Annotated in this window: 49 protein-coding genes and 1 tRNA gene (1 of these 50 only partly in view); 22 read left to right on the top strand and 28 right to left on the bottom strand. The window is 64.5% G+C overall.

The annotated features are described in order from the left end of the window. From GTA51_RS02380 to GTA51_RS02395, 4 genes are all read right to left on the bottom strand, one after another. A protein-coding gene (locus GTA51_RS02380) for a hydantoinase/oxoprolinase family protein (protein WP_160958356.1) crosses the window boundary here: on the bottom strand, window positions 1-1525 show its 5' portion. The gene continues 452 nt to the left of window position 1, outside the view; 1525 of the gene's 1977 nt are visible here — the first part of the coding sequence; the start codon lies at window positions 1523-1525; its stop codon lies off the left edge, out of view. A gap of 263 nt (window positions 1526-1788) precedes the next feature. After that, window positions 1789-2940 (bottom strand): NADP-dependent isocitrate dehydrogenase, encoded by a 1152-nt coding sequence (icd, locus tag GTA51_RS02385; protein WP_160958358.1) that lies wholly within the window; start codon window positions 2938-2940, stop codon window positions 1789-1791. 57 nt (window positions 2941-2997) lie between these two features. Next, on the bottom strand, window positions 2998-3420 hold the full coding sequence (locus tag GTA51_RS02390; protein ID WP_160958360.1) for a hypothetical protein: 423 nt from the start codon (window positions 3418-3420) through the stop codon (window positions 2998-3000). A 141-nt stretch (window positions 3421-3561) separates the two neighbouring features. After that, window positions 3562-4938 (bottom strand): murein hydrolase activator EnvC family protein, encoded by a 1377-nt coding sequence (locus GTA51_RS02395; RefSeq protein WP_160958361.1) that lies wholly within the window; start codon window positions 4936-4938, stop codon window positions 3562-3564. A gap of 101 nt (window positions 4939-5039) precedes the next feature. On the opposite strand from GTA51_RS02395, the gene GTA51_RS02400 reads away from it, so the two are divergent. Next, window positions 5040-5585 carry a 3D domain-containing protein gene (locus tag GTA51_RS02400; RefSeq protein ID WP_246197910.1) on the top strand — a complete coding sequence of 182 codons (546 nt, stop codon included), beginning with the start codon at window positions 5040-5042 and terminating at the stop codon, window positions 5583-5585. Window positions 5586-5595: 10 nt separating this feature from the next. On the opposite strand, the gene GTA51_RS02405 is transcribed toward GTA51_RS02400, so the two are convergent. After that, window positions 5596-7032, bottom strand: coding sequence for a sugar transferase (locus tag GTA51_RS02405; protein WP_160958363.1), 1437 nt, complete (start codon window positions 7030-7032; stop codon window positions 5596-5598). Window positions 7033-7194: 162 nt separating this feature from the next. Beyond that, entirely contained in the window at window positions 7195-8553 is a 1359-nt protein-coding gene (locus GTA51_RS02410; protein WP_160958365.1) for a glycerate kinase type-2 family protein, read from the bottom strand. A gap of 225 nt (window positions 8554-8778) precedes the next feature. On the opposite strand from GTA51_RS02410, the gene nudC reads away from it, so the two are divergent. The 11 genes from nudC to GTA51_RS02465 all read left to right on the top strand — a co-directional run bounded on the left by nudC (window position 8779) and on the right by GTA51_RS02465 (window position 21994). After that, a complete protein-coding gene (gene nudC, locus GTA51_RS02415) occupies window positions 8779-9654 on the top strand; it encodes an NAD(+) diphosphatase (RefSeq protein WP_160958366.1) in 876 nt (291 codons plus the stop codon). 93 nt (window positions 9655-9747) lie between these two features. Then, entirely contained in the window at window positions 9748-10203 is a 456-nt protein-coding gene (locus tag GTA51_RS02420; protein WP_160958368.1) for an RrF2 family transcriptional regulator, read from the top strand. A 147-nt stretch (window positions 10204-10350) separates the two neighbouring features. Further along, window positions 10351-11652 carry a cytochrome ubiquinol oxidase subunit I gene (locus tag GTA51_RS02425; RefSeq protein WP_160958369.1) on the top strand — a complete coding sequence of 434 codons (1302 nt, stop codon included), beginning with the start codon at window positions 10351-10353 and terminating at the stop codon, window positions 11650-11652. A gap of 78 nt (window positions 11653-11730) precedes the next feature. Next, window positions 11731-12759: a cytochrome d ubiquinol oxidase subunit II gene (gene cydB, locus GTA51_RS02430; RefSeq protein ID WP_160958371.1), complete on the top strand. Its 1029-nt coding sequence runs from the start codon at window positions 11731-11733 to the stop codon at window positions 12757-12759. A gap of 212 nt (window positions 12760-12971) precedes the next feature. Beyond that, window positions 12972-13667 (top strand): HD-GYP domain-containing protein, encoded by a 696-nt coding sequence (locus GTA51_RS02435; RefSeq protein ID WP_160958490.1) that lies wholly within the window; start codon window positions 12972-12974, stop codon window positions 13665-13667. Between the two features lie 189 nt (window positions 13668-13856). Further along, a complete protein-coding gene (locus GTA51_RS02440; protein WP_160958372.1) occupies window positions 13857-15287 on the top strand; it encodes an outer membrane homotrimeric porin in 1431 nt (476 codons plus the stop codon). 122 nt (window positions 15288-15409) lie between these two features. Continuing rightward, window positions 15410-16003: a TetR/AcrR family transcriptional regulator gene (locus GTA51_RS02445; protein ID WP_160958374.1), complete on the top strand. Its 594-nt coding sequence runs from the start codon at window positions 15410-15412 to the stop codon at window positions 16001-16003. Between the two features lie 49 nt (window positions 16004-16052). Beyond that, window positions 16053-17000, top strand: coding sequence for a sialate O-acetylesterase (locus tag GTA51_RS02450; RefSeq protein WP_246197915.1), 948 nt, complete (start codon window positions 16053-16055; stop codon window positions 16998-17000). Window positions 17001-17068: 68 nt separating this feature from the next. Beyond that, window positions 17069-18328 (top strand): efflux RND transporter periplasmic adaptor subunit, encoded by a 1260-nt coding sequence (locus GTA51_RS02455; protein ID WP_160958378.1) that lies wholly within the window; start codon window positions 17069-17071, stop codon window positions 18326-18328. Next, window positions 18325-21474, top strand: coding sequence for an efflux RND transporter permease subunit (locus tag GTA51_RS02460; protein ID WP_160958379.1), 3150 nt, complete (start codon window positions 18325-18327; stop codon window positions 21472-21474). Before GTA51_RS02455 ends, GTA51_RS02460 begins: the two co-directional genes overlap by 4 nt. Before the next feature lie 70 nt (window positions 21475-21544). Continuing rightward, window positions 21545-21994 (top strand): MarR family transcriptional regulator, encoded by a 450-nt coding sequence (locus GTA51_RS02465; RefSeq protein ID WP_160958381.1) that lies wholly within the window; start codon window positions 21545-21547, stop codon window positions 21992-21994. Between the two features lie 172 nt (window positions 21995-22166). Here GTA51_RS02465 and eboE read toward each other — a convergent pair whose 3' ends face one another. The 4 genes from eboE to GTA51_RS02485 are packed head-to-tail and all read right to left on the bottom strand — an operon-like array spanning window position 22167 to window position 25417. After that, a complete protein-coding gene (gene eboE / locus GTA51_RS02470) occupies window positions 22167-23261 on the bottom strand; it encodes a metabolite traffic protein EboE (protein WP_160958382.1) in 1095 nt (364 codons plus the stop codon). A 33-nt stretch (window positions 23262-23294) separates the two neighbouring features. Next, window positions 23295-24449 (bottom strand): 3-dehydroquinate synthase, encoded by a 1155-nt coding sequence (locus GTA51_RS02475; RefSeq protein ID WP_160958384.1) that lies wholly within the window; start codon window positions 24447-24449, stop codon window positions 23295-23297. A 42-nt stretch (window positions 24450-24491) separates the two neighbouring features. Then, the gene (locus GTA51_RS02480) at window positions 24492-25016 is read right to left on the bottom strand and encodes a TrmH family RNA methyltransferase (protein ID WP_160958386.1); all 525 of its coding nucleotides are present in this window, start codon (window positions 25014-25016) and stop codon (window positions 24492-24494) included. Further along, on the bottom strand, window positions 25013-25417 hold the full coding sequence (locus tag GTA51_RS02485) for a PaaI family thioesterase (protein ID WP_160958387.1): 405 nt from the start codon (window positions 25415-25417) through the stop codon (window positions 25013-25015). Before GTA51_RS02485 ends, GTA51_RS02480 begins: the two co-directional genes overlap by 4 nt. 124 nt (window positions 25418-25541) lie before the next feature. On the opposite strand from GTA51_RS02485, the gene GTA51_RS02490 reads away from it, so the two are divergent. Further along, window positions 25542-25913 (top strand): hypothetical protein, encoded by a 372-nt coding sequence (locus GTA51_RS02490; RefSeq protein ID WP_160958389.1) that lies wholly within the window; start codon window positions 25542-25544, stop codon window positions 25911-25913. Window positions 25914-25975: 62 nt separating this feature from the next. Here the strand turns inward: GTA51_RS02490 and GTA51_RS02495 are convergent. After that, window positions 25976-26051 (bottom strand) — tRNA-Val (locus GTA51_RS02495). 121 nt (window positions 26052-26172) lie between these two features. Here GTA51_RS02495 and rfbB point away from each other — a divergent pair. Further along, a complete protein-coding gene (gene rfbB, locus GTA51_RS02500) occupies window positions 26173-27195 on the top strand; it encodes a dTDP-glucose 4,6-dehydratase (RefSeq protein ID WP_160958390.1) in 1023 nt (340 codons plus the stop codon). Continuing rightward, complete coding sequence (gene rfbD / locus GTA51_RS02505) at window positions 27192-28073, top strand: dTDP-4-dehydrorhamnose reductase (RefSeq protein ID WP_160958392.1); 882 nt, start codon at window positions 27192-27194, stop codon at window positions 28071-28073. Before rfbB ends, rfbD begins: the two co-directional genes overlap by 4 nt. On the opposite strand, the gene GTA51_RS02510 is transcribed toward rfbD, so the two are convergent. Then, window positions 28046-29539, bottom strand: coding sequence for a hybrid sensor histidine kinase/response regulator (locus tag GTA51_RS02510; protein WP_160958393.1), 1494 nt, complete (start codon window positions 29537-29539; stop codon window positions 28046-28048). The two genes, rfbD and GTA51_RS02510, sit on opposite strands and share 28 nt — an antisense overlap. A 274-nt stretch (window positions 29540-29813) precedes the next feature. On the opposite strand from GTA51_RS02510, the gene GTA51_RS02515 reads away from it, so the two are divergent. Beyond that, window positions 29814-33227 (top strand): ATP-binding protein, encoded by a 3414-nt coding sequence (locus tag GTA51_RS02515; protein WP_160958395.1) that lies wholly within the window; start codon window positions 29814-29816, stop codon window positions 33225-33227. 320 nt (window positions 33228-33547) lie between these two features. Here GTA51_RS02515 and GTA51_RS02520 read toward each other — a convergent pair whose 3' ends face one another. Next, window positions 33548-34102 (bottom strand): hypothetical protein, encoded by a 555-nt coding sequence (locus GTA51_RS02520; RefSeq protein WP_160958397.1) that lies wholly within the window; start codon window positions 34100-34102, stop codon window positions 33548-33550. A gap of 37 nt (window positions 34103-34139) precedes the next feature. Between GTA51_RS02520 and GTA51_RS02525 the strand changes: the two genes are divergently transcribed. Further along, window positions 34140-34964 (top strand): hypothetical protein, encoded by an 825-nt coding sequence (locus tag GTA51_RS02525; RefSeq protein ID WP_160958399.1) that lies wholly within the window; start codon window positions 34140-34142, stop codon window positions 34962-34964. Between the two features lie 255 nt (window positions 34965-35219). On the opposite strand, the gene GTA51_RS02530 is transcribed toward GTA51_RS02525, so the two are convergent. The 3 genes from GTA51_RS02530 to GTA51_RS02540 are packed head-to-tail and all read right to left on the bottom strand — an operon-like array spanning window position 35220 to window position 38405. After that, the gene (locus GTA51_RS02530; protein WP_160958400.1) at window positions 35220-35726 is read right to left on the bottom strand and encodes a methyltransferase domain-containing protein; all 507 of its coding nucleotides are present in this window, start codon (window positions 35724-35726) and stop codon (window positions 35220-35222) included. Next, entirely contained in the window at window positions 35680-36081 is a 402-nt protein-coding gene (locus GTA51_RS02535; protein WP_160958402.1) for a methyltransferase domain-containing protein, read from the bottom strand. The genes GTA51_RS02530 and GTA51_RS02535 overlap by 47 nt, the downstream gene beginning before the upstream one ends. A gap of 23 nt (window positions 36082-36104) precedes the next feature. Then, window positions 36105-38405 carry a cysteine synthase gene (locus tag GTA51_RS02540; protein ID WP_160958404.1) on the bottom strand — a complete coding sequence of 767 codons (2301 nt, stop codon included), beginning with the start codon at window positions 38403-38405 and terminating at the stop codon, window positions 36105-36107. 124 nt (window positions 38406-38529) lie between these two features. Between GTA51_RS02540 and GTA51_RS02545 the strand changes: the two genes are divergently transcribed. Next, window positions 38530-40299, top strand: a complete 1770-nt coding sequence (locus GTA51_RS02545) for a motility associated factor glycosyltransferase family protein (RefSeq protein WP_160958406.1) — start codon at window positions 38530-38532, stop codon at window positions 40297-40299. Between the two features lie 118 nt (window positions 40300-40417). Here the strand turns inward: GTA51_RS02545 and GTA51_RS02550 are convergent, their stop codons facing one another. Further along, the gene (locus tag GTA51_RS02550) at window positions 40418-41194 is read right to left on the bottom strand and encodes an MBL fold metallo-hydrolase (protein ID WP_160958407.1); all 777 of its coding nucleotides are present in this window, start codon (window positions 41192-41194) and stop codon (window positions 40418-40420) included. A 141-nt stretch (window positions 41195-41335) separates the two neighbouring features. On the opposite strand from GTA51_RS02550, the gene GTA51_RS02555 reads away from it, so the two are divergent. Then, window positions 41336-42427, top strand: a complete 1092-nt coding sequence (locus tag GTA51_RS02555; protein WP_160958408.1) for an acyltransferase family protein — start codon at window positions 41336-41338, stop codon at window positions 42425-42427. A 579-nt stretch (window positions 42428-43006) separates the two neighbouring features. Here the strand turns inward: GTA51_RS02555 and GTA51_RS02560 are convergent. The 5 genes from GTA51_RS02560 to alr form a co-directional block, all read right to left on the bottom strand. Next, a complete protein-coding gene (locus GTA51_RS02560) occupies window positions 43007-44269 on the bottom strand; it encodes a divergent polysaccharide deacetylase family protein (protein ID WP_343039439.1) in 1263 nt (420 codons plus the stop codon). A 136-nt stretch (window positions 44270-44405) separates the two neighbouring features. Next, entirely contained in the window at window positions 44406-45692 is a 1287-nt protein-coding gene (locus GTA51_RS02565) for a S41 family peptidase (RefSeq protein WP_160958410.1), read from the bottom strand. Between the two features lie 80 nt (window positions 45693-45772). Next, the gene (locus GTA51_RS02570) at window positions 45773-46810 is read right to left on the bottom strand and encodes a murein hydrolase activator EnvC family protein (RefSeq protein ID WP_343039440.1); all 1038 of its coding nucleotides are present in this window, start codon (window positions 46808-46810) and stop codon (window positions 45773-45775) included. Beyond that, the gene (locus GTA51_RS02575; RefSeq protein ID WP_160958413.1) at window positions 46807-47457 is read right to left on the bottom strand and encodes an endonuclease III domain-containing protein; all 651 of its coding nucleotides are present in this window, start codon (window positions 47455-47457) and stop codon (window positions 46807-46809) included. Before GTA51_RS02575 ends, GTA51_RS02570 begins: the two co-directional genes overlap by 4 nt. Window positions 47458-47583: 126 nt before the next feature. Next, window positions 47584-48708 carry an alanine racemase gene (gene alr, locus GTA51_RS02580; protein ID WP_160958415.1) on the bottom strand — a complete coding sequence of 375 codons (1125 nt, stop codon included), beginning with the start codon at window positions 48706-48708 and terminating at the stop codon, window positions 47584-47586. 113 nt (window positions 48709-48821) lie between these two features. On the opposite strand from alr, the gene mutL reads away from it, so the two are divergent. Beyond that, on the top strand, window positions 48822-50960 hold the full coding sequence (gene mutL / locus GTA51_RS02585; protein WP_160958417.1) for a DNA mismatch repair endonuclease MutL: 2139 nt from the start codon (window positions 48822-48824) through the stop codon (window positions 50958-50960). Window positions 50961-51067: 107 nt separating this feature from the next. Here the strand turns inward: mutL and GTA51_RS02590 are convergent, their stop codons facing one another. The 6 genes from GTA51_RS02590 to GTA51_RS02615 all read right to left on the bottom strand — a co-directional run bounded on the left by GTA51_RS02590 (window position 51068) and on the right by GTA51_RS02615 (window position 55887). Further along, entirely contained in the window at window positions 51068-51418 is a 351-nt protein-coding gene (locus GTA51_RS02590) for a cytoplasmic protein (RefSeq protein ID WP_160958419.1), read from the bottom strand. 38 nt (window positions 51419-51456) lie between these two features. Next, complete coding sequence (locus GTA51_RS02595; protein WP_160958420.1) at window positions 51457-52200, bottom strand: SagB/ThcOx family dehydrogenase; 744 nt, start codon at window positions 52198-52200, stop codon at window positions 51457-51459. 174 nt (window positions 52201-52374) lie between these two features. Beyond that, on the bottom strand, window positions 52375-53214 hold the full coding sequence (locus tag GTA51_RS02600; RefSeq protein ID WP_160958421.1) for a 2-oxoacid:ferredoxin oxidoreductase subunit beta: 840 nt from the start codon (window positions 53212-53214) through the stop codon (window positions 52375-52377). Next, on the bottom strand, window positions 53211-54905 hold the full coding sequence (locus GTA51_RS02605; protein WP_160958422.1) for a 2-oxoacid:acceptor oxidoreductase subunit alpha: 1695 nt from the start codon (window positions 54903-54905) through the stop codon (window positions 53211-53213). Before GTA51_RS02605 ends, GTA51_RS02600 begins: the two co-directional genes overlap by 4 nt. A gap of 92 nt (window positions 54906-54997) precedes the next feature. Beyond that, on the bottom strand, window positions 54998-55507 hold the full coding sequence (locus tag GTA51_RS02610) for a ferritin (protein WP_160958424.1): 510 nt from the start codon (window positions 55505-55507) through the stop codon (window positions 54998-55000). Between the two features lie 2 nt (window positions 55508-55509). Beyond that, entirely contained in the window at window positions 55510-55887 is a 378-nt protein-coding gene (locus GTA51_RS02615; protein ID WP_160958425.1) for a desulfoferrodoxin, read from the bottom strand. Window positions 55888-56104: 217 nt separating this feature from the next. On the opposite strand from GTA51_RS02615, the gene GTA51_RS02620 reads away from it, so the two are divergent. Together GTA51_RS02620 and GTA51_RS02625 are read left to right on the top strand one after the other, a co-directional pair. Then, window positions 56105-56545: a hypothetical protein gene (locus GTA51_RS02620; RefSeq protein WP_160958427.1), complete on the top strand. Its 441-nt coding sequence runs from the start codon at window positions 56105-56107 to the stop codon at window positions 56543-56545. Between the two features lie 10 nt (window positions 56546-56555). After that, complete coding sequence (locus tag GTA51_RS02625; protein WP_160958428.1) at window positions 56556-57218, top strand: FlgO family outer membrane protein; 663 nt, start codon at window positions 56556-56558, stop codon at window positions 57216-57218. Window positions 57219-57240 lie beyond the last annotated feature (22 nt).

Consider the following 57240-nt stretch of genomic DNA (forward strand, 5'->3'; position numbering starts at 1 on the left):
GGGCTTCCTCGGCCATGACCTGGCGCGCCCGGGTTTCCAGGGTGCCAAACAGTCCGGCCACCTCGATCAGATCGGTCTTGTCGGAAGCGGCCATGACCGTCTCGGAAAAATCGCGCACAACATCGGCCAAAAGCATCCCAAGGGCGGAAAAAAGCCCGGGATGGCGCGGCACGACGACCGTCTCGACGCCTAAAAGCCGGGCCAGGGAAACGGCATGCAGCCCCCCGGCTCCACCGTAGGAGAGCAAGGCAAATTCGGCCGGATCATGGCCCCGCTCGACGGAGATGACCCGGATGGCCCGCTCCATGGCCGCCTCGGCCACGGCCACAACACCCTCGGCCGCCTCGGTGGCCGACAGCCCCGAAGCAGCACCCAGGGCGGTAAAAAGCTCGGGCAGACGCTCGGGATAAAGCGCCATGGCCCCGCCCAGGAAATGATCCGGGGCCAGCCGCCCCAGGAACAGATTGGCGTCGGTGACGGTCAGCCCGTCGCCCCGGCCGTAGCAGGCCGGGCCGGGATTGGCCCCGGCGCTTTGCGGCCCGACCCGAAGCGCGCCGCCGGCATCCATGGCCGCCAGCGAACCGCCGCCGGCCCCGACGGTGTGGATATCGAGCATGGGCGTTTTGATCGGCATGCCGGCCAGCACCGTTTCCATGGCCATGGACAGGGCACCGTCCAGGAGCGACACGTCGGTGGAGGTGCCACCCATGTCAAAAGTAATGAGCTTGTCGAATCCCGAGGCCTTGCCAACAGCCAGGGCGGCCACAACCCCGCCGGCCGGACCGGAAAGCACGGTGCGCACCGGTTCGCGCCGGGCCGTATCAGCGGAAATAAGCCCGCCGCTGGACTGCATGACGCACAGTTGTGCCCCGTCCGGCAGGCCTTGGGCCAGGGCACCGAGGTAGGCCCGCATGACCGGCGCAACATAGGCGTTGGCAACCGTGGTGGCGGCCCGCTCGAATTCCCGGAATTCGGCTAAAATATCGGAAGACAGCGAGACCGAAAGCCCGGCTTCGGCCAGGGCTTCGCCCACAAGCAGCTCATGCTCGGGGGCAAGAAAGGAAAAAAGCAGGCACACAGCCACGGAATCGGCCCCGGAGGCGGCCACGCGGGCAGCCAGTTCCTGGGCGTCCTCGATGGAAAGTTCCTCCACCACGCGGCCCTCGGCACTGATGCGCCCGGGGACGCCGAAACGCAGGTGTTGCGCAACGAGACACGGTTCCTTGCGGCTGGCCAGATCGTAGAGATCGGGGCGATTTTGCCGGCCGATGGCGATGATGTCCTCAAAACCGGCGTTGGCCACAAACGCGGTGACCGCTCCCCGGCGTTCGAGCAGGGCGTTGGTGGCGACGGTTGAGCCGTGCATGACCCGTGCGGGTGTCAGGGACAGCCGGGCCAGCCCTTCCAGGATGGCACGCGACGGATCATCCGGGGTCGAGGGCAGCTTGACCACGGCAAAGCCTTGCCCCGTCCGACAGATGATGTCGGTAAACGTGCCGCCGGTATCCACGCCGACAACGGCCATCTGGCCCCCTTCTCCCTTTCGCCAAGGGATGCGATACTGCAGTGGTTGAAAACACCTTCAAACCGGCCCGGACGCAGTCGCCGCAACAGGCGAGCCGCTTGAGACCGAAAGGTGCGCGGGAACCGTCAGCCCGAGGGCAGCCAACAATGGCACGCCTCGTTTGGGCACTATCGCGGGTTTCCATTTTTTTTCAAGGGGCAACGCCGCCGGGCCAGTCGGCCCGGACGGCGTTGCCATCAAATCGTCACAGAGAATCGCCGGCCCTAGAGGTTTTTGGCCAACAATTCGCCAAAGGCGGCGCAGCCGACCGTTGTTGCACCCGGGATCTGGTCGGCCAGATCCACGGTGACCTTCTTGTCACTGATGGTCTTGTCCATGGCGGCGTGGATGCAGGCGGCCGCCTCGTGCCAGCCGATGTGCTCCAGCAACATGGCGCCGCTTAAGACCAGGCTGCCGGGGTTGGCCATGTCCTTGCCGGCGATATTGGGAGCCGTACCGTGGGTCGGCTCGAAAAAGGCCAGCTTTTCGCTCATGTTGACGCCCGGAGCCAGTCCCAGCCCGCCGACCTGGGCGGCCAGGGCGTCGGAGATGTAGTCGCCGTTTAAGTTGGTGGTGGCGATGACGGAATAGTCCTGGGGCCGCATAAGCGCCACCTGGAACATGTTGTCGGCGATGCGGTCCTTGACCACGATGGACTTGGTCCCGCCGGCAGCGGCCTCCTGCTCGGTCATGCAGGCGTCGGCAAATTCCGTGGCCGCCACTTCATAGCCGAAGGCCCGGAAGGCACCTTCGGTGTATTTCATGATGTTGCCCTTGTGCACCAGGGTGACGCTGGGTTTTTTGTGGGCCACGGCATGCTGCAGCGCCTTTCGCACCAACCGCTTGCAGCCGGCCGGGGTGATGGGCTTGATGCCGATGCCGGCGGTCAGGTCCACCTTGGCGCCGAGTTCGTCGCGCAAAAAGGCGATGAGCCGCTCGGCCTCCGGGGTGCCCGAGGCGTATTCGATGCCGGCGTAGACGTCTTCGGTATTTTCCCGAAAAATGATCATGTCCACGAGGTCCGGGCGCTTGACCGGCGACTCGATGCCCTTGAAATAGCGGATGGGACGGATGCAGGCGTAGAGGTCGAGCACCTGGCGCAGGGTGACGTTTAGGCTGCGAAATCCGCCGCCGACCGGGGTGCCCAGCGGTCCCTTGAAAGCGAGTTCGGCCGTGGCCAGGGTATCGACGGTGATCTGGGGCAGATACTCGCCGACTTCCTTAAAGGCCTTTTCGCCGGCCAGCAGTTCCTTCCACACCAGCTTGCGGCCATCGCCATAAGCCTTGGACACGGCCGCGTCGAGAACCGGCCGCCCGGCCGCCCAGACATCCGGGCCGATGCCGTCGCCTTCAATCCAAAATACCGTCTTTTCCATGCGCCTGTACTCCTGTGGGAAATTTTGAACAAGTTGATACGGTAAGAAGGGAGCCGGTCATTTGTCAACCAGGCCTTTGGGCGCGCCCCCGGCCGGGGCGTCGAGAAAGGCGGCGGCAAACTCCCGGGCCACGCGTTTCTGGCGGGTTTCGGGCAGCGTCCAGTACTCGGCGTCGGCCCCGCACAGGATGAGCACCTGGGCCAGGGCGATCTCCCGGTCCTGGCGGGTGAGTCCCGCCCAGTCCGGCCGGGCCATGCGCCGGGCCGCTTCGCCCCGGCAGGCTTCGACGTAGCGCCGGGGTATGGGCATCTGCGCCCCGGCCCGGACCTCCGGGCCGCCTCCCTGCGGAGAGGCGGCCCGAAAGCCGGGCCAAAGATGCTCAAACACAGGAAACGAAGCCCGAGGGGTTATCTGGCCGAGGACGAAAAGCAGTCCGGCAAAGGCCACAAACGCGAGCGGGACCAGCGGCTTGCGATCCATGGACGGCTCCCGCCGCAAGGACTTGGGGAGGGCGGCCGGCGCTTTGTGCGCCAGCGACTCCCCCCCAACGCCTCCCGGCAACCGCGTCGCGCCGGGCACGTTCCCGGGCGCCAAGCGCGGGTTTGGGAGACCTGCCGCCCGTTACTGCTGCGGGGTCTCGGCGGCGTAGCGCCGCAGTTTGGTGGTCACGTTGTCCTCGATCCAGTGGGCGTCCCACCACTCGATGGGAATAACCGGCTGGCCGGAAAGATACATGCCGAAAAGCACCTGCTCGCCAGGGGTCAGGCCGGTGGTGCCGGTGGTGCCCACCAGATCGCTTTTTTTAACGGCATCGCCAACCGCCACGGCCACCGACCCCAGATTGCCATAGACCGAGAGCAGCCCCAGGCCGTGGTCGATGACGACGGTATTGCCGTAAACGCCAAGCGGCCCGGCGAAAACGACGTTACCGGCATTGGCGGCCGGCACCTGCGCCCCGGGCACCGAGGCCAGACCGATGCCGTCGCTGTGCTCCCGCCCGATCTCCTGCCCTTTGTAAAGATACACCCGGTCCGCCCCGAACGACCCCCGCACCACCGACCGGGGCAGGTAGACGAACCCGCCGTCCCACAAGGGCTGCGCCCCCGACTTGGCGCTTAAGGAGCCAAGCAGTTCAGTATTTTGCCGGCGCAGTTCGGTATTTAACTTTTTAAACCGCTCAACCGGATCGCGCTCCTGGGGATAGAGGGCGGCAAAGGCCGGCAGCCGGGCGGCCAAAAAATCATCGGTGATCTCCACCCGCTCTTCGCGAAACTTCCTTTTAATGGCCATATTGACGAAAAATCCGAGTTTTTCGTTGCCGGCGGCGTCTTCGACAAAGAGCCTGGGCTTGTAAGAATCAGGGTCAAGATCGCTTGGGAAGGGAAAGAGGCAGGCATATTGGCCGCTTTTTTGCTTATAGCCCGGGTAGAGCTTATCGCCCACCATCACCCCGCTGCGGGACACGTCCTTATTGACCTCGTAGACGACCAGCCCGGCTCCGCCCTGGCGCATGTAGTGGGCCGGGGTGAGGGATTTGACGGTGGGGGGCACGGCGTCCAGGACCATGCGCTTGTTGATGCGGGCGGCGTTGCCGGCCCCGAGGTTGGCATAGGAGCCGTCGTAGGCCACGGCCTGCAATTCAAAGGCTCCGCCGCGCAGTTCCGAGGCTTCCAGGGAAAAACGCTCGGAGATGTGGTCGCGGGGCGTGTCATAGATTTTACGCAGCACATCCATCCGGCGCTGCCCCTGGGCCACGGTGACGGTGACGGAGCGGATGCCGGATTGTTCATCGGACGCAGTCAGCACAAACTGCCGTTTGAGCGAAGCCGCTTCAGCCTCGGGAGACAACGCCACGTGCGGCTTCTCGGCGTCCTTGAGAAAGAGAAAATAGCCGGCAAAGCCGGCCACGACCAACGGGGATGCAAGCAGCCCCAGGGCGAGGAGCCAGAACAGCGGCCCCGTCGTCCCGTGTTTCTTGAAAGGCTTTACGATACGCATGCCAAACGTGTCCCCTGTCGACCGGATGGCGACACTATAGTTGAGCCACCCGTTCCGGGCAAGCCGCATAAGCCGGCGCGGGACGCAAACGGAGGTTTTCCATGATGCCCAGTGACGAAACAATGCCCCCGGCAAGCCTGCCGGCGACTGCGGGCCGGCGACGGTCCTTGGCCGGGCCGGCGGCCGTGGCCTCCCTGGCCGTCAGCGCCCTGTGTCTGGGCACGGCCACGGACTGGCTGGCCGAACGCGCCGATGATCTGCGCCAGCAGACCATCCGCATGACCCAGGACGCTCTCCTGCGCGCGTCCGAGGAACGACGCTCCGCCGCACTGTTCGTCCTGCAACCCGATGCCCGAAGCCGCCTCAATTTAACGGCCACGGCCTATTGCGCCACGTGTCTGGACGACGGTGACGGCCCCCAGCCTTCGGCCCTGGGCGCGCCGGTGCAGGCCGGGCGCACGGTGGCCGTTTCCCGGGATCTGCGTCATTTGCTTGGCCGCAAAATCGCCATCGAGGGCTTCGGCGTGCGGGTGGTGGAGGATCTGATGCACCCGCGTTTTGCCAAACGCCTGGATCTCTGCCTGCCGGATAAGCGCCAAGCCCTGGCCTTTGGCGTCCAAAACCTCACCGTGGTGGTCCTCGACTGAGGCCGTCGCCTCAGTAGGCCCCGCGCATGCTCAGTACCACCGGGATGGTGCGCAGCATAATCCGTATGTCCATGGCCACCGACCAGGTGTCGACGTATTCGATATCCAGCTCCATCATGCGCTCAAAGGGCGTGTTGTTGCGGCCGTTTATCTGCCACAGGCAGGTGATGCCCGGTTTGACCCCAAAACGCCGCCGGGGCCAATCCTTTTCAATGCGCTCCACATCCCGCAACGGCAGCGGACGCGGCCCGACCAGACTCATGTCGCCGCAAAGCACATTGAAGAGCTGGGGCAGCTCATCGATGCTGGTGCGCCGCAGCCACCGGCCAAGGGGTGTTATGCGGGGATCGTTTTTGATTTTAAAGATCGCCCCGTCCATCTCGTTTTGCGCTTCAAGCGCTTCCTGCATGGCAGCGGCGTTTTGCACCATGGTGCGAAACTTGTAGAATTTGAAGATCCGCTTGCCAAGGCCCACACGCTCCTGGGCAAAAAGGGCCGGCCCCGGCGAGGTCAGGCGAATAAGCGCCCAGGTTGCCGCCAGCAGCGGTGACAACAAAACAAGCGCGGTCAGGGACACGGTGACATCGAGAAACCGCTTGACGATGCGTTCGCGCTCGTCGGCCAGGGTGTTGGAGATGGTCACCGCCACCTCGCCGCCATGGCCGCCGGGCCGGCGATGCGGGTTGGTCAGATCAAAAAGCCGGGTCACCACGGTCACCGACACCCCCTGCTCCTCGCAGGTCGAAACCAACGCCGTGGCCCTGGTGCACAGTTGTTCCAGCGACAGGCAGACCACCACCTCGTCCACCACATGGCCCCGCAGATAGTCGCTGAGACTGTCCAGACGGGCCACCAGCCGGAAGGTCTCGGGCTGCGGCCCGGACACCGGCGTCTCCCAGGCGTCGGCCACAAAGCCCATGAACCGCCGGCCGTGTTCCGGGTGGGCCAGCATGTCCCGGGCGATTTCCTGCGCCCGCGTCCCGGTGCCGACGACCAGGGTGCGCCGGCGCAACAGTCCCTGGGCCTCGCCCAGAAATAACAGCCGCCGGGTGACCAGACGCACGGCCACGCCGCCGGCAGCAGCCAAAAACCAGTAGGCAGCCAGGAAGGACGGCGTGGCCAGCGGCGGCCGCAGGACAGCGGCGGCGACCAGCAGGGCCATGACCACACCGGTAACGGCCTTGATGGTGGCTTTGAGGGTCTCGCGGCGACTGTACAAGGCGGTTTCGGTGTACAGGCCAAACAGTGGGAAAACACTGATCGTGGCCAGGAAAACGCCCAAAAACAAAGCCAGACTGCCGGCGTCGAGATGCAGATGGGCGGCAGAGGCCGTTTCCGGGGTCAGGGCCGTGGACACTGCAGCGGCCAGGACCAGCGAAACCGCGGCCCAAGCCAGGTCAAGGGCGCGAAGCCAGGTGATGGCTCCCTGTCTGGATGCAAATAGCAAAGCGTCCCCCGGTGCGGTTGCGGCCCATGGCCTTTGCAGGCGGGCCTGTTGCTGCGCATCGTCATCGGGCCTTTCGCACGATCTGAAAAAGCGCATACTAACAACATACCCCAACCGCTGCCAGGAATGCAACCTCCGGACCAGTTTGACGCGTTTCGCCGTCTACGGCACCAACAGCACTTTGATGTCGCAGACATTGGTGTTGGTGGGACCGGTCTTGAGCAACTGCCCCACCGCTTCAAAATAATGGTAGGCGTCGTTGGCCCCCAAAAAGGCCCGCACGTCCAGGCCAAGGGCCGCGCCCCGGCGCAGAATCGGCAGGCTGGCAAAGGCCCCGGTGGCGTCGGTGGGACCGTCGGAACCGTCGGTGGAGGCGGCCAGAAAGACGGCCTCCTCGGCGTTTCTGGCCTCGCCGGCCAGACCGGCCAGAAAGGCCAGGGCCATTTCCTGATTGCGCCCCCCTTTGCCCGGACCGCGCAGGGTCACGGTGGTCTCGCCGCCGGCGATGACACAGGCCGGACGCGGCAGGGGCACGGCGTATTCGGCGATGTCCTTGGCCATGCCGAGAAAAAGGCTGGCCATCTCCCGGGCTTCGCCGGTTAAGTGCGAAGTCAGGATCAGGGTGGCGTAGCCCAGGCTGGCCGCCTTGTCCCGGGCAGCGAGCAACGCTTGGAAATTGGTGCCAATGAGCATCGTGCGCGTGTGGGCAAAGACCGGATCGCCGGCCTTGGGCGTTTCCGGCACCCGGCCGGCAGCCACGTCCATAAGGACGGCCAGGGCTTCGGGGGCGATGGTGTCGCGCACGCCGTAGCGGTCAAGTACAGCCAGGGCGTCGGCGGCGCAGGTGGAATCCGGGACTGTCGGGCCGCTGGCGATGACGTCCAGGTCGTCGCCCACCACGTCGGAGAGCAATAGCCCCAGACAATCGGCCGGGGCGATGGCCGCAGCCAGCCGGCCGCCCTTGACCGCCGAGAGCTTTTTGCGCACGCAATTGATTTCGTGGATGGTGGCCCCGCAGGCTAAAAGCGCCCGGGTGGTGGCCTGCTTGTCGGCCAGGGTCAGATGCCGTCCGGGAGCTTCGAGAGGCGCGGCCAGGATGGCCGACCCGCCGCCGGACACCAGGACGATGACCAGATCGCCCTGCCGGGCTTCCCGCGCCAGGGCCAGGACTTCCTGGGCCGCCGCCACGCCGCGCGCATCCGGCACGGGGTGGGCCGCCTGCAGGAGCCGGATGCGGGACAGCGTTTCCAGATAGCCTTCCTTGACCGCCACCACGCCGCCGGTGATGCGCTCCCCGAGCACGCGCTCCAGCCCAAGGGCCATGCGGGCCGAGGCCTTGCCCATGCCAAGGACGAAAATGCGCTGGTAGCGCGACAGATCGTAGACGTGGCACTCGGTTTCCGTGGAAACGCGCAGGCTGTCGCCGGTCAGTGTCAGCACGCGCTCCATCATGGCCAGGGGATCGACGCGTGTCAGGCCCGCCCGGAAAATGGTTTCGGCATCGCGCAAGGTTTCGGGCATTTGATCCTCCGTGGCGGGGCCATCCCCGGTTGTTGCTTTCTGGGGACTGCCAGGGGGGCTGCGCCACGTCAAGGCGGGGCCGGCCCGGTTGGGCGGCACCGGACGGCCGCGGGTGCCAAGGCCGCGTCCGGGATAGCCAAAAGGCTTTTGCCGGCGTACCCTGGCTTCGGGCGGCCTGGCAGCCCGAGAACAGCGCCGGCGGGCGTTTACGAGGCAGTTTCCGTCATGCACCAGCCCGATCCCACCCATCTGCCGTTTTCCCTGACCGCGCTGGGTTCCGACTTTACCCCGGCCACCCCGGATCGGAACCGGCCCGATGTTCCCGGCCCCTGGCTCATCCTTCGGGAAAACGCCCTGATTCTTTGCCGCGACGGCAACCGGCTGCCGGAAGGCGTTTTGCCCGTGGCCGGTCCCTTTGCCGTGGCCCCGGTGCTGGTCGGTTTCTGGCAGGGCCGCCCGCTGCGGGCCGCGCGGCTGGAACCCGAAGCCGCCCTGCCCGAAGCCTTTACGGCCGTTGCCGCCTCCTACCGCAGCCAGCACCTGGATGAGCGGCTTCTCACCCTGGCCGGACTGGCCCGGCAGGTGCTCCATTGGCGCGACCGCAGCCGCATCTGCCCGGCCTGCAGCGGGGCTCCTGGCGAGATTGCCGGCAGTTTCGGAGCGCGTTGCCCGGCGTGCAGCCGGGAATATTATCCGCGCATCCACCCGGCCGTCATTGTGCTCATCCGGCGCGGGGCAGAGTCTTTGCTGGTGCGCAAGGCCGACTGGCCCGCCGGCCAGTACGGGCTGGTGGCCGGCTATGTGGAATTTTGCGAAACGCTGGAGGCCTGCGTCGCGCGGGAAGTCCTGGAAGAAACAGGCCTGGCCGTCACCGACGTGCGCTATCTGGCCAGCCAGAGCTGGCCCTTCCCCAGCCAGCTCATGGTCGGTTTTCTGGCCACCTATGCCGGCGGCGAACTGACCCTGGATACGGATGAACTCGAAGACGCGGCCTGGTTTTGCGCCCAACGCCGGCCGCCGGTCCTGCCGCCCCGGTCCAGCATCGCCCGGGTTCTTCTTGACCGGTTCGCCCCGGAACTTGGCAGCGATAAAAATTCGTAAAAATACCGATTCGCATACGGTTATCCGTTGACAGGCCCGCACCGCCTCTAATAGGATCATTTCAGTCCGATTAATCTCACTTTGAGGAGTCCCATGCGTTTAACCAGAGCCGGAGAATACGCCATCCGTTGCGTCCTGTACCTGGCCATGCACCACGACCGGGAACTCATCGGGCGCAAGGAGATCGCTGCGGCCATGGACATGCCGGCCCAGTTTCTGGGCAAGGTGGCCCAGCAATTGGCCAAGGCCGGCATCATCAGCATCCGGCAAGGCTCCCAGGGCGGTTATGAACTGGCCAAACGCCCGCAAGACATCGCGCTTCTGGCTGTTATTGAGGCCATCGACGGCGAAATTTTTTTAAACGACTGCATCCACCGGCCACACAGCTGCGACCGGCAGACCATCTGCTCGGTGCATCAGATATGGGATAAGGCGCGGCGGCAGCTGCGCAACACCCTGGGCGGCGTCACCCTGGCCGAATTGGCGGCCCGGGAAAAACGCGCCTGTGCAGGGCGTTCGCGGGAGCAGCCCCACGCTTTGCAAGGTTGAGGAAATCCGACAGGGGTTGATGCATTTTCCCTGGCCCGGTGCTAGGACAGGACAGACCGCAAGGCTGCCCCGAGGGCCGGCAGCCGGAAAATGCCACAGAGGGTTTACAGAGGGTTACGGTCAACATGGAGGAAAAGGAGACAGATCATGGACACGCTCATGCTTTCCCGACTGCAGTTCGCCTTTGCGACGTTTATCCACTTTATTTTTGTGCCGCTCACCTTGGGGCTTTCCGTGCTCATTGCGATCATGGAAACCAAATATGTCCGCTCCGGCGATGAAACCTACAAGCGCATGGCCAAATTCTGGGGCAAGCTGTTTTTGATCAATTTCGCCCTGGGCGTCGTCACCGGCATCACGCTGGAATTCCAGTTCGGCACCAACTGGTCGCGCTATTCAGCCTTTGTCGGCGACATCTTCGGCTCGCTTTTGGCCATCGAGGCCACAGCGGCCTTTTTTCTGGAATCCACCTTCCTGGGTGTGTGGATCTTTGGCTGGAACAAACTCTCGCCCAAAGTCCACCTGCTCTCCATCTGGCTGGTGGCCTTTGCCGCCAACTTCTCCGCCCTGTGGATCATCCTGGCCAACGGTTTCATGCAGCATCCGGTGGGCTACGTGATCCAAAACGGCCGGGCCGAACTGTCCAGCTTTATTGAAGTCATCACCAACGGCTACGGTTGGAACGCCTTTCTCCACACGGTCACCGGTTCCTGGGCCCTGGCCGGCTTTTTCGTGGTCGGCGTATCGGCCTGGCATCTGCTGCATAAGCAAAACATCGACTTTTTCACCAAGTCCTTTCGCATTGGTGCCGTCTTTGCCCTGATCTTTTCCGTGGCTGTGGCGCTTGTGGGCCACCGCCAGGGCAACATCGTGGCCGAGGTCCAGCCGGCCAAGCTGGCGGCCATGGAATCCCATTGGGTCACCCAGAAAAACGCGCCCATGTACTTATTCGCCGTGCCCAATTCCAACGGCGAAGGCAACAGCGTCGAAATAGGCGCCATTCCGAGCATGTTAAGCCTTATGGCCTTTAACGACCCCTCGGCCGAGGTCAAGGGGCTTAACGACTTCCCCAAGGAAGACCGCCCGCCCGTCGCCCTGACCTTTTCCGCCTTTCGCCTCATGATTGGCCTGGGCACGGCCATGCTGGTTCTTGGCATCCTGGCCTTTATTGCCCGCCACCAGCCGGCGGAAAGTTCCCCCAGGCTCTTAAAGCTCCTCATCTGGGGCATCCCCCTGCCCTATCTCGCCCTGCAGGCCGGCTGGGCCGTGGCCGAAGTCGGCCGGCAGCCCTGGATCGTCTACGGCATCATGCGCACCAAGGACGCCGTGTCGCCCATTGCCACGTCCCAGGTGGCCATCAGCCTGGCCGCCTTCTTCGTGATCTACATCCTGCTGGCCGCCCTGGACATCTTCCTTTTGGCCAAATACGCCCGTTCCCAGCCGCACTAGGCCCGGAGAGAACAGCGGTATGGCAACGCTTTTGACGCAACCCGGCCCGGCCGGTCGATAATTTGAAGGAGAATGGCCATGGATCTCGGAACCATCTGGTTTGTCCTGTGGGGCGTGCTTTGGGCCGTCTATTTCATCATGGACGGATTTGATCTCGGCATCGGCAGCTTCATGCCCTTTTTGGCCAAAAACAATGAAGAAAAACGCATCATGTATAACGCCATGGGGCCGTTTTGGGACGGCAACGAAGTGTGGCTCATTACCGCCGGCGGCGTGACCTTTGCCGCCTTCCCCAGGACCTATGCCGTGATGTTTTCTGCCCTTTATACGCCGCTGATGCTGCTCCTGTTCGCCCTGATCCTGCGCGGCGTGTCCTTTGAATTCCGCTCCAAGGTGGACAGCCCGGGCTGGCGCAAGCTGTGGGACACCTGCAACTTCCTGGGCAGCTTCCTGCCGGCGCTGCTGCTGGGCGTGGCCTTTGCCAATATCTTCAAGGGCATTCCCATCGACGCCGAAGGCATCCTGCACGGCAACCTGCTCACCTTGCTCAATCCCTACGGCCTGGCTGGCGGCGTGCTGTTTGTGCTCCTTTTCGCCCACCACGGCGCGCTGTGGCTGGCGTATAAGTCCGTGGGCGACCTCCACGACCGGGCCGTGGCCCTGGCTGGCAAGCTGTGGCCCATCATGGCCGGGGTCATCGTGCTGTTTTTGGGCATGAGCTTCGCCATGACCAAGTTGTTCACCAACTATCTGGTCAACCCCATCCTGTTCGTCATCCTGCTTGCCGCCGTGGCCGGGTTGGTACTGACCTGCTATTATCGTCGGGCCGGGCGCATCCTGGCTTCCTGGGGCGCTTCGGCCGTGCTGATCGGAACCACCGCCCTGTTTGGCGTGGTTGGCATCTTCCCGGCCTTGCTGCCCTCGAGCCTCAACCCGGCCTTCTCGCTGACCATCGAGAACTCGTCCTCCACGCCCATGACCCTGGCCATCATGCTCGGCGTGGCCCTGGTCTTTGTGCCCGTGGTCATCGCCTACCAGATCTGGACCCTGCGCACCTTCCGTCACCCGGTGACCAAGGAAGATCTGGATTACGAAGAAGCCTATTAACGGCCACGCTTCCAGGCAAAACCGCCGACGGACACGCTCCGTCGGCGGTTTTGTCTTTTTCCGCCTGCACGTGTCGCCCTTCCTGCCCGCAGAGCTGCCTGCAAACCTTGACAACGATTTTCAATATCAATAGATTCGCGGCTGTCGCTCACCCCCGCCGCCTGTGTGCCACACTGCCGGCTCGACCCGTAACCGATGAGAACGCTATGACCATGCCGCCCCCTCTCCTTTTTGTCTCCCCTGCAGTCCTTCCCGTGGGCAGCGATGCCGCCCACACGACGCACGGCGCTCTCATGGATCTGGTCCACCAGTTGGCCACCTCCCTTGGCAAGGCCATCGACGCCAAAGACCCTCACACCATGGCCCATTCCGAGGAAGTGGCCGAGGTGGCCCGGCATCTGGCCCTGGCCATGGGCCTGTCGTCGGAAATGGCCGACTGCATCCACGTGGCCGGCCATCTGCACGACATCGGCAAGATCGGCGTCCCTGACGCCGTGCTCGGCACACCCGGCAGCCTGACTCCCGAAGAATGGGTCCAGATGCAGGACCACCCGAGTATCGGCGCGGCAATCCTCCTGCCGTTGGCCTGCCTGCGCCAGACCGGCATCGTGGACATGGTGCTCGCCCACCACGAACGCTACGACGGCGGCGGCTATCCCTTCGGGCTAAGCGGCAGCGCCATCCCCCTGGGAGCGCGCATCATCACGCTGGCCGACAGCCTCTCGGCCATGCTGCGAACCCGTCCCTACCGCCCGGCCATGGGCTTTGCCGCAGCCTGCCGGGAGATCGTGCGCGGTGCCGGCAGCCAGTTCGACCCCCAGGTGGCGACCGTCTTTCTGGGCGAAGCCATGACGGTGCGCGGTATGCTTGGCCCAGACCGGGACGCGGGCACGACGGTGCGGCGGTGAGACCCTGACCGCCCGGCTACCCGGGCGAGGGCGTGACGCGGGCCAGAGGCCTTGCCCCTGCATCCCCGGCAGATTCAAAGGATATTGAGAATAGACTTCATAATCAATATCAAGCACCAAGGGAAACAGACATGCTGTTGCCTTCAAAACGAAACGGAATCACGCGAAGCAAAGAAAGGAGTGCGCACCATGCGAAAAGTGGTTTTGTTGCTGCTGGCCCTGGCCGCCGTGGCCGTGCAGGCTGCACCGAGCCAGGCGGCCACTGCAGTGAAAATGGCGGGAGACGCCCGGGTGTACGGCGTTTTTTTTGCCAACCGCAATTTTACCGGCTGGGACGAAACCGGAACCCAGACCGAGGACCGCACCACCATCTGGCAGCGGTTGCGGTTGCGTACCGATTTTGTGGCCAATGAAAGCCTGAAATTCCGTTTCGGCCTGCGCGTCGATGACGAGACCTGGGGTTCGGGCTATTTGACAGCCGCCAACCCGCAGGTGGCCATCCAGCCCTATCTGGCCTATCTCCAGTTCAAATGGCCCGGCACCGACATCGAAATGACCGCTGGCTACCAGCCCTTTTCCGTGCCCCACACTGAAGTCTTTTACGACAGCATTGTCCTGGCCGCCGACGACGGCGACCAATCCAGTGCCGCCGTGTTCGTCAAAGTGCCGCTTCTGGCTGACACCCTGGCCCTCGAAGCGGCCTACGGCCGACTCCTCGACGCCTACCGCACCTTCCAGCCCACCACCACCCAGACCGGCGACGCCTTCGACGTCTACCGCCTGGCCCTGCCCATTACGGTCGAAGGCTTTGACGCCGTCCCCTGGGGCCTGGCCGGCGTGTACGGCAAAGACGCCGATCCCGACGGAAACTTCAACGCCGGCCTGCGCTCGGCCGGCAGCTACCTTGCACCCGCCGGCTACAAGGACAACCAGAATCCCATGTGGTGGACCGGTCTGGCCCTGTCCGTCACGGCCCTGGACCCGGTGAAACTCTATTTTGACGGCATCTACGGCAATGCCGCCGGTTCCGACCGTTCCCGAAACCGCCGCGCCGGCTACTTTTTTGACGCCGGCCTGACCTATACGGGTCTTGACTGGGCCACCCCGGGCCTGTTCGGCTGGTTTGCCAGCGGCGAGGATTCGAGCCTGTCCAACGGCAGCGAGCGCCTGCCGGTCATCACCCCAAAATGGGGACCGGGCACCTCGTTTTTGTTTGATTGCGACCAGGAATTCGCCAACAATAGCCTGGGCATCGATCCCACCGGCACCTGGGGTGCCAGCGTCGCCATCCGCGACATCACCGTTCTCGAAGCGCTCAAAAGCCGGCTGACTCTGGCCGCCATTGCCGGGCGCAACAGCCCGGCCGGGCTGCGCAAAGCCGTTGCCGCAACCGGCGGCCCGGGCGAATACGTCGCCATGGGACGCAATCTGGCCCAGGGCGAATGGGTACTCGGCGTCAACTTCGACCACAGCTACGCCCTTACCGAAGAACTCAGCCTGACGCTGCAAACCGGCTTTGCCGCGCCCCAGGGCCTCAAAACCAGCATATGGGGCCACCGCATGACCAATCAGGCAACGCAGGCCTGGATGGCCTCCCTGGGCTGCCTCTATACCTTTTAAGCGAAGCGGCGCCGGACGCTGTCCGGCGCCGCTTGACGCCGCCTTCCTGTCCGGTCTATCTCCCGGTCGCCCCCTGCGGGATGCCACTTGACACTTTGTAAACCGGTGTTAACTTCCCCCCCATGACTGAACGCCTGGATTCACCCCTGCGCCGCGAACAAATCGCCGACGCCGCCCTGGACATCGTGGTGCGCCACGGCATCGGCGCCGTCACCGTGCGCCGGGTGGCCGAAGCCGTCGGCATCTCAGCCGCCGCACTGTACCGACACTACAAAAACAAGGCCGAAATCCTTAAAGCCGTCATGGAAGAGCATCAGGAATTCTTTATGGTCAATGTCAGACTGGCCAGGGCAGAAGGCACTGGTCCGCTTGACACCATACGGAGACTGTATCTTTCAAGCATGACCCTGGTTGAACGCTATTGCGCCTTGCCTGTCGTCTTTTTATCCGATGTTCTGTGGTTTGAAGAGACGCAACTTCGAGACTTAAAGCTCAAACACCACAAGATTCTGCGAGATATAATAATCGAATTAATCACAGCAGCCCAGCAGAAAGGCGAGATCCGCACCGACATACGCCCCGAAGAGATCTTTGTTCATTTCATTGGACTCATTGCCATGCCCGCGCTCATCCAGGCCCGGACGCCACACGATTTGGATATGCCCCGACAGACCACCGCCAATTGGGAGTTGTTTGCCCATGCCGTTGCTGCATAATTTTTGTGGGCCTGGAAGTGAACACCAGTTCACTTCCAGGCCCAGGCGTTTGCGTCACCTGCGGTGCTGCCGTGCCGGACTGCTGCTCCTGCCCCTGCTGGCCGCAACGCCCTGGGGCACAGCCAGCGTCGCGGCCGGCGAGCCGCTCTCGCCAGCCGCCATCCAGGCCAAATATGCCGGACGCGACCCGATCCTCCCGGATAATGGCGAATTTGCTGTATTTCCCGGCAAGGCCGAAGAACCCAAACAAGACTGTGCCGGCCTTACTGAAGGGCGCGTCATGACGGCCCTGGTTTTCGGCCAGTCCAACGCCGCCAACACCGTGGACCCGGGCTACGATTCGGGCCAGCCGGTGTACGCCTATTATAACGGCACCTGCCAAAAAGCCCACGACACCATGCCCGGGGCCAGCGGCTCCAAGGGCAGCACCTGGCCGCGCCTGGGCGACCGGGCCGTAGCCAGCGGCCTTTTTGACGCCGTGCTCTTTGCCGACATCGCCCGGGGCGGCTCCTCCATTTTAAATTGGGGGCCGGGCGGCGCGCTCAACCCGATCCTCCTGGGCACCCTCGACGACCTCGTCGCAAAAGGCCTGTCCCCGACCCATATCTTTTTCCACCAGGGCGAATCTGACTGTGCCCTGGGCATAGACCCGGCCGATTACGCGGCCATGCTCGAGGCCATCATCACCCAAATCCGCCAGCGGGTTGGCGACGCTTGCGAAATTGTCGTCGCCCGCGCCTCTTTGTATTACGATCCCGCCTTGGGCGGCCTGGGGGATCCGGCGGGCTATCGGTCCTGTCCGGCCCTGACCGCTGTGCAGACCGAGGCGGCCGACCCTGCCCGCAAGGTCTTTTCCGGTCCCAATACCGATTTGATCGTGCCTTGGTTTGACCGCAACGACGGCTATCACTTCTCCGCCAAGGCCGCCGACCATTTTTCCGCCGCCTGGATGCCGCTGCTCGCCCGGGGTGGCGATATGGCCCAGGCAACGCCCTAAACGCCCTCTGGGCCAACGCCAACTTTCCGCTCCGACGCCCGGAGCGGCCACCTGTTTTGGAGGTTTCCATGTCCGCATCCGTTTTCGCCCAAACTGTCCGCCTGGCCGCGACCCTTTGCCTCCCTCTGGCTCTGGCCGCCGCGCTGTCCGGCTGCGTCACGGAGAGCTCCGGCCAGGAGACGGCCGCCGGCGCGCCGCCGCCGCCGGAAATTGTAGCCCATCAGGTCGTCACATCCGATATCCCGCTGGAACTGGCCTACATGGGCCAGACCGCCGGTTCGCGCGAGGTCGAAGTGCGCGCCCGGGTCGGCGGCATCCTGCTGCGCCGCGACTTCGAGGAAGGCTCCCGGGTGCGCCAGGGCCAGCTCATGTTCGAGATCGACCCGGCCCCCTATCAGGCCGCTCTGGAGCAGGCCAAGGGTACCCTGGCCCAGGCCGAGGCCAATCTGGCCCAGAACAAACGCGACGCCGAGCGCATGGACAAGCTCTTCAAAGGCGACGTGGTGGCCCGAAAGGATTTCGACGACGCCAGGACCGCCGTAGAAACGGCCACGGCCCTCGTTGACTCGGCCAAGGGCAAGGTCCGGGAAGCCTCGCTCAACCTGGAATGGACCAAGGTCACGGCCCCCATTGCCGGCATGACCAGCAAGGAGACCCGCTCCGAAGGGTCTCTGGTCACCACCAACACCGATGCCAGCCTGTTGACCTCGATCTCCCGGGTCGATCCGATCTACGTAAACTTCTCCATGTCCGGCCCGGAAATGATGAAGATCCGCAAGTTGCGGGCCGAGGGCAAGGTGGCCATTACCGGCGGTGGCGACTTCACCGTGCGCCTCACCCTGCCGGACGGCGCGGACTATCCCACCACCGGCCGCATCAATTTCACCGACACCCAGGTGGACGCGACCACGGGTGTGGTCAAGGTTCGGGCCGAATTCACCAATCCCGACGGGCTGGTGTTGCCCGGACAGTTCGTGCGGGTGCGCCTGGAAGGCGCGCACTACAAGGACGTGTTGGCCGTGCCCCAGGGTGCTGTCCTTAACACCCAGCAGGGGGCCATGGTCTGGACCGTGGACGCCAAAAACCAGATCGCCCCCCGCCCGGTGGTCCTCGGCGAGACCGTGGGCAACGACTATCTCATCGAAAAAGGCCTGGAGCCGGGCGAACGCGTGGTGGCTGAAGGCGTTATCAAAGTCCGTCCCGGCATGACCGTCACGGTGCGCGGCGACGCCCCCGCCCCGGCCGCCCCGCCTGCCGCGACGGCTTCTGAAGCAGCCCCCAAGGCCGCCGAGGCCGATAAGGCTGCGGGCAAGGAGAACCGTTCATGATTTCACGTTTCTTCCTGGGCCGCCCGGTCTTCTCCATCGTCATCTCGCTGGTCATCGTGCTGGCCGGTCTGGCGGCGATCAGAAGCCTGCCCATTGCCCAATTTCCCGACATCATTCCGCCTGAGGTCAATGTGACGGCCGTCTACCCCGGGGCCAGCCCCGAGGTGATCGCCGCCACTGTTGCGGCACCCCTTGAGCAGCAGATCAACGGCGTCGACAACATGCTCTACATGCGCTCGACCAGTTCCGGCGACGGCTCGCTGTCGATCACCGTCACCTTTGCCGTGGGCACCAACCCGGACCAGAATACCATCAACGTCAACAACCGCGTCCAGGCCGCCCAGACCACCCTGCCCGCCGAGGTCCGACGCCAGGGCGTCACCGTTACCAAGAAATCCTCCAACATCCTCCAGATCGTTGGGTTCGACTCCCCAACCGGCCGCTACGATTCGGTCTTTATCAGCAACTACGTCCTGGTCAACGTCCTGGATGAGCTCAAACGCCTGCCCGGCGTCGGCGACGCCTCCATCTTCGGGGCCAAGGACTACTCCATGCGGGTGTGGCTGCGCCCGGACAAGCTGGCCCAGCTCAAGCTGACGCCGGCAGACGTGGCCGCAGCCATCACCGAACAAAATGCCCAGTTCGCCGCCGGCCGCATCGGGGCCGAGCCGACGAATCCCGAGCACCCCGTGGCGCTCAACTACATGGTGACCACCCAGGGGCGGCTCATGACCCCTGAGGATTTCGGCGACATCATTTTGCGCGCCCAACCCGACGGGTCGCTCCTGCACTTAAAAGACGTGGCCCGGGTTGAACTCGGGGCCAAAGACTACAGTTCCATTTCCAAACGCAACGGCAGCCCGACCGTCAACATCGGCATCTTCCTTGCCCCTGGGGCCAACGCCCTGGACACGGCCGATCTGGTGACGGCCAAGCTGGCCGAACTGTCCAAGCGGTTCCCCGACGGCGTCACCTATTCGGTGCCGCTGGATACCACCACCTTCGTGCGCGTCTCCATCGAGGAGGTCATCCACACCCTCGTCGAAGCCATGATCCTGGTCTTTTTGGTGGTCTATCTCTTCCTGCAAAACTTCCGGGCCACGCTGATCCCCTGTCTGGCCGTGCCGGTGTCGATCATCGGCACCTTTGCCGGCATGCAGGCCCTTGGCTTTACCATCAACACCCTGACCCTTTTCGGCATGGTGCTGGCCATCGGCATTGTCGTTGACGACGCCATTGTGGTGCTCGAAAACGTCGAGCGCATCATGACCACCCAAAAGCTCCCGCCCAAGGAAGCCACGGCCAAGGCCATGGAAGAAGTGACCGGCCCGGTTGTGGCCATTGTGCTGGTCTTATGCGCCGTGTTCGTTCCCGTCGCTTTCCTTGGCGGACTCACCGGCCAAATGTACAAGCAGTTTGCCATCACCATTGCCGTCTCCGTGGTCATCTCCGGCCTGGTGGCCCTGACACTGACGCCGGCCTTGTGCGCGAGCCTGCTCAAAGCCGGCCACCAGGAGCCCAACCGCCTGTTTCGGGCCTTTAACCGGGCCTTTGACGGCCTGACCCGGGTCTATGGCGCCGGCGTGGCCTTTTTGCTGCGCCGCAGTTTTGTCGCCGTCCTGCTCTTTGCCGGACTGTGCCTGGCCACGGGCTGGCTGTTTAGGCAGGTGCCGGGCGGACTCGTCCCGGACGAAGACCAGGGCTATGTCATTGCCGTCAACATCCTGCCCGACGGCACGTCGATTCGCGCCACCGAAGCCATCGGCGACGCCATTGACGCGATGAACATGAAAGACCCTTCGGCCAAAGACGTCATCGCCATCACCGGCCTGGATCTGCTCAGCTTCACCTACCGCTCCAACTACGGCACGACCTTTATGCCGCTCAAACCCTGGGACGAACGCAAGGCCCCGGGACTGTCCTCCTTTGACGTGGTCAAACGCATCTTCGGCCGGGGCATGACCCAGCCCAAGAGCCTGACCCTGGCCTTTAATCCGCCGGCCATCTCCGGCATGTCCAACACCGGCGGCTTTGACGCCTACCTGCAAAGCCGTGGCGAAGGCGATGTCAAAGCCTTGGCCGCCATGACCGACAAGCTGGTGGCCGAGGCCTCGAAAAACCCGGTGCTCGGCCGCGTGGCCACCACCTTCGGGGCCAACGTGCCCCAGTTGCGCATCGACCTCGACCGCGCCAAGGCCAAGGCCCTGGGCGTCGCCATAAGCGACGTCTATGACGCCATGCAGGCCACGTTCGGTGCCTACTACGTCAACGACTTCAATAAATTCGGCCGGACCTTTAAGGTGCAAATCCAGTCCGAAGCGGATTTCCGCGACCGCCCCGAGGATCTGCGCGACGTGTTCGTGCGCTCCAGCAAAGGCGAAATGATTCCCTTAACGGCCCTGGCCACCATCGAAAAGTCCACCGGCCCCGAGGTCATGGAGCGCTTTAACGTGTTCCCGGCGGCCAAGATCATGGGCCAGCCCGCTCCGGGACATACTTCGGGCGAGGCTTTGGCCGCCATGGAACAGGCTGCGGCCAAGGTGCTGCCGTCTGACTACACCCTGGCCTGGACCGGCTCGGCCTACCAGGAAAAAGCGGCGCAAGGCTCCTCGACCCTGGTCTTTGCCATGGGCATCGTCATGGTCATCCTCATCCTGGCCGCCCAGTACGAACGCTGGAGCCTGCCCTTTGCCGTGGTCCTGGCTGTGCCTTTTGCCCTGTTCGGTGCCATTGCCGCCGTGTACGGCCGTGCGCTGAGCAACGACATCTACTTCCAGATCGCCCTGGTGACCCTTATTGGCCTGGCGGCCAAAAACGCCATCCTCATCGTTGAATTCGCCGTCCTTGAGGTCAAGGCCGGCAAAACCCTGGCCGAGGCGGCGCTCTCGGCGGCCATGCTGCGCTTTCGGCCCATCATCATGACCTCCCTGGCCTTTATCCTCGGCTGTCTGCCCCTGGCCATCTCCACCGGTGCCGGCGCCAACAGCCGCCACGCCATCGGCACCGGCGTCATCGGCGGCATGCTCGGGGCCACCATCATTGCCCCCCTGTTTATCCCGGTCTTTTTCAAGCTCATCATGGGTGCCGGGGCAGGACTGGCCCGTCTTATGGGGAAACAGGTTGCATCGCAGGAGAAAGCAAGCTAATCATTGCAGAGTCGATAAAAAATCAACCGCGCGGGATGTCGCGACGCGCGTCGGGAAAGGAGTATCCGTTATGGCATTCTCCCCTGCAACCGCCGCTTCCGACATCGCCCCGGAATGGATCCCCCTGGCTTTAAACGATTTGGCCAGGGGGTGGCGCGCCCGCCTCGACGAACGCCTGCGCCCGCTGGGGCTTTCCTGCGCCATGTGGGCTGTCATCCGCCGGCTGGCCAACGGGCCGGCCGCCCAGACCCAGCGGGAACTGGCCGAGGCCGTGGGCATCGAAGGACCGACCCTGGTGCGCCTGCTTGACCGGCTGGAACAATGCGGCATCGCCCGCCGGGTGCCGGATGCCGACGACCGCCGCATCAAACGGGTGGAACTGTCCGAACAGGCCCGCCCGAGCTGGGATGCCTCCCTGCAGGCCGGCCTGGAACTGAGCCGCGAACTGACCCGGGGCATTGCCGCCAGTGATCTGGAAACCACCCGCCAAGTGCTTGTAACGATGTTGGCGCGCCTGTAGCCTGGACGGGTCAAGGGTGGCCCCCTGGCTCGGATGATTCGGGCCGACCGCTTCCCCAAAGCAGCCGGCCGGCCCACTCCCCCAAAAAATACAAGGGGCCAGGAATACAAATTCCTGGCCCCTTCTTGTTTCGGTCTGCCGGGTCGGTCGCTGCCGGGAAAACCCCGCGTCGCTACGGCCGCCGGGCCGCTTCCACCCAGGCAATCTCCCGAATAATGGACTGGGTGACATCAGCCATCTTCAGTTCCGGCGGCAAAACGCTCCAGGTGTAGGTCTCCACTTCAAGGGGAATATCGGGAGCAAGGAGCGGCAAAAACGTTTGCAAAAACGGTTGTGTCGTGCCGCATTGGGGGGTGTGGGCCACAAACACCGGCAGATGAAAATGCACCCGCCAGGAGGCCACGCCGTCCAGGCGCGCGGCCAGGGCCTGGGGCAGATCGTCAAAGCGCCGCAGCGACCCGTCTGTGAGCCGGGCCACGGCCTGGTGCAGATAGACCGGTTCGACGAACCGGGCCAGGGGTGTCAGGTCGCCGCCCTCCAGATGCAGGGCCGAGGACACCTGCACATGCCCGACTTCGATGCCGGCAGCGGCCAAGGCGGCCAGGGAGGCGGCCGGGTCTTCGTATTGCAGGGCCTGATGGCAGCAGTCGTAGCACACGCACAGATGGGCCATATGAGCCGGGGGTGCGTTAAGCTCGGCGAAAAACGCCACCATCTGCGCCGTTGTCTCGATCAGGCAGCCCGGTTCGGCCTCAACGGCCAGCCGGATGCGCCGGCCGGTTTTGGCAAAAAGTTCGGCCATTTCGCCCAAAACCCCACGCAATGCGGCATACGCCTTGGGCAGATCGGTTTCGGGAAAGCCCCGGCGAAAGCCTATGGGCACGGTGGAGATGGAGCCGGACCCGCCCTCGGGCAGCCAGCCGGCCAGCAGCCGGGCCAGACGCAGGGTGTAGGCGGCCCGCTCGGGATCGCGCCAGTCCGGCTGATAGACCCGCTCCTTGACCGGTGTGTGGTGAAACCGGCCATACGGGAAGCCGTTTAAGGTGCGAAAGGTCAGGCCATGGGTGGCTGCCTCGGCGGCAAAGGATTGGGCCGCTGCGGCATCAAGCTCCAGGCTGGCCCGGCCCGACAGGCGCAGCCCCACGGGAAAGGGCCGGGTGGGGCACACGGCCGCTGCCACAGCCGGGGCGTGGGCCAAAACGCCGGCCCGGATTTCCTCCCAGCTCTCGCCGGGATGAATGTTGGTGCAATACGTCGTTGGCTCCATGCTCCCCCCGCTCAAAGGCATGTTCGACCGCAATCAGGCGCAGGCCGACGCGGCCCTAGCGGCCAAGTCCTGGCGGGCGGCGTCCAGGCGGGGCAGATCGACCTCGTGAACTTCCAGACGGCGGCCGATGCCGGCCAAAAGGCACAAGTGCAGCCGGCCGCCCAGGTGCTCGCGAAAGGCCTCGATGGCCCCGGCCATGTCCAGAGCCGCCAGGGCCGGATGCCACACGGCCAGGCCAAGGTCGGTCAAAAGCGTGAGCACCGCCTCGGCCTCGGCCGGGGCTAGCAGGCCCAAGCGGCTGGAATACAGGGTGTCCAGCGCCACCCCGACGGCCACGGCCTCGCCGTGGCGCAGCGCCCCGCCCGTCGCCTCTTCCAGGGCATGGGCAGCCCAGTGGCCAAAATCAAGGGGCCGGGCCGAACCCAGCTCAAAGGGATCGCCGCCCCCGGCAATATGCTGCAAATGGGCCTCGGCGCAGCGGATGTCGGTCTCCAGCAAGGCCTCGTCGTCAAGGACGCCAAGGCGCGGGGCCAGTTCCTGAAGGCGGGTAAAAAACAACGCGTCGCGCACCAGGGCGACCTTGACCGCCTCGGCCAGCCCGGCCCGGATCTCGCGCGCCGGCAGGGTGGCGAGCAGGGCGTGGTCGTTAATGACGGCATAGGGCGGGGCAAAGGTGCCGAGATAATTTTTGCGGCCGAAATAGTTGATGCCGTTTTTAACGCCCACCCCGGCGTCGTTCTGGGCCAGGACGGTGGAGGGCAGGCGCAAAAGGCGCACCCCCCGGTGGGCCGTGGCCGCACCGAACCCGGCCGCGTCCAGCACCGCCCCGCCGCCGATGGCCAGCACAAAGGACTGGCGGCACAGTTTGGCCCGAAAGGTCAGCTCCCACACCGCCTCGACCACGGCAAAATCGGCCTTGGCCATTTCGCCCCCGGGCACGACAAGCGGCGCTTCGACCAGGGTCAGCAGCCTACTATGGGCCGCAGCGTAGGCAGCCACCCGGGCCGGCAGGGTCGGATCGGCGGCGGCCAGCCCGGCATCGAGAACCACTCCGACCTTGTGGGGGCCTTCTCCGGCCCGGGCCAGGACGTCGGCCAGGACGGGATTGCCGGGATCAAAAACGCGACGGGTGAAAATGACCGGAAAGTCGTACGCCAGAGCGATATGTTGGGGAATGGCAACGGTCATGGAGCCTCTATGCGGGTTGCGGGATACAAACGCTTTCCCATGCTACCGCTTTTGCCCGGTTTCTTCCACAGGCCCGACGCTGTCGGAATCAAGCGGGGCCACGGTGTCCAAAACGCCGGTGCGGCGCAGGGCTTCGTAGAGGACCACGGAGGCGGCGTTGGCGATATTGAGGCTGCGCACCTGGCCCCAGATGGGGATGGTCAGGCGGCAGGCGGCCGCGTCCAGGACGTGTTGCGGCAGGCCGCTGGACTCCGCGCCAAAGACCAGCACATCGTCGGCATCGAAGGCGAAGCGGTGGCAGGCCACGGTGGCATGGCCCCGGTTGCCGGCGGTGGTGGCCACCAGCCGTCGGCCGGGCCGGGCGGCGCGAAAGGCCTCAAAATCCTCCCAGACCGTCAGATTGACATGGGGCCAGTAGTCCAGCCCGGCCCGCTTGAGATAGCGGTCGGCCAGGGAAAACCCCAGCGGCTTGACCAGATGGAGCGGGGTTTTGGTGGCGGCGCACAACCGGGCGATGCTCCCGGTATTTTGCGGGATTTCCGGAGCAATAAGGACAATCTCGATCACGCCGTCTCCCGGGTGTAGGGAACGTCCTTGCGGTAGACCGTGCCCTGCATGCTGGCAATGACCTCGTCGTTGTCGTTGGAAATGGTCACGACGTAGGTGGCCAATTTCGAGCCAAGGGAAATTTCCCGGGCCTCGGCGAAAAGGGTCGAACCGAGTCCGGCCTTGATGTAGGCAATGGAAGCAGCCACCCCCAGACTCAGCTTGCCGTGGCTGTTGGCGGCCACGGCAAAGGCCAGGTCGGCCAGGGTGAAAATGGCCCCGCCGTGGGCGATGCCGGCTCCGTTGCGGTGGTTGGCGGTAATGTCCATGGCGGTCCTGGCGTAGCCGGGGGCAACTTCGATAAGGCGGATGCCAAGGGATTTGGCGAAGGCGTCGCGGTCAAGAAACCACTGCATGTCCATGGGGGTGCTCCTTTGCCACGCGGTGCGGCTGGCGAAACCCGGGGATGGAACGCCGGGCGGCCGGATTTGTCAAGTCTGGCAATTGCGGCTATACCGGTGCATCCCGACCAGGGGGTGGATCGCCATGTTGCGTTATGCGTGCATCATGTTGTGGCTGCTGGCCGTCCTGGCCTGCCCGGCGGGGCCGGATTGGCTGCCAACGACTGCGCGACCGGTTGCCGGGACCGGTCTGGCCCTGGCCGCGCCGCCGGGACCGGGCGATCTGGCCCGGTCCATCGAGACGGCCAAGCGGAGCATTGCCGAGCACGAGAAGACCATCCAGGCCTATAACGCCGAGATGCGAACCACGGTGGCCAACGATCCGCCAGCGGCCAGACGTCGCGAGGAAATCCGCATCCTCAAGCAGTATTATGTTCGGGAAATTGAGGCGCTTCGGGCGAAGATCATCGATGACTACAAAAAAATCCAGGAATTTCGGGCCAGTGGCGCGCAATAGTGCACCCCTGCAACCCCAAAAAAGAAACGCCTCGCTGTGCGAGGCGTTTCGGATCGATTCGGTGGTGGGCGATCGGGGATTTGAACCCCGGACTTCCACCGTGTGAAGATGGCACTCTAACCGCTGAGTTAATCGCCCGTCGAAGTAAGTATGCGAGAGCCCGCCCCAAGGCAAGCATTATTTTGGCCAAGACGGAAAAAAGTGTACGCCCGGCATCGGCAAACAAATTAACACCCTTCAATAAAAGGAAAAATCGAAAATGCGCTTACTCGTGACCGGAGGCTGCGGCTTCATCGGCTCCAACTTCATCCGCGACATGCTGGCCCGCCACGACGGGCTGACCATCGTCAACCTCGACCTGCTCACCTACGCCGGCAACCGCCAGAGTCTGGCCGATGTCGAAGCCGCCTACGGCGGCACGCGCTATTTCTTCGCCCGGGGCGACATCGCCAACGCCGAACTGGTGCTGCATCTGTTTGAGGAACACGCGATTGAGGCGGTGGCCAATTTCGCCGCCGAGTCCCATGTGGACCGCTCCATCACCGATGCCTCACCCTTTGTGCGCACCAACATCGCAGGAACCCAGAGCCTGCTCGACGCTTCGCGCCATTTCGGCATCAAGCGTTTCGTCCACGTCTCCACCGACGAGGTCTACGGCACCCTGGGACCGGACGGAAAGTTCACCGAAGAGACGCCGCTGGCCCCCAACAGCCCCTATTCCGCCAGCAAGGCCGGTGCCGACATGCTGGTGCGGGCCGCCCATGAAACCTTCGGCATGGACACGGTCATCACCCGCTGCTCCAACAACTACGGCCCGTTCCAGTTCCCGGAAAAGCTCATTCCGCTGATGTTTTCCCGGGCCATGGCCGACGAGGCCCTGCCGGTCTACGGCGACGGTTTGAACGTGCGCGACTGGATTTATGTCCTGGACCACTGCCGGGGCGTGGAACTGGCTCTTTTAAAAGGCAAATCCGGCGAGGTCTACAACTTCGGCGGCGACGCGGAAAAGCCCAATATCGAGGTGGTGCGCACCATCTTAAAAGCCCTGGGCAAGCCCGAAAGCCTCATCCGGTTCGTGACCGACAGGCCGGGCCACGACCTCCGCTACGCCATGGATTTCACCAAGGCGACCCGGGAGCTGGGCTTTGCCCCGGCCTACGATTTCTCGCGCGGCATTGCCGAAACCATGGCCTGGTACCAGCAAAACGGCCCCTGGCTTGAAAGCGTCGCCAGCGGAGCCTACCGCCAGTTCATGGCCAGCTGGTACGGGGACCGGGCATGAGTGCTCGCGCGCAGACCGGCCGCGCCGTCATCCTCGGCGGCCAGACCGGGCTGGTGGGCCGGCCCCTGACCCAGACCCTGGCGGCGGCAGGCTATGCGGTTCTGCCCACCACCCGCTCCCAGCTTGACCCCTTTGACGCCGACGCCGTCGCCCGGGCGTTGGCGTCTTTTGAGGCCACGCATCTGTTTAACACCGTGGCCTACACCGCCGTGGACGCGGCCGAGGACGATCGGGACGAGGCCTACCGGGTCAACGGCGATCTGCCCGGCCGGCTGGCCCGGGTCTGCCGTGACGCCGGCACGCTGCTGGTGCACCTGTCCACCGACTTTGTCTTTGACGGGACGGCAAACCGGCCCTATGTCGAGGATGATGCGGTCAATCCCCAGTCGGTCTACGGAGCCAGCAAGCTGGCCGGCGAGCAGGCCATTGCCGACAGCGGCCTGACGGACTTTCAGATCCTGCGCACGGCCTGGCTGTATGGTCCGGGGAAAAAGAACTTCGTGGCCACCATGCTCGGGCTGGCCAAGGACCGGGAGGAACTGCGGGTGGTGGCGGACCAGATCGGTTCGCCTACCTATACGGTTGATCTGGCCGGCTGGATGGCGGAGTTGGCCGGGACGGCGGCGCGCGGCATTTTTCATGCTGTGGGCTCGGGCCAGGCGAGCTGGTGCGAACTGGCGGCTGCGGCCGTGGCCGCTGCGGGCCTGCCCTGCCGGGTGACGCCCATCGCTTCGGCCGAGTATCCCCAAAAAGCCGCGCGTCCGCCCTATTCCGTGCTGGACAATCGCAAGCTGGCCGCGGCCATCGGACGGCTGCCCCGTCCCTGGGACGCGACGGTGCGGGAATACGTCTACGAGCAAATGCAGTCGTCGATCTGATCAAACTCGACCGGCGCAAGGGGCAGGGTAAAGCAGAACGTCGCGCCCTGCCCCGGAACGGATTCGACCCAGATGCGCCCGCCATGGGCCGTCACGATGCCTTCGGCAATGGCCAGGCCCAGACCCAGGCTTTTTTCCCCGGCAGTGGGCTTGGCCGAAAGCCGCTCAAAGGGTTTAAACAGCAACGAGCGCTCCTCGGCCAGCACCCCCGGCCCCTGGTCGCCAACCCGCACCGTCACCGCGTTTTCCTCGACCGCAAGGGTTAAGCGCACCAGGGTTTTGGCTGGCGAAAACTTGACTGCGTTGGACAGCAGATTGTCCAGCAATCGGGCGATGAGGTCGGGATCAAACAACATAAGAGGCACATCAGGCACCTTGATTTCCAGCCGAATGCCCTTGCCGGAGGCCGTGGCCTCGGCCAGACGCGCCCGTTCCATGATCAGGGCGTCGAGCCGCGAGACGGTCAGGACCGGCTCCAGATGGCCGGTTTCCAGGCGGGTGAGATCCTGCATGTTGGAGGCCAGGGTGCACAGCCGGCGTCCGGCCTGGCTGATAACCGCCGCCATTTCCCGGACCTCGCCCCCGATCTCGCCGCACACGCCGTCAAGGATCAGATTGGCTGCCCCCACGATGCCGCCGGCCGGGCTTTTCAGGTCATGGGCCAGCATGGACAGGAACATGCGGCGCAGCCGCTCCAGGCGCTTGATCTCCAGCATGCGCTCCACCGCCTCGACGCCGTGGAGCACCCGGCAGTACAACTCCTCACGCTCAAAGGGCTTGTGCAGATAATCATCGCCGCCGCTTTTGAGAAATTCCGCCGAGATGGCCCGGGGAGCCTTGCCCGAGATGCCGATCAGACAAATTTCGCGCTGCCGATAGCGCCGTCGGATGGTGCGGGTCAGTTCGACGCCGTTTTGCTCCGGCATGTCATAGTCGATGATGACAGCCGTGATGTCCGGGCGCTGCTCCAGGATGGCCAGGGCCATGGCCGGCGAGGCGGCCAGGTGTACCCGGAACTGGTAGTGGCGCAGATTGCGGCGCAAAAAGAGACGCATGAAGGCCGAGTCTTCCACCACCAGGATGCGGGCTGAACGGTTTTTGAGCAACCGGTCCACGAAGCGGGCCACGGCCTGGGGGTCTTCGACCTCGGCCACGACAAAATCGATGGCGTCCAGTTCCTGGGCCAACTCCCGGTAGTCCGGGCGATACCGCTCAGCCACGGCCAGCCAGGGGATGCCGCCGACAGTGGCCGCCGCCGCCAGCCCCCGGACCGTCTCTTCCGGCAGGGCCAGATCGACAAGACACAGCAGGAACGTGCCCTGATCGCCGCCCGCCAGCAGAACCGCGACGTCGTCTGCGGTGCGCACCGGCACGGCTCCAAGACCGGACAGCGCCCCGCAATGCCGGATGACGCCAGACGCCAGGAGGGGATTATCAGAGGCCAGGAGAAATCGCGGGTCGGACATGGCAGGTAAAGTGCCTCCCCAAAGTATAGGTTGAGCGTATCAGAGCCCTTGCACCAGAGCAATGACGCTTTTTCCAAAACATCCCGGCAATTCCGGCTTTTCGCTGGAGCGTCGGTTCGCCGAACCGTCGGATCGCCGAAGGAGCCGGCGCGTCGGCAAGAACTTTCTGCCCGCCGCCTGACCACCGTCCTTGCCTTGTCGTCGGAAGTTTCTTACGTAAGGAATCTGCGGTTTAAGCCCTTCGGCTGATCGGCTCTTCCCTGGAGATCCGGACATGGCATGGCGACGGCTCCGAAGCCTGCGAATTCGGCTTTTTTGGCTGGTTCTGCTGACACTGGCCCCGGTTCTTGCGTTGCATGTGGCCTCGACGCTGGAAAAGCAATCCATGGCCCGCCAAGCCATTGTGCGCAGCCTGCAAAACATCGCCGACTTGGCCGCCGCCAATGCCCAGACCGTGCTGGCCGGTGCCGGCGAGGTCTTGCACGGCCTCACCCAACTCCCGGAAATCCAACGCCTCGACCCAGTCGCGGCAGGCCGGATACTTGCCAAAGCCGAAGGAATCTTCCCCAATTTCAGCCGCTTGCGGCTGGTGCGCCAGAACGGAACCCTGGCGGCACCCGCCGATCTGCCCAGCGTTTCTGGCGACGACGCCGACCGCTCCTGGTTTGGCCAAGCCCTGGCCAGTCCTTCTCTGGTGCTGTGCGGCTGTCAGAGCGACAAAAGCACGGGCCAGCCCGGCATCCTGCTGGCCCATTCCGTGATCGACGCCGCCGGGACGGTTCTTGGTGCCTGCGCCCTGACCCTCAACCTCGACTGGTTTGCCCAAAGCTTTGCTGCCCTGCGGCTGCCCGAGGCAGTCGAGGCCTGTCTGTTTGACGAGGGGGGGACCGTGCTGGCCACCTGGCCGGTCAATCCGGCAGCCATCGGCCAGCCCCTGCCCGACGCCGCCGCTCTTGTGCCCAGACTGGCCGGCGGCCAGCCACCCGCCTGGGACGGCCCGGGCCTTGACAAGAGCCAACGCCACGCCATTTTCTCCTCCATCGGCACCACCGGCAAGGGGCGATTCCACATCCGCCTGAGCCAACCCGAACAGATCCATACCGCCGCCTTGGCCTCGACCTGGCAGCGGGACATGTCCCTTTTCGGCTTGGCCGTCGTTCTGGCCCTGGCTGCCGCCCACTTTTTCAGCAACGCCTTCCTGCTGCGTCCGGTCGAACGCCTGGCCGACATGGCCCGGGACTTGACCAACGGCGACCTGGACCGCCGTTCCGGCATGGCCAACGCCCAGGGCGAACTGGCCGACCTGGGCCGGGCCTTGGACGCCATGGCCGACAGGCTGCGCGAGCGCATCCGCTTCACCCAGGAACTCATCGACGCCATACCGGCCCCTGTGTTCTACAAGGACTTGGACGGCCGCCATCTCGGGTGCAACAAGGCTTTTGATCGCGACATCCACCCCCGCGATGCCATTATCGGACGCACTTTGGCGCAGATCCTCCCACCAGAGGCGGCCGCGCTGGGCCTGGAAAATGATCGCCGCGCCCTTAATAATCCCCACAACGCAGTGGCCTACGACGCCCCCATCAAATACCGGGACGGTTCGTTGCACGATGTGCTGCTCTTTAAATCCCCATTCTACGACATCGGCGGCCGACCGGCCGGCATTGTAGGCGTCTTGCTGGACATAACGGCCCACAAGCGCTCGGAAAGGGAGCTGCTCGCCTCTCAGACCCGCTACGAGCTCCTGCTGGCTTCCCTGCGCGACGGCTTTGCCGTGCTTTCCAGCGACCACCGGGTGGTGCAGTCCAATCCGGCCTTCCGGGAGATGCTCGGCTACAGCGCCGAGGAACTTTCGGTCATGCCCTACCGGGACTTCACCCCCACGGTCTGGCACGAGGCCGAGCAACGGATTCTGACCGAGGTCGATGCCCGAGGCTTTTCCGAGATTTTTGAAAAGGAATACCGCCGCAAGGACGGCGTCATCTTCCCCGTGGCCCTGCGCCTGCACCGCTACCCGGCCGTTGCCGGCGATGACCGCCGCTATTTTGCCATCGTGCGCGACATCGCCGACGCCAAAGCCATTGAAGCCGACCTGCGCCAGGCCAAGGAGGCCGCCGAAACAGCCAATCAGGTCAAAAGCGAATTTCTGGCCAAAATGAGCCACGAAATCCGCACGCCCCTGCATGCCGTTATCGGCATGACCGAACTGACCCTGGACACCAAACTGACCCCATCCCAGCGCGATGCCTTGCAAACCGTGCGCGAGGCCGCCGGCAATCTCCTCGATCTCATAAACGACATCCTCGACATCTCGCGCATCGAGGCCCGGGGCCTGGATCTGGCCGATGAAGACTTTGATCTGCGCCGCACCCTGGCCGGCGTGGCCCGCACGCTGCGCCCCCAGGCCCGGCGCAAGGGGTTGCTCCTGTCCCTGGCCGTGCCCGCAGCCGTGCCGCGTTACGCCCGGGGCGATGCCGGACGGCTGCGCCAGATTCTGCTGAATCTCGTTGGCAACGCCATCAAATTCACCGACACCGGGCGCGTGGACGTGTCTGCCGCCATGCCCCAAGCGCAACAACTCATACTCACCGTGGCCGACACCGGGGTCGGCATCCCCCCGGATCGCCTGGATTACGTGTTTAACATGTTCACCCAGGCGGATTCCACCGTGGCCGGCCACTACGGCGGCACGGGCCTGGGCCTGGCCATCTGCCGGGAACTGACCCGCCTTATGGGCGGCAGTATCGAAGCCAGCAGCACGCTCGGCCGGGGCAGCACCTTTGTGGTGCGCCTCCCGCTCACCCCGGCCCTGACCGTCCCACCCCGGCCGGCCCGGCCAGTCGGGCCAGTCGAGCCGGACGGGCCGGTCGGACAGGTCGGGCCGGCCACGGCCAAGCCCTTGCGCATCCTCTTGGCCGAAGACAATCCGGTCAATATCAAGGTAGCAACCACCTATCTGTCCCGCCGGGGCTATGCGGCCAGGGTCGCGCAAAACGGTCGGCGCGCCCTGGAACTGCTCGCCCAAGAGCCCTTCGACGTGGTGCTTATGGATGTGGAAATGCCCGAACTCGACGGCCTGGAAACCACGCGGCAGATCCGGGCCGGGCTGGCCGGACCCCAAAACTGCGCCGTGCCCGTGGTGGCCATGACCGCCCATGCCCAGGCCGGAGCCAGGGAGCGTTGTCTGGCAGCAGGGATGAACCACTATTTGACAAAGCCGCTGGATTTTTCCGCCCTGGACGAACTGCTGGGCCGTTTTGCCGCCACCCCGGCCGCAGCCCCCTCCCCTGCCCCGGCCCCTGCCCCGGCCCCTGCCGACAACGACAGCCCCGGCCCGGTCCTGGATTCACCCGCCGCCCTGCGCCGTCTGGGCGGCGACGAAGCCCTCTTGCGCGAGATTGAAAAGGATTTCCTGGGCCACTACCCCGGCAAGCTGCGGCGCATCAGCCTGTGCAGCGACACCGAGAACTGGGACGAAGCCGCCCTGGCCGCGCATTCGCTGAAAAACGTCGCCGGAGCCGTGGGAGCCGAGTCCTCCCGCCGCCTGGCCGGACGCCTGGAGGCCTGCCTGCGTTCGCGCGACGCCGTCGCCGCCACGGAAATCCTGGCGGACCTCAAACGCGATCTGCACGCGGCCGGGGCGGCCATCAAGGCTGCTCACAAAAACCATCCCCCGGCCACCGGGTAGCACGAGACAAAGAAGCCAGAAGCCAGAAGACAGAAGGCAGAAGGCAGAAGGCAGAAGATGCCTCCGGCGGCCGGGGGCCTGAGGCCCCCGGCCCCCCCACCGGGAAAAGTTGTTCAAGGGGTTTTGGACGGTGGCTGGCACTCTGGCCGGCTGCCGGCCCGGACTGCCAGCCTTTCTATTTGATTGAAACCACCGTTGCTCCGGCGGCATCGATGCGGAGGGGGCCTCACGGTTCCCGTCCTCCCCTACTGCCGGGCGCATCCCCAAAAAAAAGGCCCGACGCATCCGCCGGGCCTTTTTGCGTTGCCGCAAAAAACGCGCTATTCGAGGTCGATGATGACCGGGCCAAGGATGTTGCCCACGGGGCGGGACAGAAACTCCTCGCGCTTGATCTCTTTACCATCATACAACATGCTCTCGATGTGAATGATCTTTTGCATCCAGACGTTGTTCTCGATGGTTTTGGGGATCTCCGTCTCGACAATGCGGGCAGTGATCTTGTCGATATCGATTTCCTCGACGTCACTAAACGAATACGTATGGATGTATTCTTCGTTGAACCCAAAACAATACAGCAGATTGTTTTTGACGTGGGGCTGGAAAATCTTCTTGGCCGGATTGCTCTTGACCTCGCAATTGATCTTGCTTAGGCTGACCCGAAGCTTTTCTTTTTCATTGACAATGATGTAGACGACGGGACGGTTGCTTTCCAGCAAGTCCTCGCCCGAAGAGTGGAGGTTGTTGTCCACTCCGTGATAGATGTATTCGATGTAGCGTTCCCGGTTGGCTTCCCTGGCTTCCCGCACCACTTCCTTCTCGATGTAGGAATAAAAAATCCGCTGTCCGAAGCCCTTAATCTCAATGGTAAACTTCATCCTCCGCCTCCTGAGCAGATTCCGTGGTGTTCCGGCCTTGTCCGGGAAACGGCCCCAGTCCTTGCGGCCCGGCTATCGTCAGGATGCTACGCGGCTTTTTCCCTGCGGTCAATTTATCGTCGCCGCCCTTGGCCTGTGCGCCATCCTGGCCGGTGCGCCTGCCGCCCAAGCCGGCGATCCGGCCGCAGCCGTCACGCCGCTGCTTGGCACGCCCTACCGCGACGACGGCGTGGACGACCCGAGCGGTCGCCACACCCTTTTCGCCAACCAATCCAAGTCCTTCCCAGATCGGGGCTATAATTGCAGCGGGTTTGTGGTCAGCGCCTCCCGCAGCATTCTCGGCCGCCCCCTGCTCCTCGACCCCATGCGCCGCGACCGCAAAGGCGACTCCGGCCAGAACGCACCAGCCGGCGAAGACTGGGATTTCGGCTACGATCTCATTTTAAACGCCACCGACGGCCTGCCCCGGCGCGTTCTCCTCCCGCCCGGTCCGGCCGGACCGGGCCAGCCCGCGCCAGCCGCCCTGGCCGCCCCGGAAAACCTCGACGCCACCCGGTTTCGCGGCTTTCCCCTGCACGACACCGCCGCCTGGAAAGCCGTCCTGGCCCAATTGCGCCCTGGCGAAATCGTCTTCGCCACACTCAGCAAGGAAAAAGCCGGCCGCCTCTACTACTACCACGTTGGCCTGCTCTATACCGACCCATCGGGCCGGGCCTATTTCGCCCACGCCACCCCGGGCAAAGGCAGCCACCGCCTGGAACTCACCAACCCGGCCGGCATGGCCGCCTTTCGCAAAGAATTCGCCGAAAACCGCTTCGGCGAAAAATATATCCTGCTCGTCGCCGCCCCGCTGCCGCGTTAGGGGCGGAGGGGGAGAAAGAGAAGGCAGAAGGCAGAAGAGGCCTCCGGCGGCCGGGGGGATGATCCCCCCGGACCCCCCAACGAGAGAAGTTTTAAGGGGGTTGGGGCGCTGGATGGTAATCTGGTCGGCTGTGGACCGGAGAGCCAAAGCGGACATTTGACGGGAACCACCATTGCTCCGGCGGCCAAAGGGCAAAGCCCTCTGGAATCCCACGCAGGTTCTCGTCGATGAGTGCGCCAACCCGGTCTAACTAACTCACGGCTTACGGCCCACGGCCATAAAAAACGTCAGGCTGAAAAAAAAGGTGCCCTCGGTGTCACGCCGACGCTGTTCGGCCGCAAACGCCGTGGCCTCGGCGGCTGACACCGCGCCGTCTGCCGCTGCCCGATCAGCCGTTTCCAGCAGGCTGTAGACCGCCTCGGCCGCCTCCAGACGGCGCAGCACCAGGGACAGGGGCACAATTTCCACCCCGTCCAGCCCCGCCGCGGCGAGCAGCCGTCCCAGACGCCGCCCGATCCAGCCACAGCGGAAGCTGTCGCACCAAAAATGCGCCAGCCGCCGGGAAACGTTTGTAAAATCCGAATCCACCACGAAGGTGCCCCAGTCCGGCTCAACAGCCAGGACTGTGCCGCCAGGGCGCGTCGCGCGCGCCATCTCGGCCAGCACCAGCCCGGGGTCCGGCACATGCTGGAGTGTGCGTTCGATGCGGCAGGCGTCAAAGACCCCTGCCGCAAACGGCAGACGCGCCCCCGCACCGGCCACAAAGGCCGGCTTGGCCCTGGCACCGGCACCGGAAGTGCTGCTCCCGGATCGCCTGGCCGAGCATGGTCTGGCTGGCGTCCAGGCCCACGGCCAGCCCGACTGTCCCACCTAGCCCACCCGGCCCGACGGTCACACCTGCCCCGACCCGTTGGGCCAGGGCCGCCGCTTCCACGCCAAGCCCGCAGCCCACGTCCAGGACGCTGGCCCCCGGGGCAAGGGCAAGCCGCTCCAGGCTCGCGTCCTTTATGGCCCGCATGCCCGGGAGAGCGCCCAGGTAGCGCAGGCAGCGCACGTAGACGTCGGGATCGCCCGTGCGGTCAAGGCCGGCAAAGCCTGTGGCCAGATATTCCGTCATGTCCGCACTCCGGCAACCAACCGTCAGCCTTGCGGGAACAGGCGCACGCCGTCGGCCGCATCCTCCACCCGGTAGCCCAGGGCTTCGATGGCGGCGCGAAGGCTGTCGGCCCGGACAAAGTCCTTGCTCTGGCGGGCGGCCAGCCGCTCTGCGACCAGTCGGGCCGCCTCGGCCGGCCATCGGGGGCGCGGCACAGGCAGCCGGGTCGGATCGAGCAGCAGCAAGGCCGCGTCGGCCCGGCCAAGCGCGGCCAACAGCCGGGTGGCGTCGCCGGGCGGCAGGCCGCCGGCAGCCAGCCCGCCGTTGGCAAAGCGGCAAAAGGCAAAAAGCGCCGGCCAGAAATGATACACGGCGAGGTCATCGGCCAGGGCCACTTCCAGAGCCGCTTCCAGCCGCTCGGCCTCGGTGGCGGCACCTTGTGTGGGTGCGCCCTCGCCGGTTGCGGCCAGATGCAGGTTGGCGGCCAGTTCCTGGACGCGGCTGCGATTGCGCTCCCACATGGCCAGGGCCTCCGGGGTGGCCGAGAGCGGCTTGTGATAGCTGGTGGAAAGCAGCCAAGCCCGAATGGCCAGGGGATGGACGCCGTAGCCCAGCAGATCGTCGAGGGTGGGCACGCCCTCAGCCCCTTCCCCGCCAGCCACCCGGCCGCCGGCCAGCCAGGCCGCCGGCGACAAGCCCAGCCCGCCGGCCCAGATGGCCCGCAGGTTTTCCAGATGCGGAAAAGTCTTGTCCTCGTCGGTGACGACAACGGTCACAGCCGGCAAAACCTTGGCCGCAGCCGCCGCCATCTGCAGAAACCAGCTCGGCCGCACATTGCCCCAGGGCGTGACGAGCACGTCGCCAGCTTTGAGGTCTTTCAAGCTCACGCGCTTAAGCAGCGTAAAATCCCGGGGATGGTCCTTGGCGTAGGAATCGAGGTCCACGGTCTTGCCAAGGGCCAGTTTGGACATGTCCAGGCCAAGCAGCCGCCCATAGGCCTTGTCCCGGGCCACGTCGAAATAGACGCTGCGCAGCTTTTCATAGGCCAGCCCCTTGTCCATGAGTTTTCGGGTCATGGCCAGGGCCTCGTCCAGAGCCTCGCCGGCCAGGGGAAAGGCCGCCCCGGACACGCCGAGCAAGGCGGCATAGCCGGCCACGCGCTCCCGGGCAGCCAGGGCGAAATCCCGGCACGTAAGCCCTGCCGCCCGCGAAGCCTCCAGGCAGCGGTCGTCCAGATCAGCCAGCCCCACGGCCAGGGCCGGCCGGGCACCGCCGCGCGCCAGGGCGCGCCCCAGGACATCGAGCACCACCACCCGCCTCCAGGCGTCCAGATCACCCGGCTCGGACAGGGACGGACCAAAAGTGAAAAGCCCGGGAGTTCCCGCCGCCGGATCAAGATAGACCGGCGAAGCCGTGCCGACGCTGCCAAGGGCCACGCCCTTTTTCTCGGGCACGGCAAAAAGGGTGGTGGACAGGTAGCGCTCGCCGCTGTCGGCCAAAATGACCACGATCAGGCCCGACGAAAGCTCACCGGCCAAACGCACCGCCGCCGCCATGGCCGCCCCGCCGCTCATGCCGACAAGCAGACCTTCTTCCCGGGCCAGCCGCCGGGCCATGGCAAAGGCCTCGTCGTCCTCCACCGGCACAATGGCATCCAGGGCATGCTTGTCAAAGATGCCCGGCGGATAGGATTCCTGCATGTTTTTAAGGCCCTGGATCTTGTGGCCGGGCCTGGGCTCCACCGCAATGACCTGGCAGGCGGGATTCAACTCTTTGAGTTTTTTAACCAGCCCCATGGCCGTGCCCGACGTGCCAAGGGCCGCCACCACATGGCTGGCCCGTCCCTCGGATTCTGCAAAAATCTCCACGGCCGTGGCCGCGTAATGGGCCTCGATGCTGGCCGGATTGTTGAATTGATCCATGAGCACGTAGCGGTCCGGTTCTTCCCGGGCCAGCCGGTAGGCTTCCTCAATGGCCCCGTCCGTGCCCAGGTTGCCCGGGGTGAGCACGATTTCCGCGCCATAGGCCCGCATGATGCGCTTGCGCTCCTCCGAGGCCGAGGCCGGCATAAGCAGCTTTAACTTGTAGCCCTTAACGGCGCAGACCATGGCCAGCCCGATACCGGTATTGCCGGAGGTGGCCTCGATGACGGTGCGCCCGGGCGTCAGTTCTCCGGCCCGCTCGGCCGCTTCGATCATGGCCAGCCCCACCCGGTCCTTGATGGAGCCGCCGGGGTTTCGCATTTCGATTTTGGCGCAAATGGTCACGGCCGGGTTGGGACACACCCGGCCCATACGCACCAGCGGCGTCTTGCCGATCAGGGACAGCACGGAATCATGAATCATCGCACCCCTCGCAGGATAAAGCCCAATCGTTTCCGGGCTGACTTGTGGTAGGCAAAAAATCGGCCACCGGCAAGAGTGGCAGGGAACTTGCTAAAGCCAAAGCATCTCAACCAAGGATGGGGCCATGGAGATCAACAAGTACCTTGCCGACAACCTCGCCTTCCTGGCCGAATCCGGCGCGCCCATTGGCAGCTGGCTGGCCGAGCACAATCCCGATCCGGCCATTGTCCACGAACGGCTGCACAAAAACCAGGGCGGCATCGTCGATTGGCGCATGGACGACGGCCAGGGCCTTTTCTCCAAGCTGCCGCCGCCGTATTTTTACAAGGATTGGCAGCCGGTTGAAAAGCTCGAAGGCGCGGCCACAGTCATTATCGGCACGGCCCTTGGCTATGGTCTCAACCATGTGCTCACCGGCACCCCCAACTCCCACAAGGTGCTGGTGGTGGAACCGCGTCCCGAAATGCTCCTGGCCTGCCTCGGCCAGACCGATTATCGGGCGTTTCTGGCCCATGGCAAGCTGGCCTTCGTGCCGCCCAACGCCGCATCCATTGAGATGGCCTTGCAAAACCTGGATGTGAGCTTTTTATTTTCGCGCATTTATCTGCGAAGCGACCTGGCGTGCAAGCAGATGGGGCCGGAGTATGCCCAGATGTCGGTGCTGACCCAGGCCAAACTCGAAAACCTCTCGGTGGAACTGACGACCTTGCGCCATAAACAGGAAGTCATGGTCGGCAATGAATTGCACAACTACGGCCGGGCCATGAACGACGGCAGTCTGGCCCGGGTGGCCGGCATGGCCAAAGGTTTGACAGCCGTGCTCCTGGGCGCGGGGCCGTCATTGGCCGCTTACGCCCCGGTCCTGCGCCGCCACCGCCACAAAGGCTTTTACGCCGCCGCACTGCAGACCCTGCCGGCCCTGGAACGACTGGGCATCAAACCCGATCTGTGCCTGGCCATCGATTATAACGACAACATGCTCCAAAGCCTGGACAATTTGAACGATCCGGCGTTTGCTGCCGACATTCCCTTTATTTATTCCACCAAGATGGACCCGGCTGTGCTGGCCCGCTACCCCGGACCCAAAATGCCGCTGTGGACCCAGGGCGGCATGGCCACCTATGTGCTCAAGGACCAGGAACTGGTCCTTGATGCCGGCGGCAACGTCGCGGTCACCCTGGAACGCTTCCTCACCTGGGCCGGGGCCGAACGCTTCATCCTGGCCGGCTGCGACCTGGCCTGGCAGGGGAGTGCAACCCACGCCCCGGGCCACCACCACGCCGCAGGGGTCCACACCTACAACCCCCGCGAAGATGTGAAGCTGACCAACCTGCACGGTGAGACGATCTACACCCATTTTGGTTTTTTAGCGGCCAAGCGCGACATCGAAAAGGATATTGCCGCGTCTGCCGCCGGTTTCTTCAATCTGTACGGCGGCGGCGTGGTCATTGAGGGGGCGGTCAACATCGGTCCCGACGACCTCGAATCCGGTGAGCTGCTGGCCAGCCAAGGCATTGCCAAGGAAGTGTTTCTGGATGCCCTGAACCGGGCATCCCAGCCCCGCAGCCGGCCGGTCTTTGCGGCCAAGGCGGAAATATGGGCCACCTCGCTGAAAAACGCCTCCCGCCGGCTGGAAAAACTCATGCGCAAAGCCGACAAGCACCAAGGCGAAATCCGGGAACTGCTGTCCCAGATCCAGTTCTTCAGCCGCCACGATCCGCTCTATATGCCCTATCTCTATAACGAGATCATGGATCTGGCCGGCCTGGTCCACACCAAGGCCCGCTACGGCGTCAAAGAATTGGCGACGTTTAAAAACATCCGCCAACGCATCCTGGCCAAAATCCGCGAAATCGACGCCAATTTAGCCCCGTCCAGCACCTGGGCCGCGTAAGACGCGGGGGACAAAAGACAGGCGGCCGATGCTGCTCCGGGGTCCGAGGGATACAATCCCCCCGGACCCCGGCACCGGGAGAAGGTTGCAACTGCCGGTGCCAGCAAGGAGGTCGCAGTCAGACCTCAAAGACATCCCCCGGCCCGGGCAAAAAAGCCCGGATCGACGCCGCAGCCAACTGCCGGCCAATTTCCCCGCCCCGTTCCCGGCGCAATTCCCGCCGCACATGCACCACGGCCAGGGCCTCGGCCCAGGCCGACTCGGCCAGGGCCAGCGCTTCGGGCACCGACCCATGTCCGGCGACGCCCGCCTCAAGGCCGTATCCCTCCTGCACCACCAGGGCGCAGCCCGCAGCCAGTTCCGCCCCGGCCGCAGTCGCCGCCCCGTCGCCGCCATAATACAAGGCCCCAAAGCGCGTCGTCAGCCGCAGCCCCAGACACGGAGCGCCGTGTCCGGTCAGGGCCGCCTGGGCCGCAAAGCCAGCCACAGCAAAAGGTTTCCCCGGCCAGGCGGTGATGCACCGAAGCTCAAAATCAAGCGAGGCACGCAGATTCGGATAGGCCAGATCCGTCACCGTCGCCACCTTGTCCGCCACGCCCTCGCCGCCATGCACAAATAGCGGTCGCACCCGCCCTTGCTCCTGCAACCGGGCCAGCAGATAGGGCAGGCCGAAAAAATGATCGCCGTGAAAATGGGAAATCCACACCGCATCCGGGCCGTCGCGGCGATCCGCTTCCGACACGCCCGCGCAACTGAAAAAGGCCGCAGCAGCCGTAAAGCCGCAGTCGAGCAACACCGAGCGCCGACGCTCGCCGGTCATGCCGACCAGAAACAAACTCGTATTGGGCAGCGCCTCGTCAAAGGCCTCACCCACGCCGACAAACGTCACCCGCATGCCCGAACATCCTCCAACGCCTTGCAATATGCAGGACTTTTCGCCAAGACAAAGAAAAAGCTGCGGCCCGCCGACGCATCAGCCTGACGCTTCGCTGCGGCGCGTAACCGAACACTCCCAACCGACCAAAAGGAAGCCCCCATGCAGCGCCGCGTCACCCAGATCGAAAGCATCCGGGTTCTGGCCATGTTCGGCATCTTCTTCTACCATCTCTGGACCGTGCTGCCGGACGGCGGGGCGCAAAACCCCTTCGGGCCCATCCTTGGCGACATCATGAGCCAAGGCTACCTGGGTGTCGTGGTCTTTAACGCCATTACCGGCTTCGTCCTCACCTTGCCCCACGCCAATCCCGGCGGCAAGCCGCCCATGGCCTACTTCGACTTTTTCCGCCGCCGCTTCGGCCGCATCACCCCGCAATATTACCTGTCCCTGGCCCTGTGGAGCGTCGTGGCCCTCGTGGCCGGCTCCATGCCCCTGGCCGCTTTGGGTGCCTGCGTGGCCGAAAAGCTGTTTTTCGTTCAAACCTTTGATCCGGCACGCTTTTTCTGCCTGGAACCGGCCTTGTGGTGGATGGGGCTGCTCGCCCAATTCTACCTGACCTTTCCGCTGCTGCTGCGCCTTTTCCAAAAATACGGCCCGGGCCGGGCCACCGCCGGCTGCCTGCTCTTTGGCTGGGGCTTATGGTTCGTCCTGACGCAGCTGGCCAAAGTCAGCTCCACCGCCGCCCTGCTCGATTACATGCTCTATTTCAACCTGCCCTACCGGCTGCCGGAATTTGCGCTGGGCATGGCCTTTGCCCTGGTCTGGAAAGCCCGGGCCGCCGCACCCCGGGACGGTGATCCCGAAACCGGCATTCCGACAAGCTGGCTGCTCGGCTTTTTGGCCGCCGCCTACTTCGGCCTGCCCCTGGCCATAGTCTTTAAAGCCCACTTGCAGGCCACCCTGGCCCATATCCTGCTCACCATCACCTGCCTGGGATTGGCCGGATCACTCTTCTCCTGGCCGGCCATGGCCCGACTCGGAGCCAAACCCGCCGTCTCCCTGGCCGCCGCCACCTCCTACAGCTTCTATCTGCTCCACCAGCCCATCCTGGGCTACGGCGCGGATATGCTGCGCCGCCTGCACCCCTTCGCCGCCATGTGCCTGCTCGCTGCCATCAGCTTGCCAGGTGCCTATTACCTGTCGCTCTACCAGGATCGCCTCGTGGCGAAATTTGAGTCGAGAGGAAAATAAAGAGAGAAAACAGGAGACAGAAAAGAAGAGAAGATGCCTCCGGCGGCCGGGGGGATGATCCCCCCGGACCCCTGCATCTGGAGAAGTTTTTCAAGGGGCTTTTGCCGCTGGCTATCAATTTGGTCGTCTGGGGACTGGGGAAGCTGAAAGAGGCGCTTGACGGCGACCACCGTTGCTCCGGCGGACGAAAGGGTGCTCGCCCAGAGCAACGTAACAACCGCTTGAATCATGCCTTCTGCCTTTCCAGGCGAACCGGGTTGGCGCACTTGCGGCCGCCGTGCTCCCCGCGCTTCGCGGGGTGCGTCGGCGGCCGTAAGTGCGCCAACCCATGCGGCACAGCCGCCAAGCGCGCAAGCGCTCCCGCGCCAACCGTCTTCACGCGTTCCCGCTTCCCGCAGCAGTCCCTTACCCCGCCCCAACTCCCGCCCCCAAGCGGGGGGTCCGGGGGGATCATCCCCCCGGCGGGTCCAGGGCAGAGCCCTGGCAGGGTCTGGGACAGCGTCCCAGCGGGGTCTGGGACAGCGCCCGGCAGCGCCGCGACAGCAGCTCTTTTTCTCGGCCGTCCCTGTTCTCGCAGGCTTAAAATTCGGGGCCAAGTTCAGTCAGGGTCACGACATCGACGCGGCTGTCGCGTTCTTTGGCCCAGAGTTTGAGGGCTTCCAGGGTTTCGCCGTAGGGATGTCCGATGGCGATGGCCCGGCCGTTTTTGACGGCATTGCGTTCGGCGGTTTTGAGTTGCCCCAGGATGGTGCGGACGTTTCGGACATTGTCGAGGAAGACGGCGCGCCGGTAAAACGGCACGCCGGCCTTGCGGGCGGCTTCGGGGGCGGCGCTTGTGGCCGAGGTGACGGAATCGAGGAAGAACAGGCCCTTTTCCTTGAGCACGCTCATGACGGCGGCCATGCCTTCGGGATTGCTGGTAAAGGTAGAGCCCATGTGGTTGTTGATGCCTTTGACGTGGGGAACCTGGGCGAGATTGTCGGCCAGGAGGGATTTGACGCGTTCGGGGTCCATGTCAATAAAGACTGCCCCGGGACCGGGGTTGACGCGGGGGTAGGAGCCGGGCTGCATGGGTTGGTGCAGGATGATTTCCAGGCCCTGTTCCGTGGCCATGGCTTCGACGGACCGGGTTCGGGGGCGATTGGGCAGGATGGCCAGGGTGACGGGGAACGGCAATTCGGTGAGATTTTTGGCCATGACCGGGTGATCGCCAATATCGTCGATGACCACTACCATGCGGGGATTTTTCCCGGCATCGCCGGCCACGGGATGGGCTTGCGGCTCGGGTGGAGCCGATTCGGCAGACGGGGCGGCGGGTTGGGCCGGCGGTTCCACCTTGCCGCGTATTGCATGCCCGGGGGGACTCTGTTCGGGTTGTCCGGCCTGAGGCGGCAGATGCTCTTCGTAATGTACGGCAGACGGCTGTTGCTGCGGCGACTGTTGTTGCGGTGGTTGCTGCTGTTGCTGCTGCTCCTGCTGTGCCGGCGGCTGGTTCTGAGCCTGGGTCTGGGCCTGGGCTTTGGCCTTGGACAAGGCTCTGGCCAGCGTCAGCGCGTCCTCTTGGGGCTGCGGCTGCACTAGCGGCTGTGCCGGCGCTTGCGGCTGTGCTTGTCCCTGGGCTTGAGACTGCGCTTGCGGCTGCCCTTGCGGCTGGGGTTGCGACTGGGCTTGCCCCTGAGGCACGGGTTTGCCGCCAGCGGTCTTTTTCTTCTCGACCACGGATTTCGGGGCAGCGGTTTTAACGGCCGGCGTGCCGGTGCGCTCAATGGGCGGTGGCGGGAAAGGGCCGAAGAACATGACCGCGAGCACGACGAGAGTGGCGGCCAGGGCCAAACCGGCCACGGTCGTAAAAACAGGTTTGCCGGAGAGAACAAAACGACGGTTCTCTCCGGCTTTGGCGCTCTTGGGAGCCTTGCCCCGCCCCTTGCCTTTGGCAGGTTTGGCGGGTTTGGCGGCTCCCTTCTGCGATGGGCGCTTTTTAGGGGGTGTAGGTTTTGATGGGGAAATACTTCACCAATTCCAGAGCGAGTTTTAACTGATTGTCGCGAGCGAGCTGATCGATCATTTTCTGTTTCGGATCGTCGGCCGCATCAGCCGCTTTCTTTTTCTTGTTTTCCAGATGGCGCGTGAGATCGCGTTCCCGGAACTGGTGGTTGGCCGAGAGTTTGTCGCGATCAGATTCGGTATCCTGCAGGGGCACCATGAAGTCGGGTTCGATGCCTTCGGCCTGGATGGAGCGGCCGTTGGGCGTGTAGTACAGCGCGGTGGTCAGCTTGATGCCCGAACCGTCGGCCAAGGGGATAACGGTTTGCACCGAACCTTTGCCGAAAGTTTTTTCGCCGACCAAGAGGGCCCGCTTGTGGTCTTTAAGGGCACCGGCCACGATTTCCGAGGCCGAGGCGGAACCGGCGTTAATGAGCACCACCAGCGGCGCGGCCATGTCGGCACCGTCGCCCTTGGCGGTGAATACTTTTTCCTGTTCCTGGTTCTTGCCCTTGATGGACACGATCTGGCCCGTGGGCAGGAACACATCAGAGACGTTGACGGCCTGATCCAGCAACCCGCCGGGGTTGTTGCGCAGATCGAGAATAGCGCCTTTGAGCTGCTTGCCGCCCTTTGGGTAGTCGGCCAGGGCCTGCTTAAGCTCGGCAGTGGTATTTTCATTAAAGCGTGTCAGGCGGATATAGAGGTAACCGGGTTCGACCTCATTGCTTTTCACGCTGACAATCGGGATGGTGTCACGCACCACTTTGACTTTGAAGGGCTTTTGCTGGTCCTTGTGCACGAGCGTCAGGGACACGGCCTTGCCTTTGGGGCCACGAATCTTTTGCACCGCGTCAACCAGGGTCATATCCTGGGTGGATTCGCCTTCGATTTCCAGGATGACGTCGCCGGCCTTGATGCCGGCCTTGTCGGCCGGGGTGTCGTCGATGGGCGAAATGACCGTCAACCGGCCGTTTTCCATGCTGATTTCAATGCCGATACCGCCGAATTCGCCAGAGGTGCTGACCTGCATCTCCTTAAATTCGTCTTTGGACAGAAAACTCGAATGGGGATCAAGCTGTTGGAGCATGCCAACGATGGCCCCATCGATGAGTTCGTTGCGGGTAACGGGCTTGACGTAGTGGTTTTCCACCAGATCCATGACCTGGCTGAAGCGCTTGAGGGGGGCAAACCGATCTTCCTCGGGTTTCGCGGCAAAGGCGGCGGAGCCAAGGGTCAGACAGACGGCCAGGGAACACGACACTTTGGTCAAAAGACGCATACCATCCTCCACGAAACATGACGGACAAAATCAGCGGCCGGGGCAGGAAGATCCCCTCGTCGCCGGCCACAAGCTACGCCCTAGCGCCTGACGGCAAGCCACTCCGCCGGATTAAGGGCTTTTTCCCGAAAACGCAATTCGAAATAGACGCCGGGTGCGCGCGTCTGGTTGCAATACCCGCTGCGCCCGAGGGCTGCCTCGCGGGGGACAGCCTCGCCAACGGACACGGTACTCTCGCTAAGGCAGGCATACACCGTATGGCAACGGTCCTCGTGGGTCAGGATCACCACGCGTCCAAGGCCGCGCAATAAACCAGTAAAAACAACCCGGCCGGCCGCAGCAGCGGTCACGGGCGAGCCTTCGGGCACAGCGACGACGATGCCCTGGCGGCCCTGCCGGCTGGCGGCGGAAAAGGGGGTCAGCACGTTCCCCGCCGCCGGCCAGGACAATCCGCCGGGGGGCGGCGTAAATACTTTGGGGCCGTCATGGTCTGGCCCGTCACGGGCCTCCGGGGCAGCCTGACTGTTCGAGAGGGTCGGGAGGGCCGGGGTTTGCGGGGCGATTGTCGCGTCCAAGGCCTGCCCGAGCACGGCCGCGCCGTCGCGCTCCTGGGCGTTGGTGGCGCTTTCGAGCTCCCGCACCCGGCTGCTGACGGCCTCGGAAAAGGCCGTATCCGCTTCTTTTTGCCCGGCCAAAAGGCGCAAAGCGGCTGCGTCGCGGGCCACACGCCCGTCCCGGACCCTGGCTGCGGCGACCGTAAAGGCTTGCCGCGCGGCCAGGGCTTGCGCATACAGCGCCCGGGTCCAGACATAACGCCGGTCGGCCTCGGCCCAATCGGCCCCGGCCAAACCGCTTGAGGCCAGGGCCTCGGCGCGCAACGGCCACAAGGCGGCCAAGAGGTCCGAAAGCCGGCGGGCCTCGGCGTCGCGGGCCGCCTCCAACGCGGCCAACTGCCTGGAAAGACGCACGGTCTCAGCCTCGCCGGCCGCCAGCCTGACCCGGGCCTCGCTTAGGCGGGCCTGGGGCGCACGGGGGGCGGGCGGTGCCGGTTTTCGGGCCAGGGCCGGGGTCGCCGCCAAAGCCAGGGCAAGCAGCCACGCGGCGAGAACGGCTTTCACGGCAAAAACCGCTCTAACGGACAGGCCTCGCATTTGGGCGTCCGGGGCCGGCAGTAGGCGTTGCCCACCCGCACGAGTAAGGCGTGAAATTCATTATACAGGCCCACCTCAGCCGGCAGGGCGTCCATGAAGAGGTCGCGCAGTTCGTCGTAGCCGGCCTCCTCGGGGGCCAGCCCATGGCGGGAACAGATGCGGGCGGTGTAGGCGTCCACCACGAAGCTTGGCAGGCCCAGGCCGTAGAGGAGGATGCTGTCGGCCGTCTCCGGCCCCACTCCCTTGACCGCCAGCAGGCGCTGCCGGGCGCTGTCCAGACCGGACGCGGCCAGGGCGGTGATGTCGCCGTCCAACTCCGCAACGATCAAGGCCAGCAGATTTTTCAAACGGCCGGTTTTGACGCGAAAATGTCCGGCCGGGCGCAATAACGCCGCCAATTCCGGCTCAGGCAGCGCGTGCAGGGCAAAGGGATCGAGCTTGCCCGCGTCGCGGATATTGGCCAAAGCCCGGGCCGCCCCCTGCCAGTTGGTATTTTGGGTTACAATAGCACCCACAGCCATCTCGAAGGGCGAGGCGGCCGGCCACCAGCCGCTCGGGCCGAGGGCGTCAAGCATGGCGCTAAACATATTTAAAAAAAGAGTGCGGCGCTTCATGATCGGTTCGGCGGCGTCCTTGGGTTGGGGCAATGCTCGGGTATCTTAGCAAGATTTGCACCAATGGCGCAACCACAAGGCCGGCCACGGCTGCAACCGGACCGGTGTCCAAAAAATGACGCGGCCTTAGACATACTCCCGGGGATTAAGCCCCAGCAGGCAAAAGACTTCATAGGCAATGGTGCCCCACCACGAGGCCAGGTCGTCGGGCGCAACCGTCCCCGGTCCGTCTCCGCCGAGCAGATGGATCACGTCGCCGGGGCGCACATCGGCCAGGCCCGTGACATCCACGGCGGTCAACTGCATGCACACCCGGCCCAGGATGGGCACGCGCCGGCCGGCCAGACACATAAAGCCCTGGTTGGACAGCCCCCGGCTGTAGGCGTCGGCGTAACCGGCGGCCACGATGGCCACCCGCATGTCGCGCTCGGCCACAAAGGCGCGGCCGTAGCTGATGGAAGCGCCACGGGGCAGATCGTGCACCGAGACGAGGCGCGTGACCGTTTCCATGGCCGGCAGCAAGCCCCGGCCCAGCCCCTCGTGGTCTGACCCGGCAAAAGGATTGACGCCGTAAAGCGCTATGCCGGCCCGGCGGGCGTCGAAACCGATACTGCCGGCATGGGCCAGGATGCCGGCGGAATTGCACAGCGAGGCCCGAAAGGTCAGGCCGCCGCGCCGCAGCGTCTGGCAGATCCGGGCAAAGCGCGCCCCCTGCTCGGCCACAAAATCAAAGGCCGCCGGATCATCGGCCGTGGCCAGATGCGAACTGACCATGGCCACCTCCAGCCACGGCGTTGCCCCGATCACTTCCGCCAACTTTTCGGCCTGGGCCTCGGTAAAGCCCAGGCGGGCCATGCCGGTGTCGAATTTGAGCGCCACCCGGGCCGTGCGGCCCATGGCCCGGCACCGCTCGGCCAGACGAGACAGTTGCTCAAAATCGTGGATAAAGGGAATGAGCCCTTTTTCGATGACCAGTTCGTCGTCCTCGGGCAGGACCGGCCCGAGCAGGGAAATAATTGCTGCGCTACAGCCGGCGTCGCGAAGGGCCGCGCCCTCGGCCGCAGACCCGATGGCAAAGCTCTCGCAGCCGGCCGCCGCCAGGGCCGTTGCCGTGGCAATAAGGCCATGCCCGTAGGCGTCGGCCTTGACCACGGCCACCACCTGGCCGCCGTTTTGGCGCAGCAATTCGTAATTAGAAACGATATTGGCAACCCGGACCCGGGTACGCAGATAGTTGTGCTCGATGGGCATGGCAGGCTCCTTTCCATGGTCGGACCCGAACGTATCTACCCCCAACGGCAGTGGTTTTCCAGCCGAATCAACGAGACTGGCCGAGGGGCGAGAAAGCGCGTATAAAAGGGGGCATGTCAAACGCCCTGACCCATCGCACCATTCGTATCCTGCCGCCGGAACTGCAAAATCAGATTGCTGCCGGCGAGGTGGTGGAACGCCCGGCCAGCGTGCTCAAGGAGTTGGTGGAAAACAGCCTCGACTCCGGGGCCAGCCGCATCGAAGCGGCCATCGAAGGCGGCGGGCGCACTGCGGTTATCATCCACGATGACGGCTGCGGCATGACGCCCGAAGAGCTGCCCCTGGCACTCACCCGCCACGCCACCAGCAAGATCGCCTCCATGGCCGAACTGGAAACCATCGCCAGCTTCGGTTTCCGGGGCGAGGCCCTGCCGAGCATCGCCTCGGTGTCGCGTTTTCAGATCACCTCGCGCCACGAGGCCTTTGAGGAAGGCGCGTTTGTCACGGTGGAAAACGGCCGCATCGTCGAGCGCGGCCCGGCCGCCCTGGCCAAGGGCACGCGCATCGAGGTGCGCGACCTGTTTGCCGCTGTGCCGGCCCGGCTCAAATTTCTCAAATCCGAGGCCGTCGAAACCAAACGGGCCACGGAACTGTTCTGCCGGGCAGCGCTCAATCGCCTGGACGTGGCCTTCAAGCTCGCCGTGGGCGGGCGCACCGTGCACCGCTTCCCGGCCGGCCAGACCCTGGCCGCCCGGTTGGCCGGCATCTGGCCCCCGGCGGTCATCGACGATCTGTTTCCCCTGGATTACGCCTCCGACGGCGTGCGGGTCACCGGCCTTCTCGGCAAGCCGCTCAAAGCCCAGGCCAAGGCGGATCGCATGTATTTCTACGTCAACGGCCGCCCGGTCCTGGACCGGGTGCTGTTGGCCGCCGTGCGCGAAGCCTACAAGGGCCGTCTGTTGGCCCGGGAATACCCCCAGGCCGTTATCTTCATGGAGATCGAGCCGCAGGACCTCGACGTCAACGTCCATCCGGCCAAGACCGAGGTGCGGTTTCGCGAAGAACAGGCCGTTTTTCTCCATCTGCGTCGGGCGGTGGGTGCGGCCCTGGACAAGGCCATGGTGCTGCGCGCAGTGCCGGCCCCCCAGCCCTGGGTCAAGGCCGATGGGCAGGCACCGAAATTCTCCAGCCGCCGCGATTTCCTGGACGAACTGGTGCGCAGCGACGCACCGGCCCCCCATGAGACGACCCCGGCCGGCCCGCGGGCGCACACTGCCGCGAGCGTGGCCGAAGCCCCAGCCGCCCCGCTCACGTCCTTTTCCGAGACCCTGCCGCCCCTGCCCGGTGCCGACCAAGGGCCGTTGCGGGTGGGGCAAGCGCCGGGGCAGCGTGGAGCAACCCCGGCGGAGCTGCCGCCAGAATCGCCAAGCCATGCGGCCCAGACAGCGACGGACAGGCCCCATGCGGGCCAGACAGCTTCAGGCCAAGGGTATGCGGACCGGACAGAGCCGGGCCAAGCCTATCCGGGGCAAACCTATCCGGGCCAGCCGCGGCCGGGCCAAACCCAGACCGGCCAGCCGCGCCATTTCGATCCGCCGGCCGTGGCCCGCCGCGCCGCCGCCCAAGCCGGCGCCGGGACAGACGACGGGCGGGAAGCAGACGCCCTGCGGGCCAGGACGCCCGAAGAGCTGGAACCGGCCCTGCCGCCCGGGGTGCGCTATCTGGGCCAGTTCGACGACACCTATCTGATTGTGGATTTCGGCCGGGAGCTGGTGCTGGTGGACCAGCACGCCGCCCACGAACGGGTCATCTACGCCGCCATGGAGGCCACCGGGTCCCGGGGGCACAGCCGGCCGCTGGGCCTGCCCGTGGAAATGGCTCTGCATCCCTCGGAACAGACCCGGCTGCAAACGCTTTTTTCCGAACTGCGGGCCATGGGCTTTCTCGTCGAGACGCCGCGACCGGGGGTGGCGGCCATTGTCGGCGCGCCGCCGGGCTTAACCGTCGGCCAGGCCAAGGAATATCTTGGCGCGGCCCTGGCCGGCCAGTCCAAGTCACTCAATGATCTCTGGGTGCTCATGAGCTGCAAGACGGCCATCAAGGCCGGCACGCGGCTGACCGACGACGAGGCCGTGGCCCTGTTGGCCCAATGGGCCAAGGCCCCGGAACGCGACTACTGCCCCCATGGCCGGCCGGTGACGGTGCGCTTTGGCCAGCGCGAAATGGAAAAGATGTTTAAGCGCCGCAAATAGGCCGTGGCCTCCTGCCCGGGCCGGGAAAACCCCGCTCGCCCGCGCAGGAGGCCGCGTCAATCCAGCCCCCGCCCGATGGACCAAGAGCCGGACCCGGCTGGGTGCCGCTAGAAAATCAGAATCGTATAGCCTTGTTCCGTATAGCCGGCCATGCCCGGATGGCCGTGCATGTCGTCAAGCAGGACAAGCCCCTCGGCCAGACAGGCCTCCTGGCTGCCGAGCTGATGGGAGCAGGCCCGGCAGGCCCCGGCGAACAGCCCAAGGGCCTTGGTCTGTTCAAAGAGTCCATGCATGGGATGGGCGGCCTTGGCCAACTCGGCCACAAGCTTGGTCGCCTCCCCTTCCAGCACCACCTTGGCTTCGTAGCCCTTTTCCCGGTAGTCGATGGCGTTTAACAGCACATGCACAAAACACGACACATTGCCCTGGAAGGCAAAGAGCACGACTTTTTTATCCACGGTTTTCTCCTTTGCGGCCAAAGACCCGGCAGCAGTCCTCAGACCTTGCCCACCGGGGCCAGATACAGGGTGAACTCCGTCTCGCCGTCAAGCCCGAGGAGCCTGTCGCAGGCTTCCTGATCATAGGCGGCGATGGCGCAGGTGCCGGCCCCCACGGCCTCGCAGGCCAGGTATAGATTTTGGCAGACATGGCCGGCGTCGAGAGCCATCACCTTGTAAGAAGCCTCGGCGTAGCGCCATTCCATGCGCTCGGGCAGGGCGGTCCAGAAAAACGTGGCCGCGCCCCGGGACACAAAGCCCTGGTTATAGGCGGCCAGGGCCACTTCCTCGTCCAGATGCTCCAGGCGGGCGGTTTCGACAAGCGCATGTTCCACCGGCAGATACCGGTACAGGGCCGGCTCCAGGCCCCGGACGCGGTAGACGGCCAGATAGGTCTCAAAGGCATGGCGACAGCCGGCCGAGGGCACGGTGCGAAGCCCGCCCGATTCGCCCGGAGCCTTGCGCAGCCCTTGGGTCGCCCACAGGAGAAAGGACAGCTCGTCCATGGTAAAAAGCTGCTGGCGAAAGCTGCGGTGGGATTTGCGCCGGGCAATGGCCTCGGCCACGGACACCGCGCCAACGCCGGTCCATTCCCCGGGCCGGGCCAGGGGTATCAGCGCCGCGCCGGCCGGATACGGCTTTTGCAGAGGCGGCGGCGGCAGCCCCTGATTCTGGGCCGTCTGGGAAAAATCCACCATCTTTCGGATGGTATCTTTTAAAAAGAACTTTAAGTTCACGTTCATAGGCGCTCCCGGCGTCTCGCCTGCCACTGCTGCGCGTCCTTTATCTGTCGGCGTGCCGTCGCCCATCTCGTGTGGCGTTCGCTCATTGCCGCTATGGTTATCCAAGCATTAACACGTTAAATTTATTATTTTTATTCACAAAAAAAACATAAATGTTTTTTTGTGAACGCGACACTAGGCATACCCGGCCAGGATATCGGCCAAAGCGGCCTTGTCCGGCTCCTGTACAGCCAGAGGCGTCGGCGGCAAGGGGCCAAACGCCGGCCGGTCGCTTTTCCAGAGCACGCCCAGGGGAATGCGCTCGCCAAATTCCATGGCCCGGGCCAAAGCCGCCTGGCGGTCGGTGGGATCATGCTCCTCGCCAAGCCGGTAGCAGCGCTCCTTATACCACGCATAGGTGTTGACCTTGTTAAAGGAAACGCAGGGCTGGAGCACATCAATCAGCGAAAACCCGGGATGGCGCACGGCGGCAACAATCAGCCCGGTCAGATGCTCGATGTCGCCGGAAAAGCCCCGGGCCACAAAGCCCGCGTCCATGGTCACGGCCACGGCCAAAGGATTAAAGGCAGCCGACGGCGCGCCGTGGGGCTGGGTCTTGGTTTTCTGGCCCTTGGGCGTGGTCGGACTGGCTTGCCCTTTGGTCAGGCCATAAATCTGGTTGTCGTGAACGATGGCGGTGATGTCGATATTGCGCCGCACTGTGGCCAGGAAGTGGTTGCCGCCTTCGCCGTAGGAGCAGCCGTCGCCGGATTCGGCCAGGACGGTCAGTTCGGGATTGGCCAGCTTGATACCCGTGGCCGCCGGCAGGGAACGGCCGTGCAGCCCGTTAAAGACATTGACCCGGATATAATGCGGCGCCTTGGCCGCCTGTCCGATACCCGAGGAGAAAACCACCTTGTGGGGCGGCAGGCCAAGCTCGGTCAGGGCCGCAACGACCGCTGTTCGGATGGAGAAATTGCCGCAACCCGGGCACCAGGCCGTTTCGAATGCGCCGTACGAATTTGCCGTGGTCATTGGCCTGCCTCCGTGAGCCTGTCCAGGATAAAGGCCGCCGTGAACGGCAGCCCGTCGTAGCGCCTGACCAGGGCATTAAATACAAAGCCCGTCTCCCGGCGAATGAGCCGGGCCAGTTGGCCGGCACAATTGCCTTCCACCATGACCGTGCGCCGGGCCGCTGCCAATGTTGGCAAAAAGGCATCCGGGACCAGCGGCCAGACCTGGCTGAAATGGAGCACGCAGGCCGCCTCGCCGCGCTCGCGCAAGACCTCGGCCGCTTCCAGGGCCGCCCCCAGGGTGGAGCCCCAGCAGGCCAGCAGCGTGGCCCCGGCCGGATCGCCGTACACATCCGGCGGCAATGCGGCCTGGGCCAGCCCGTCGGCTTTGCGCAGGCGCTTGTCCTGCATGGTCACGCGCACGGCCAAATCCTCGGTCAGATGCCCGTCCGGGGTGTGCTCGTCGCTGTCCAGGACCACAAGTCCTTCGGTGAAACCGGGCAGCAGACGCGGCGAAACACCCGAGGGCGTGACCGCGTAGCGTTCGTACCCGGCCGTATCGTCCACATGGGTCAGCGGCCGGACAACCGGCGGCAGGGCGGTCAAATCGAAGGGGGCCACATCGCGCAAGGAATCGGCCAGAAACTGGTCGGTGAGCACAAACACCGGGGACTGGAACCGCTCGGCCGTGTCCACGGCCCGATAGGCCAGATGAAAGCACTGGCTCAGATCGCCCGGAGCGAAAATGGCCCGGGGAAATTCGCCGTGCCCGGCGTAGAGCACCAGATCAAGATCGGCCTGCTCGGTGCGGGTGGGCAATCCGGTGGCCGGGCCGGGGCGCTGGGCCACGACGACCACGACCGGGGTTTCGAGCATGCCGGCCAGGGACACCCCCTCGACCATCAGCGCAAAGCCGCCGCCCGCCGTGGAAACCAGCGGCCGGGCTCCGGCCGACGACGCGCCAAGGGCCATGATGATGGCCGCGATCTCGTCTTCGGCCTGCTCCACGACAACGCCCATGGCGTCGGCCTGATCAATGATTGTCTGGACCACGGAAGTGCCCGGGGTCATGGGATAAAAGGAGCAGAAATTGACGCCGGCAGCCAGCGCGCCCAAAGCCAGGGCCTCGTTGCCATTCAGCATCAAACGGGAGCCGGTCTTGGCCGGCGGGGCCGGACAGGCAAAGGCGGCGTTCTGGGCGGCGGTCCAGTCCATGGCCGCGGCAAAAACCGCCAGATTGGCGGCAATGACCGCTTCGCCCTTGTGGGCGAATTTCTCCCGGATCAGCCCGGTGATCCAGGCCGGATCAAGGCAGAGCAGCGCCCCGAGCACACCGAGGGCGGCCATGTTTTCATAGAGCGGCTTGGGGCACAGGTTTTTGTAGGGGATGCCCAGACCGGGCGCACCGTCAAGGCCGGTCGCGGCATCGGCCAGCACCAGGGCGCGCGCCGAGAGTTTGCTGCGGTGGATGGAGAGTGTTTCGGCGGAAAGCGCCACCAGCAGATCGATGGAATCGGTTGGGGCGCTCACACGCTCGGGGTCCAGGCGGATGGCAAAGGTGTTGTGCCCGCCCCGCACGCGCGACTGGTAGTCCTGGGTAACGACAATGGCGTAGCCGGCCCGGATAAGCGCCCGGGCCAGAAATTCGCCCACGGTGACCAGTCCCTGGCCGGCCGCGCCGCCGATGACGATGTTGACGGATACAGCAGCCATACACACTCCCTGTCGGCAAAAAAACAGGCCGCCCACGCCGGGCGCGGGCGGCCAATGGCTTTCCCCTGCGTCCTCAAAGGGGCGCAAGGGCTTTAGGCAGTGACCGGCGGGACGAACACCCGAGCAGCCAGATCCTTGTCGAGCATAAACGCGCCGCCAGACGTCTGGTCCACCAGCTTTAACTTGGAGATGACGTCAGCAACACTGGACTCTTCTTCCACCTGCTCGTCGATAAACCACTTGAGAAACGAGGCCGTGCCGTGGTCGCGCTCCTCAAGGGCCATATCCATGAGCCGATAGATGCGGGCGGTAACGCCTTGCTCGTGGTCCAGCGCGTCTTCAAAGACGGCCAGCGGCGAGGCCCAGTCATGGGGGGGCGCGTCGATGGCCTGCAAAATGACCCGGCCGCCGCGCTCCACAATGTAATTATAGAACTTCTGGGCGTGGAACTTCTCCTCCTGGTCCTGCACATGCAGCCAGTTGGCAAAGCCCATCAGGCCCTTCTCCTCGAAGTAGGTGGCCATGGAGACATACAGGTAGGCGGAGTAAAGCTCCCAATGTACCTGATCGTTGAGAGCCTTTTCCATAGATTTCGACAGCATTGTTAGTCCTTTTTCCACAGTCCGTGCAGGTTGCAGTACTCACGGGCGGTAACCGTGGCCGCCTCAATACAGAACTTGGCCTCGGGAGCCTCGCCCGGCTTTAAAAAGGCCCGGTAGGCCTTGCCGTCGGCGATCAGCTCGATCCACTCGATGTAATGCTTTTCTTCCATGGGGTGGGCCACGGCACCGACCTTGACCAGATAGCCGCCGTCGATTTTTTCAATGACCGGGACGTGTTTTTCCTTGGCGGCGTCCACGGTATTCTCGGTCATCAGCTTCATGGGCGCGCCGCAGCAGACCAACTCGCCTTCCCCGGCATGGAGGACTTCGATGATGTTGCCGCACGCTTCACACTTGTAGATTTCCAGTTGTTTAGCCATGTCGTATACTCCTTTAAGTCCCCGATGGATTTATCCGTGGCTGGTTGGGTCGGGGTGGCCCAAACCGTCGGTGACGAGCAACGCAATCTCGTCCTATAAAACACTTCCGGGGGCGATAGGCAACCCCTGCGGCGGCAAGAGAGTGCTGCCGCTGTAAAGATTTACCCGGATTGGCCGATGAATAAGGCACGGGGAGCGTCCCGGGGAGGAAATCGCCATGTCCGTCATTCGAGCCTTTGCCGCCATACTGGCCCTTGTGTTCTTCGTTGCCGCCACCGAGCTCGGCCGGCCGGAGACGGCCGTTGCCGGCATGCCGGCTCCTCTTCCGACCACGCTCACCATCCGCGACGCCTCCCAACCGCCGACCCCTTCCACGCCGGCCAAGCCCTTTGTGTCCCGGCCGGTCAGACAGAAATCAAAACGCGCCAGAAAGCCCAGACGCCCGGTCGCGCCGCCCAAGTCGCAACAGCCTTCGGGCCTTGCGCCGGCCGACAAAAACCCCACCGCGCCCAAGCTCGAACAGCGATATCAGGCTCCCACCGAGTCCATCTATCCTCTTGAGCCCGAACCGGCCCCGGCCCCGACCCCGGCCAAGGCCCCGGAACCCAAGCCGGCACCGGCCGCCTTCCCGCCCGAACCGGCCCCGGCGAAAAAATAAGGAGACCGCCATGAAGCGCTTCCCCCCCTTGCCTCTGCTCCCCCTGGTGCTGGCGGCGCTGCTCTCCCCCATGCTCATGGGGGCGCTGTGCGGCTCGGGCAAAACCCCGCCCCCGCCCCAGTATCCCGATGTGGCCATGGCCATGGCTGCCGATCTCGACCGCCAGCTCGGCCCGCGCCTGGGCATGGGCACGGCCAACAACAGCCGGGGACTCTACTGGCTGGTCATCACCACGCCGGCCGACTTGAACAATCTGGAAAAAGCCTCGCCGCTCTCGCGCCTTGTGGGCCAGGAACTCTACGCCGCCTTTGTCGGCCTTGGCTACAATGTCCAGGAAATCCGCAAGGCCAGCGACATCATTTTCAACCGCAGCCAGGGAGAATTCATCCTCACCCGCGACACCAGGGCCCTGGCCACCAAGCGGGCCACGGCAACCCTGGTCCTGGCCGGCACCTACAGCGTGACCCCGGGCGGCGTGCGCTTTAATCTTGAAGTCATCGACGCCCGCAACAACAATATCATTGCCGCCTCCAGCCGCACCCTGCCCATGGACGCAACCGTCGGGGCCATGGCCGGCATGAGTCCCACGGCCTTTGTCGCGCCCACGGTTTCCACCACCGATCCGGCCAGCTTCGAGCGGGAAATGACCCCGTACATGAGCCGCCACTGGTAACCCTTCGTGGTTTGGGCCGGCG

The organism is Solidesulfovibrio aerotolerans (assembly GCF_009856865.1).
GTDB lineage: Bacteria > Desulfobacterota > Desulfovibrionia > Desulfovibrionales > Desulfovibrionaceae > Solidesulfovibrio > Solidesulfovibrio aerotolerans.

What these genes read in the sequence shown, in the direction of transcription:
- icd (WP_160958358.1), bottom strand. Translation starts at nt 2,940, where the DNA reads ATGGAAAAGACGGTATTTTGGATTGAAGGCGACGGCATCGGCCCGGAT.
- GTA51_RS02390 (WP_160958360.1), bottom strand. Translation starts at nt 3,420, where the DNA reads ATGGATCGCAAGCCGCTGGTCCCGCTCGCGTTTGTGGCCTTTGCCGGA.
- GTA51_RS02395 (WP_160958361.1), bottom strand. Translation starts at nt 4,938, where the DNA reads ATGCGTATCGTAAAGCCTTTCAAGAAACACGGGACGACGGGGCCGCTG.
- GTA51_RS02400 (WP_246197910.1), top strand. Translation starts at nt 5,040, where the DNA reads ATGATGCCCAGTGACGAAACAATGCCCCCGGCAAGCCTGCCGGCGACT.
- GTA51_RS02410 (WP_160958365.1), bottom strand. Translation starts at nt 8,553, where the DNA reads ATGCCCGAAACCTTGCGCGATGCCGAAACCATTTTCCGGGCGGGCCTG.
- nudC (WP_160958366.1), top strand. Translation starts at nt 8,779, where the DNA reads ATGCACCAGCCCGATCCCACCCATCTGCCGTTTTCCCTGACCGCGCTG.
- GTA51_RS02420 (WP_160958368.1), top strand. Translation starts at nt 9,748, where the DNA reads ATGCGTTTAACCAGAGCCGGAGAATACGCCATCCGTTGCGTCCTGTAC.
- GTA51_RS02425 (WP_160958369.1), top strand. Translation starts at nt 10,351, where the DNA reads ATGGACACGCTCATGCTTTCCCGACTGCAGTTCGCCTTTGCGACGTTT.
- cydB (WP_160958371.1), top strand. Translation starts at nt 11,731, where the DNA reads ATGGATCTCGGAACCATCTGGTTTGTCCTGTGGGGCGTGCTTTGGGCC.
- GTA51_RS02435 (WP_160958490.1), top strand. Translation starts at nt 12,972, where the DNA reads ATGCCGCCCCCTCTCCTTTTTGTCTCCCCTGCAGTCCTTCCCGTGGGC.
- GTA51_RS02440 (WP_160958372.1), top strand. Translation starts at nt 13,857, where the DNA reads ATGCGAAAAGTGGTTTTGTTGCTGCTGGCCCTGGCCGCCGTGGCCGTG.
- GTA51_RS02445 (WP_160958374.1), top strand. Translation starts at nt 15,410, where the DNA reads ATGACTGAACGCCTGGATTCACCCCTGCGCCGCGAACAAATCGCCGAC.
- GTA51_RS02455 (WP_160958378.1), top strand. Translation starts at nt 17,069, where the DNA reads ATGTCCGCATCCGTTTTCGCCCAAACTGTCCGCCTGGCCGCGACCCTT.
- GTA51_RS02460 (WP_160958379.1), top strand. Translation starts at nt 18,325, where the DNA reads ATGATTTCACGTTTCTTCCTGGGCCGCCCGGTCTTCTCCATCGTCATC.
- GTA51_RS02465 (WP_160958381.1), top strand. Translation starts at nt 21,545, where the DNA reads ATGGCATTCTCCCCTGCAACCGCCGCTTCCGACATCGCCCCGGAATGG.
- eboE (WP_160958382.1), bottom strand. Translation starts at nt 23,261, where the DNA reads ATGGAGCCAACGACGTATTGCACCAACATTCATCCCGGCGAGAGCTGG.
- GTA51_RS02475 (WP_160958384.1), bottom strand. Translation starts at nt 24,449, where the DNA reads ATGACCGTTGCCATTCCCCAACATATCGCTCTGGCGTACGACTTTCCG.
- GTA51_RS02485 (WP_160958387.1), bottom strand. Translation starts at nt 25,417, where the DNA reads ATGGACATGCAGTGGTTTCTTGACCGCGACGCCTTCGCCAAATCCCTT.
- GTA51_RS02490 (WP_160958389.1), top strand. Translation starts at nt 25,542, where the DNA reads ATGTTGCGTTATGCGTGCATCATGTTGTGGCTGCTGGCCGTCCTGGCC.
- rfbB (WP_160958390.1), top strand. Translation starts at nt 26,173, where the DNA reads ATGCGCTTACTCGTGACCGGAGGCTGCGGCTTCATCGGCTCCAACTTC.
- rfbD (WP_160958392.1), top strand. Translation starts at nt 27,192, where the DNA reads ATGAGTGCTCGCGCGCAGACCGGCCGCGCCGTCATCCTCGGCGGCCAG.
- GTA51_RS02510 (WP_160958393.1), bottom strand. Translation starts at nt 29,539, where the DNA reads ATGTCCGACCCGCGATTTCTCCTGGCCTCTGATAATCCCCTCCTGGCG.
- GTA51_RS02515 (WP_160958395.1), top strand. Translation starts at nt 29,814, where the DNA reads ATGGCATGGCGACGGCTCCGAAGCCTGCGAATTCGGCTTTTTTGGCTG.
- GTA51_RS02520 (WP_160958397.1), bottom strand. Translation starts at nt 34,102, where the DNA reads ATGAAGTTTACCATTGAGATTAAGGGCTTCGGACAGCGGATTTTTTAT.
- GTA51_RS02535 (WP_160958402.1), bottom strand. Translation starts at nt 36,081, where the DNA reads ATGACGGAATATCTGGCCACAGGCTTTGCCGGCCTTGACCGCACGGGC.
- GTA51_RS02540 (WP_160958404.1), bottom strand. Translation starts at nt 38,405, where the DNA reads ATGATTCATGATTCCGTGCTGTCCCTGATCGGCAAGACGCCGCTGGTG.
- GTA51_RS02545 (WP_160958406.1), top strand. Translation starts at nt 38,530, where the DNA reads ATGGAGATCAACAAGTACCTTGCCGACAACCTCGCCTTCCTGGCCGAA.
- GTA51_RS02550 (WP_160958407.1), bottom strand. Translation starts at nt 41,194, where the DNA reads ATGCGGGTGACGTTTGTCGGCGTGGGTGAGGCCTTTGACGAGGCGCTG.
- GTA51_RS02555 (WP_160958408.1), top strand. Translation starts at nt 41,336, where the DNA reads ATGCAGCGCCGCGTCACCCAGATCGAAAGCATCCGGGTTCTGGCCATG.
- GTA51_RS02565 (WP_160958410.1), bottom strand. Translation starts at nt 45,692, where the DNA reads ATGCGTCTTTTGACCAAAGTGTCGTGTTCCCTGGCCGTCTGTCTGACC.
- GTA51_RS02575 (WP_160958413.1), bottom strand. Translation starts at nt 47,457, where the DNA reads ATGAAGCGCCGCACTCTTTTTTTAAATATGTTTAGCGCCATGCTTGAC.
- alr (WP_160958415.1), bottom strand. Translation starts at nt 48,708, where the DNA reads ATGCCCATCGAGCACAACTATCTGCGTACCCGGGTCCGGGTTGCCAAT.
- mutL (WP_160958417.1), top strand. Translation starts at nt 48,822, where the DNA reads ATGTCAAACGCCCTGACCCATCGCACCATTCGTATCCTGCCGCCGGAA.
- GTA51_RS02595 (WP_160958420.1), bottom strand. Translation starts at nt 52,200, where the DNA reads ATGAACGTGAACTTAAAGTTCTTTTTAAAAGATACCATCCGAAAGATG.
- GTA51_RS02600 (WP_160958421.1), bottom strand. Translation starts at nt 53,214, where the DNA reads ATGACCACGGCAAATTCGTACGGCGCATTCGAAACGGCCTGGTGCCCG.
- GTA51_RS02605 (WP_160958422.1), bottom strand. Translation starts at nt 54,905, where the DNA reads ATGGCTGCTGTATCCGTCAACATCGTCATCGGCGGCGCGGCCGGCCAG.
- GTA51_RS02610 (WP_160958424.1), bottom strand. Translation starts at nt 55,507, where the DNA reads ATGCTGTCGAAATCTATGGAAAAGGCTCTCAACGATCAGGTACATTGG.
- GTA51_RS02615 (WP_160958425.1), bottom strand. Translation starts at nt 55,887, where the DNA reads ATGGCTAAACAACTGGAAATCTACAAGTGTGAAGCGTGCGGCAACATC.
- GTA51_RS02620 (WP_160958427.1), top strand. Translation starts at nt 56,105, where the DNA reads ATGTCCGTCATTCGAGCCTTTGCCGCCATACTGGCCCTTGTGTTCTTC.
- GTA51_RS02625 (WP_160958428.1), top strand. Translation starts at nt 56,556, where the DNA reads ATGAAGCGCTTCCCCCCCTTGCCTCTGCTCCCCCTGGTGCTGGCGGCG.